This is a genomic window from Mangrovibacterium lignilyticum (genome assembly GCF_010882175.1).
GTDB classification, from domain to species: domain Bacteria; phylum Bacteroidota; class Bacteroidia; order Bacteroidales; family Prolixibacteraceae; genus Mangrovibacterium; species Mangrovibacterium lignilyticum.
The window spans coordinates 1,789,721-1,847,391 of record NZ_WKLH01000001.1; the positions used below are offsets into that span (position 1 = coordinate 1,789,721).

At 45.3% G+C, this 57,671-nt stretch carries 48 protein-coding genes and 1 riboswitch (2 of these 49 running past the window's edge); of the genes, 26 read left to right on the forward strand and 22 right to left on the reverse strand.

Annotation, left to right across the window (positions count from 1 at the left end):
* The 3 genes from GJV22_RS07150 to dcp all read left to right on the forward strand — a co-directional run.
* Positions 1–583, forward strand: partial view of a sigma-54-dependent transcriptional regulator gene (locus GJV22_RS07150; protein ID WP_163710751.1) — the end only. The gene continues 782 nt to the left of window position 1, outside the view; only the last 583 of its 1,365 coding nucleotides appear in the window; its start codon lies beyond the left edge, outside the window; the stop codon is at positions 581–583.
* Positions 583–1,935 carry a sensor histidine kinase gene (locus GJV22_RS07155; RefSeq protein ID WP_238480293.1) on the forward strand — a complete coding sequence of 451 codons (1,353 nt, stop codon included), beginning with the start codon at positions 583–585 and terminating at the stop codon, positions 1,933–1,935. Before GJV22_RS07150 ends, GJV22_RS07155 begins: the two co-directional genes overlap by 1 nt.
* A gap of 177 nt (positions 1,936–2,112) precedes the next feature.
* Positions 2,113–4,242, forward strand: a complete 2,130-nt coding sequence (dcp, locus tag GJV22_RS07160; protein ID WP_163710754.1) for a peptidyl-dipeptidase Dcp — start codon at positions 2,113–2,115, stop codon at positions 4,240–4,242.
* 335 nt (positions 4,243–4,577) lie between these two features.
* On the opposite strand, the gene GJV22_RS07165 is transcribed toward dcp, so the two are convergent.
* The 5 genes from GJV22_RS07165 to GJV22_RS07185 all read right to left on the reverse strand — a co-directional run bounded on the left by GJV22_RS07165 (position 4,578) and on the right by GJV22_RS07185 (position 7,876).
* A complete protein-coding gene (locus tag GJV22_RS07165) occupies positions 4,578–4,778 on the reverse strand; it encodes a PspC domain-containing protein (protein WP_163710757.1) in 201 nt (66 codons plus the stop codon).
* Positions 4,779–4,796: 18 nt separating this feature from the next.
* The gene (locus tag GJV22_RS07170) at positions 4,797–5,294 is read right to left on the reverse strand and encodes a DUF4252 domain-containing protein (RefSeq protein WP_163710760.1); all 498 of its coding nucleotides are present in this window, start codon (positions 5,292–5,294) and stop codon (positions 4,797–4,799) included.
* 89 nt (positions 5,295–5,383) lie between these two features.
* Positions 5,384–6,991: a PspC domain-containing protein gene (locus GJV22_RS07175; protein WP_163710763.1), complete on the reverse strand. Its 1,608-nt coding sequence runs from the start codon at positions 6,989–6,991 to the stop codon at positions 5,384–5,386.
* Between the two features lie 39 nt (positions 6,992–7,030).
* A complete protein-coding gene (locus GJV22_RS07180; protein ID WP_163710764.1) occupies positions 7,031–7,366 on the reverse strand; it encodes a PadR family transcriptional regulator in 336 nt (111 codons plus the stop codon).
* A 60-nt stretch (positions 7,367–7,426) separates the two neighbouring features.
* A complete protein-coding gene (locus GJV22_RS07185) occupies positions 7,427–7,876 on the reverse strand; it encodes a hypothetical protein (RefSeq protein ID WP_163710767.1) in 450 nt (149 codons plus the stop codon).
* 760 nt (positions 7,877–8,636) lie between these two features.
* On the opposite strand from GJV22_RS07185, the gene GJV22_RS07190 reads away from it, so the two are divergent.
* From GJV22_RS07190 to GJV22_RS07205, 4 genes are all read left to right on the forward strand, one after another.
* Positions 8,637–11,876: a TonB-dependent receptor gene (locus GJV22_RS07190; protein ID WP_163710770.1), complete on the forward strand. Its 3,240-nt coding sequence runs from the start codon at positions 8,637–8,639 to the stop codon at positions 11,874–11,876.
* A 163-nt stretch (positions 11,877–12,039) separates the two neighbouring features.
* Positions 12,040–15,252, forward strand: coding sequence for a glycoside hydrolase family 2 TIM barrel-domain containing protein (locus GJV22_RS07195; RefSeq protein WP_163710773.1), 3,213 nt, complete (start codon positions 12,040–12,042; stop codon positions 15,250–15,252).
* Between the two features lie 182 nt (positions 15,253–15,434).
* On the forward strand, positions 15,435–16,427 hold the full coding sequence (nadA, locus tag GJV22_RS07200; protein WP_163710776.1) for a quinolinate synthase NadA: 993 nt from the start codon (positions 15,435–15,437) through the stop codon (positions 16,425–16,427).
* A gap of 213 nt (positions 16,428–16,640) precedes the next feature.
* Complete coding sequence (locus GJV22_RS07205) at positions 16,641–17,330, forward strand: hypothetical protein (RefSeq protein WP_163710778.1); 690 nt, start codon at positions 16,641–16,643, stop codon at positions 17,328–17,330.
* Positions 17,331–17,436: 106 nt separating this feature from the next.
* Here the strand turns inward: GJV22_RS07205 and GJV22_RS07210 are convergent, their stop codons facing one another.
* Positions 17,437–18,402 carry a CPBP family intramembrane glutamic endopeptidase gene (locus GJV22_RS07210; RefSeq protein WP_163710781.1) on the reverse strand — a complete coding sequence of 322 codons (966 nt, stop codon included), beginning with the start codon at positions 18,400–18,402 and terminating at the stop codon, positions 17,437–17,439.
* A 504-nt stretch (positions 18,403–18,906) separates the two neighbouring features.
* Here GJV22_RS07210 and dusB point away from each other — a divergent pair.
* The 7 genes from dusB (at position 18,907) to GJV22_RS07245 (ending at position 25,585) form a co-directional block, all read left to right on the forward strand.
* Complete coding sequence (dusB, locus tag GJV22_RS07215; protein ID WP_238480294.1) at positions 18,907–19,947, forward strand: tRNA dihydrouridine synthase DusB; 1,041 nt, start codon at positions 18,907–18,909, stop codon at positions 19,945–19,947.
* A complete protein-coding gene (locus tag GJV22_RS07220) occupies positions 19,944–20,327 on the forward strand; it encodes a YkvA family protein (RefSeq protein ID WP_163710784.1) in 384 nt (127 codons plus the stop codon). The genes dusB and GJV22_RS07220 overlap by 4 nt, the downstream gene beginning before the upstream one ends.
* 162 nt (positions 20,328–20,489) lie before the next feature.
* Entirely contained in the window at positions 20,490–20,819 is a 330-nt protein-coding gene (locus tag GJV22_RS07225) for a YXWGXW repeat-containing protein (protein WP_163710787.1), read from the forward strand.
* 137 nt (positions 20,820–20,956) lie between these two features.
* Positions 20,957–21,772: a sulfite exporter TauE/SafE family protein gene (locus tag GJV22_RS07230; protein WP_205461762.1), complete on the forward strand. Its 816-nt coding sequence runs from the start codon at positions 20,957–20,959 to the stop codon at positions 21,770–21,772.
* 94 nt (positions 21,773–21,866) lie between these two features.
* Positions 21,867–23,852: a DNA primase gene (gene dnaG / locus GJV22_RS07235; protein ID WP_163710791.1), complete on the forward strand. Its 1,986-nt coding sequence runs from the start codon at positions 21,867–21,869 to the stop codon at positions 23,850–23,852.
* A 17-nt stretch (positions 23,853–23,869) separates the two neighbouring features.
* Positions 23,870–24,361 (forward strand): pyridoxamine 5'-phosphate oxidase family protein, encoded by a 492-nt coding sequence (locus GJV22_RS07240; protein ID WP_163710794.1) that lies wholly within the window; start codon positions 23,870–23,872, stop codon positions 24,359–24,361.
* Between the two features lie 168 nt (positions 24,362–24,529).
* Positions 24,530–25,585 (forward strand): NAD-dependent epimerase/dehydratase family protein, encoded by a 1,056-nt coding sequence (locus GJV22_RS07245; protein ID WP_163710797.1) that lies wholly within the window; start codon positions 24,530–24,532, stop codon positions 25,583–25,585.
* 64 nt (positions 25,586–25,649) lie between these two features.
* Here the strand turns inward: GJV22_RS07245 and GJV22_RS07250 are convergent, their stop codons facing one another.
* On the reverse strand, positions 25,650–26,630 hold the full coding sequence (locus tag GJV22_RS07250; RefSeq protein ID WP_163710800.1) for an ROK family protein: 981 nt from the start codon (positions 26,628–26,630) through the stop codon (positions 25,650–25,652).
* 177 nt (positions 26,631–26,807) lie between these two features.
* On the reverse strand, positions 26,808–27,692 hold the full coding sequence (locus GJV22_RS07255; RefSeq protein WP_163710803.1) for a pyruvate, water dikinase regulatory protein: 885 nt from the start codon (positions 27,690–27,692) through the stop codon (positions 26,808–26,810).
* Positions 27,693–27,801: 109 nt separating this feature from the next.
* On the opposite strand from GJV22_RS07255, the gene mgrA reads away from it, so the two are divergent.
* Positions 27,802–28,791, forward strand: a complete 990-nt coding sequence (gene mgrA / locus GJV22_RS07260; protein WP_163710806.1) for an L-glyceraldehyde 3-phosphate reductase — start codon at positions 27,802–27,804, stop codon at positions 28,789–28,791.
* Between the two features lie 70 nt (positions 28,792–28,861).
* On the opposite strand, the gene GJV22_RS07265 is transcribed toward mgrA, so the two are convergent.
* The 4 genes from GJV22_RS07265 to GJV22_RS07280 form a co-directional block, all read right to left on the reverse strand.
* A complete protein-coding gene (locus tag GJV22_RS07265) occupies positions 28,862–29,416 on the reverse strand; it encodes a ClpP family protease (protein WP_163710809.1) in 555 nt (184 codons plus the stop codon).
* A 226-nt stretch (positions 29,417–29,642) separates the two neighbouring features.
* Positions 29,643–30,050: a hypothetical protein gene (locus tag GJV22_RS07270; RefSeq protein ID WP_163710812.1), complete on the reverse strand. Its 408-nt coding sequence runs from the start codon at positions 30,048–30,050 to the stop codon at positions 29,643–29,645.
* 5 nt (positions 30,051–30,055) lie between these two features.
* Entirely contained in the window at positions 30,056–30,517 is a 462-nt protein-coding gene (locus GJV22_RS07275) for a hypothetical protein (RefSeq protein ID WP_163710815.1), read from the reverse strand.
* A gap of 225 nt (positions 30,518–30,742) precedes the next feature.
* On the reverse strand, positions 30,743–31,663 hold the full coding sequence (locus GJV22_RS07280) for a hypothetical protein (protein WP_163710818.1): 921 nt from the start codon (positions 31,661–31,663) through the stop codon (positions 30,743–30,745).
* A 399-nt stretch (positions 31,664–32,062) separates the two neighbouring features.
* Between GJV22_RS07280 and GJV22_RS07285 the strand changes: the two genes are divergently transcribed.
* Entirely contained in the window at positions 32,063–32,464 is a 402-nt protein-coding gene (locus GJV22_RS07285) for a DUF3859 domain-containing protein (RefSeq protein ID WP_163710821.1), read from the forward strand.
* A gap of 1 nt (position 32,465) precedes the next feature.
* Here the strand turns inward: GJV22_RS07285 and GJV22_RS07290 are convergent, their stop codons facing one another.
* The 5 genes from GJV22_RS07290 to GJV22_RS07310 all read right to left on the reverse strand — a co-directional run bounded on the left by GJV22_RS07290 (position 32,466) and on the right by GJV22_RS07310 (position 38,496).
* Positions 32,466–32,753, reverse strand: a complete 288-nt coding sequence (locus tag GJV22_RS07290; RefSeq protein ID WP_163710824.1) for a hypothetical protein — start codon at positions 32,751–32,753, stop codon at positions 32,466–32,468.
* Positions 32,754–32,755: 2 nt separating this feature from the next.
* Positions 32,756–33,625, reverse strand: a complete 870-nt coding sequence (locus tag GJV22_RS07295) for a DUF3108 domain-containing protein (protein WP_163710827.1) — start codon at positions 33,623–33,625, stop codon at positions 32,756–32,758.
* Entirely contained in the window at positions 33,546–35,435 is a 1,890-nt protein-coding gene (locus GJV22_RS07300; RefSeq protein ID WP_163710830.1) for an Ig-like domain-containing domain, read from the reverse strand. The genes GJV22_RS07295 and GJV22_RS07300 overlap by 80 nt, the downstream gene beginning before the upstream one ends.
* Positions 35,436–35,496: 61 nt before the next feature.
* The gene (glmS, locus tag GJV22_RS07305; RefSeq protein ID WP_163710833.1) at positions 35,497–37,335 is read right to left on the reverse strand and encodes a glutamine--fructose-6-phosphate transaminase (isomerizing); all 1,839 of its coding nucleotides are present in this window, start codon (positions 37,333–37,335) and stop codon (positions 35,497–35,499) included.
* A 357-nt stretch (positions 37,336–37,692) separates the two neighbouring features.
* Positions 37,693–38,496 carry a glycogen/starch synthase gene (locus tag GJV22_RS07310; RefSeq protein ID WP_163710836.1) on the reverse strand — a complete coding sequence of 268 codons (804 nt, stop codon included), beginning with the start codon at positions 38,494–38,496 and terminating at the stop codon, positions 37,693–37,695.
* An 85-nt stretch (positions 38,497–38,581) separates the two neighbouring features.
* Between GJV22_RS07310 and panC the strand changes: the two genes are divergently transcribed.
* Entirely contained in the window at positions 38,582–39,493 is a 912-nt protein-coding gene (gene panC, locus GJV22_RS07315; protein WP_238480295.1) for a pantoate--beta-alanine ligase, read from the forward strand.
* A gap of 73 nt (positions 39,494–39,566) precedes the next feature.
* Positions 39,567–39,917, forward strand: a complete 351-nt coding sequence (panD, locus tag GJV22_RS07320; protein ID WP_163710839.1) for an aspartate 1-decarboxylase — start codon at positions 39,567–39,569, stop codon at positions 39,915–39,917.
* Positions 39,918–40,140: 223 nt separating this feature from the next.
* On the opposite strand, the gene GJV22_RS07325 is transcribed toward panD, so the two are convergent.
* Positions 40,141–40,683 (reverse strand): CHRD domain-containing protein, encoded by a 543-nt coding sequence (locus GJV22_RS07325; RefSeq protein WP_205461763.1) that lies wholly within the window; start codon positions 40,681–40,683, stop codon positions 40,141–40,143.
* A 148-nt stretch (positions 40,684–40,831) separates the two neighbouring features.
* Here GJV22_RS07325 and GJV22_RS07330 point away from each other — a divergent pair, with 148 nt between their 5' ends.
* The 7 genes from GJV22_RS07330 to GJV22_RS07360 all read left to right on the forward strand — a co-directional run bounded on the left by GJV22_RS07330 (position 40,832) and on the right by GJV22_RS07360 (position 50,343).
* Entirely contained in the window at positions 40,832–42,031 is a 1,200-nt protein-coding gene (locus GJV22_RS07330; RefSeq protein ID WP_163710842.1) for a DUF438 domain-containing protein, read from the forward strand.
* Positions 42,032–42,220: 189 nt separating this feature from the next.
* A complete protein-coding gene (locus GJV22_RS07335) occupies positions 42,221–42,718 on the forward strand; it encodes a hypothetical protein (protein WP_163710845.1) in 498 nt (165 codons plus the stop codon).
* A 173-nt stretch (positions 42,719–42,891) separates the two neighbouring features.
* Positions 42,892–43,302, forward strand: a complete 411-nt coding sequence (locus tag GJV22_RS07340) for a very short patch repair endonuclease (RefSeq protein WP_163710847.1) — start codon at positions 42,892–42,894, stop codon at positions 43,300–43,302.
* Between the two features lie 200 nt (positions 43,303–43,502).
* Positions 43,503–45,056 carry a DNA cytosine methyltransferase gene (locus GJV22_RS07345; protein WP_163710849.1) on the forward strand — a complete coding sequence of 518 codons (1,554 nt, stop codon included), beginning with the start codon at positions 43,503–43,505 and terminating at the stop codon, positions 45,054–45,056.
* Positions 45,053–46,657, forward strand: coding sequence for an ATP-binding protein (locus tag GJV22_RS07350; protein ID WP_163710852.1), 1,605 nt, complete (start codon positions 45,053–45,055; stop codon positions 46,655–46,657). The genes GJV22_RS07345 and GJV22_RS07350 overlap by 4 nt, the downstream gene beginning before the upstream one ends.
* A complete protein-coding gene (locus tag GJV22_RS07355) occupies positions 46,658–49,330 on the forward strand; it encodes a Z1 domain-containing protein (protein ID WP_163710855.1) in 2,673 nt (890 codons plus the stop codon).
* Positions 49,330–50,343 (forward strand): PD-(D/E)XK motif protein, encoded by a 1,014-nt coding sequence (locus GJV22_RS07360; protein WP_163710858.1) that lies wholly within the window; start codon positions 49,330–49,332, stop codon positions 50,341–50,343. Before GJV22_RS07355 ends, GJV22_RS07360 begins: the two co-directional genes overlap by 1 nt.
* A 250-nt stretch (positions 50,344–50,593) precedes the next feature.
* On the opposite strand, the gene GJV22_RS07365 is transcribed toward GJV22_RS07360, so the two are convergent.
* From GJV22_RS07365 to GJV22_RS07375, 4 genes are all read right to left on the reverse strand, one after another.
* Entirely contained in the window at positions 50,594–51,394 is an 801-nt protein-coding gene (locus GJV22_RS07365; protein WP_163710860.1) for an SOS response-associated peptidase, read from the reverse strand.
* A gap of 549 nt (positions 51,395–51,943) precedes the next feature.
* On the reverse strand, positions 51,944–52,078 hold the full coding sequence (locus GJV22_RS22305) for a hypothetical protein (protein ID WP_262888209.1): 135 nt from the start codon (positions 52,076–52,078) through the stop codon (positions 51,944–51,946).
* A 137-nt stretch (positions 52,079–52,215) separates the two neighbouring features.
* Complete coding sequence (locus GJV22_RS07370) at positions 52,216–52,959, reverse strand: hypothetical protein (protein ID WP_163710862.1); 744 nt, start codon at positions 52,957–52,959, stop codon at positions 52,216–52,218.
* 550 nt (positions 52,960–53,509) lie between these two features.
* Positions 53,510–54,235, reverse strand: a complete 726-nt coding sequence (locus GJV22_RS07375) for a hypothetical protein (RefSeq protein ID WP_163710865.1) — start codon at positions 54,233–54,235, stop codon at positions 53,510–53,512.
* Between the two features lie 916 nt (positions 54,236–55,151).
* Here GJV22_RS07375 and radA point away from each other — a divergent pair.
* Positions 55,152–56,516, forward strand: coding sequence for a DNA repair protein RadA (gene radA / locus GJV22_RS07380; RefSeq protein WP_163710868.1), 1,365 nt, complete (start codon positions 55,152–55,154; stop codon positions 56,514–56,516).
* A gap of 1,000 nt (positions 56,517–57,516) precedes the next feature.
* Positions 57,517–57,671, reverse strand: a riboswitch (cobalamin riboswitch); it runs 55 nt beyond the window's last position.

Here is a 57,671-nt window from a genome sequence, read left to right on the forward strand (position 1 = left end):
CCTGCAGGCGAAATTGCTGGCCGCCCTGCAAAACCGCGAGATCACCCGTATTGGTTCCAACCAGGCCATTCCGATTGACATCCGCTTAATTTGTGCGACCAATAAAAACCTTCCGGAACTGGTGGAGAAAGGACTCTTCCGGGAAGATCTTCTCTATAGGATTAACACCATTCAGATTGAGATCCCGCCACTGCGCGATCGGGGCAACGACATTCTGGTGCTCGCAGACTTCTTCCTGAAAAAATATGCCTGGAAATACGACAAACAATCACTAAAAATCAACAATCAGGCCCAGGAAAAACTGCTGAAGTACAACTGGCCGGGCAATATCCGCGAACTGGAACACAGCATCGAAAAAGCGGTCATCTTAAGTGAGAACAATGTGTTGAAAGCAGACGATTTTTTCCTGCGTCCGGTCACCGGAACAAAAAACGACACCGAAAGCCTGAAGCTCGAGGAGATGGAAAAACGCCTCATTCTGGCAGCCCTTGAAAAAAGCCCCGGCAACATCAGTGCGGCGGCCGACATGCTGGGGATCACCCGGCAAACCCTGTACAACAAACTCAAAAAATTCGGACTCTGATGTTTCGATCCTATCGCTCCCAAGTTGGTTTAAAAGTCGTCCTTGTCGCTGGCTGGGCCTTTGTCCTTTCCTGGTCTGTTTTCACCGGTCAACATGTACTTTGGCCCATCCTGATTGGTTTGGCGCTGCTGTTCCAAATCGTCCATCTTGTCCACTATCAAAACCAGCTGACCGAGCGGATCAACTACTTCTTCGAGTCGATCAGGAACGAAGACTTCAGCCAAAACTTCGAGCCGCGCGACAAGAGTTCGGTGATTCGCAGCCTGCACCAAAATATGCAGTTAATCAACGAATACATCCAGCGCGTTAAGATTGAATCGCACCAGCAGGAACACTATTTCCGCGCCCTGATTGAGCATGTCGGCACCGGAATTCTCACCTACAACGAGAAAGGTTTTGTGCTACACGCCAACCAAAGTCTGAAAAAGCTGCTCGGACTGGAACAACTCACCCACCTGAAACAATTGGAGAAGGTTGATCACAAACTGGCAAACGTGCTGCAACAATTGCAACCGAACGAACAAAAACTGGTGCAATTCAACGGGAAACAAGGGACGACAACTTTGCTTATTAAATCGGGAGCTTTTAAAAATCAGAAAGACCAGCTCAGCTTGCTGTCCATCCAGGATATCAACCGCGAACTGGATGAAAAAGAGCTGGACTCGTGGCTGAAACTGATCCGTGTGCTGACCCACGAAATTATGAATTCCATTGCCCCGGTCACCTCACTTTCGGAAAGCCTCAGCAATTATTACCAAAAAGAAGGTGTGCCAATTCCTGCCTCAACAGTGGATGACAAACTCATTCGAAACACCATCCGTGGTTTGGACATCATCAAAGAGCAAGGCAGAGGACTGATCAACTTTGTGGAATCGTACCGCAAGTTTACCCGCCTACCAAAGCCGGAGAAGAAACTGGTTGCCGTCGGTGATTTGCTGGAAAAAACAGCCCTCCTGCGACGCGCTGCCCTCCCCGACGATCACACGCGCATTACGGTGAAAAAGCCGGATGAGAAGTTGCTGGTTTTAGCCGACGAAAAACTGATTTCCCAGGTACTGATTAACCTGGTGAAAAATGCCGTGGAAGCGCTGGACAAGCAGGAAAGCGGCGAGATTCAATTGATTGGCCGGGAAAACTCGTCGGGGCAGGTTGAAATACTGGTTCGCGATAACGGCCCCGGCATTCCGACAGACATCATGGAAGAAATCTTTGTCCCCTTTTTCACGACCCGCGAAAACGGATCGGGAATCGGGCTCAGCCTGTCGCGCCAAATTATGCGGCTGCACGGTGGCAGCCTGAAAGCCAGCTCTGTTCCGGGAAAGGAAACGGCCTTCACCCTGCTGTTCAACTGAAACCGGAAACTGATTTTACCCCAGAATTTGCCACAGCGGAATCATTAACTTCACGGTTCAAAGTCAACCATTCTGAACCAATCGACGCATTTTCCAGGGCAATTTGTAATGATTACCCGAAAAAGAAGACCTATCATGTTATAGAAACAGATTCATTTTACATACAACTTTACAACTATGAAACGAGTTCTTTATCTTCCGGCGGTATTCATCGTGTTGCTGGCGACAGCATGCGGCCCCAATCAACAAACACAAAACAACGAAGCAATGGGAGACAATCCGTTACTGAGCCCGAGTAGTTTACCCTACGGGGCGCCAGACTTTACAGTCATTAAAAATGAACATTTCCAGCCTGCTATTGAAGCGGGAATGGCGGAACACCTGGCTGAAATTGAAAAAATAGCCAACAATACAGAGGCACCGACCTTCGAGAACACCCTGGTCGAAATGGAAAAAAGCGGCGAGTTACTCAGCCGGGCACAGGGCGTTTTTGGCTTGCTTGCAGGAGCCAACACCAACCCCGAAATTCAACGCATTGAAGAAGAAGAAGCACCCAAACTGGCGGCTCACAGAGATGCGATTTACATGAATGACAAGTTATTTCAACGTGTAAAAACGATTTACGAAAACCGTGAAAGCCTCGGTTTGGATACCGAAGCGTTGAAACTGGTTGAAGAATACTACCAACGCTTTGAGCTGGCAGGTGCTAATTTGTCGAATGAAGACAAAGAGCAAATGAAAGTGCTGAATGGCGAAGAGGCAACGCTGAACACCAAGTTCACCAACATGATGCTGGCAGCCGCCAAAGCAAGTGCGTTGGTTGTCGATACCAAAGAAGAGCTGGACGGGCTTTCGGACGGCGAGATTGCTGCAGCAGCCCAAAAAGCGGAAGATGCAGGCCTCCCGGGTAAATACCTGATTCCGATTCTGAATACCACCCAGCAACCGGCTCTGCAGTCGCTGACAAACCGTGCAACGCGTCAAAAGTTGTTCGAAGCATCGTGGAACCGTGCCGAAAAAGGCGACGAAAACGACACCCGTCAAATGATTCTTCGCCTGGCGGAACTTCGTGCTCAAAAGGCCAGTTTAATGGGCTTCAGCAGTTATGCCGAGTGGAAACTGCAAAACCAAATGGCTAAAACTCCCGAAGCTGCCGAAGGATTATTGAACAAGCTGGCTCCGCAAGCCATTGCCAAAGCCAAGGTCGAAGCTGCCGACATTCAGCAGTTGATTGACAAACAAGGCGGCAACTTCAAACTGGAAGCCTGGGATTGGGACTTCTATGCCGAACAGGTTCGCAAAGAGAAATACGATTTGGACGAAAGCCAGATCAAGCCTTATTTCGAAATGTACAATGTAATGGAAAACGGCGTGTTCTACGCGGCTACCCAATTGTACGGCATCACCTTTAAAGAGCGGAAAGACATTCCGGTTTATAACAACGATGTGCGGGTGTTCGAGATCTTCAACGAAGACGGCTCAGCGGTTGGCTTGTTCTATGTCGACTATTACAAACGCGACAATAAGTCGGGTGGCGCCTGGATGGGCAACATCGTTGAGCAATCGAAACTGCTGGGCGAGAAACCGGTTATTTACAATGTGTGCAACTTTGCCAAACCGGCACCGGGCGAACCGGCACTGATCAGCTACGACGATGTAACAACCATGTTCCACGAGTTTGGTCACGCGCTGCACGGCTTGTTTGCCAACCAGGAATATCCAAGTCTTTCGGGCACCAACGTATCGCGCGACTTTGTGGAGCTTCCTTCACAATTTAACGAACACTGGGCGCTTAACCCAACGGTTTTTGCCAACTACGCCAAGCATTACAAAACCGGCGAACCGATGCCCAAAGAGCTGGTCGAAAAAATTAAGAAATCGGCGACCTTCAACCAGGGTTATGCATTCAGCGAGTTCCTCGAAGCAGCGATTCTGGATATGCAATGGCACACACTGAGCACTGCCGATCAAGTAGCCGATGCCGGTGTTTTTGAAGTGGAAGCCCTGAAAAAGAACGGCGCATACATGGAGCAGGTTCCTTCGCGTTACCGTTCAACCTACTTCAAACACGTTTGGGGTGGCGGTTACGCAGCCGGTTACTATGCTTATTGCTGGGCCGAGGTGCTCGACAACGATGCCTTTGCCTGGTTTGAAGAAAACGGTGGACTGAACCGCGAAAACGGTCAGCGCTTCCGCGACATGATCCTGTCGCGTGGCAACAGCGAAGATTTAGGTCAGCTGTTCCGCGACTTCCGTGGTCAGGATCCGGACATCAAGCCGTTGTTGAAAAACCGTGGATTGATTTAATCGAAGTTTCCCTGTCACAACCACTATAACGAGCCCGGTTACCCTGTAGCCGGGCTCGCTGCATAATAGCCAAACCGGTTACACCTGCAGACGCTTCCGCTGAGCCCCAGGCCCGGTAGTTACACCTGCAGCCGACCTCCCTGCGACGTAGGGAACGAAAAAACACCTGTTGCCGGTTTCGCTGCGGTTTTTTGACGTGATTTTTATCCGGGATGACAAGCAAAGGCAAAAGAGAGCATTTCCCCGGGATCGCAACAAAAAAAATCCGGCCTCTTGGGGGAGAACCGGATTTCTTGCTTGCTGTTTAACGGATAAATTATCGCTGTTTGTTGTGCCTATTTCGACTGGATGGGTTCGGCTGTGGGCATCACCAACGCCAGGATAAAATAGACGAGAATTAAAACCGGGTTGAAAAAACTGAATATTCCCCACAATAAGCGAATGATCAGCGGATCGAGATCCGGGTTGATGTACTCGGCTATTCCGCCGCAAACGCCGGCTAAAACACGGTCGTAAGATTTTATTAATCGTTTCATAGTGACTGGGTTTTAAGGTTAATTGTCTGAAGCCATTTCGTGGCTAATCGATTTGATTCCATCCAGGTCTTTCAGCTTAAAATCACCATAGAACGAAATCCAAAAGCTCATATCGGTTGCATCATCACCGCTAATCAGAACATGAAATTCCCGGGCTTTTTTACTATTGCCAAGCATCCAGATTTTAGCATCATCGCTATCGTCCGATTCAACTAACTTGTAGGCACCGGGTAATAAATTGCTCGATTTGCGACAGAATTCCTTCACGCCAAGCTCGCCTTTACCGGGGTTGTACGACATGAAACGGATTTCCTGCAGATCGCCTTCAACCGACTTTCCTTCATCATCCAGATCAATGTTGAAGGCATCGTTCATATTTTTGCTGAATGCGAAATACATCACCCCCGGTTTGTTCCGGAAGGTATCGAACAACTTATCGGATTTGCTTTGTGCCGCGAGGCTCCCGCTAAGGAACATTAAGGCAACCAGCAGAAGAATGTTATTTGTTGTTTTCATCGTCGTTATTGTTATGAATTGTGCCCTGCCGGAGGTCAGCCGAAGCCTCCCTCCGGGTATAAAACATCAGGACACAAATCGGGTATGATTTATTCGTTTAATTCTTTCATGGTCAACCCATCCGGCGTCATTTCCCAGTATTTACCAACCATATCGCCATCCCAGGTATTCGAGACGTTTTCAATATCGTAGATAATTTTCACCATATCCTTATCCAGGAAAATTGCTTTGCCTTCCGGCACTTTCAAGGTCAAATCCACTTCCTGACCCAACCAACGGTTGCCTTCTTGCAGCGTGTAATACGGATCGAAGTTGAGGGTGGAATCTGACTGGCTGAAATTGTAGACAATTTCCTGCACCTTCTGCCCCGCTTCCTCTTCACTTCCTCCGCGCGATTTTTTGCGGATAACCAGGACGAAATCATCGTTGTTGCTCTTTTCAACATCGAACCGCGGACGACCGAGCAAGATGGCTTCACCGTCCTGTTCAACCATTTTCATGCGGTCTAAATCGAGCGAACGGTTGAAGTTGTGTTTATAATGATCATCGTTCATTTCGAGATAGAGGGTATGAAAGTCTTGCTGCTCGAGCACAACATTCTGACTAACCGTGGTGCGCTCGCTATAATCATCCAGCTGCCCAACTGATACGATAACGATGGTGATTAAAGCCACCAGCCATACGCCTAAACTGGACAGGAATATGATTTTGTTGTTCGACTTGTAGCGGAAGACAATTTTGGTTCCGATGTACAACACTGCCAACAAAGGAATAGCGACCAAAAAGGCTAAAGCGATCATCAATACAGTCATCGATGCAGGCGCTATAAAGAAATGAGCCATTTCGGGCACGGCAACATGGCCACTCCAATGTCCGATCCATGGCGCTGAGCTGAGCACTGAGTGCCCAACCATCATGGAAATCAGGAATCCGAGCAAGCCTAAAAATCCAACCAAAATCATTAGTGCTCCAAGGACAACGCCGACTATTTTCAAAAATACTTTCACAACACTGTAGAACATCTCGCCAAAGCGCGATACGTTTTCACGCCCTTTGTTATATGAATCGGAACTTCGGAAGCGATTATAACTTTCTTTCACTTCCTTTACTTCCTCCTTTATTGACTTTTCTATGTTGGATACGGTGGCCTCCCTTCCACGCATTTCCAGGCGCTGGGCCGTTGTTTTAGCTTTAGGGACAGCGATCCACAGGATAATGTAGATAATCAGCGCTGTTCCGAACGACGCAAATAATAAGATGACAAAGATGATTCGCAAAACAACCGGATCAATGCTGAAGTAAGCACCCATCCCGGCGCAAACTCCTCCCAACACCCGATGATCGGGATCGCGGTACATGCGACGTTTTACGCGTCCCTGAGTTGAATCTGCCTCAGCTCCCAGACCTTTATCTTCAACTTCTTCGCCTTCGGCTTCCAGGAAATCTTCGGGTTTACCCATCCGGACAATCACCTCGTCAACCCAACTTTCATTAACAACATCTTTCTCTTCTTCAGCCATTTTTTTACTGAATAATTCAGCAATGCGGGCTTCGATATCCTGCAATATTTCGCGGCCATCGGCATCGGTACCAAAATGGCTGGTCAGCATGTGCAGGTAATCTTGTAATTTTCCATATGCATCCTCATCGATGTGAAAAACACTGCCGCTTATATTTATTGTGAATGTCTTTTTCATTGTTTCGTATTTTGTGTATTCAGTTTTGTTCCTGTTTCTTTATACTGCTTTACGCGACTTGATCGTTTCAACAGCATCAACTAATTCATTCCACGATCCACCTAAGCCTTCCAGAAATTGCTTTCCTTCATCGGTCAATTCATAATATTTTCGCGGCGGTCCTTGTGTTGATTCTTCCCAGTTGTAGGCAAGCAAGCCATCGTTTTTTAAGCGGGTCAACAAAGGATAAAGTGTTCCTTCCACAACAATCATCTTCGAGTTTTTCAATTCGTCGATGATGTCACTAGCGTAGAGGGGCTTGCCATCCAGCACCAGCAAGATGCAGTACTCCAAAACCCCTTTACGCATTTGTGCTTTTGTATTCTCAATTTTCATAGTTATTCCCCTTTCTTCGTCAGTATATATTTCTCTTTCATTCCCTCGTGCAATGCTCGTTTAAAAGTAACTTGAATCGCACATCCAAGCTTCCAATTCCAACTCTTTCTCTTGTTCTTCAGCATAACGGCTTGTAAAGAATTCGGCGTCTGTCATCCAGCTTTCAATTTCCAGTGGTGATTCTTCTTCAACCTGGGTGAAAACATTGGCTGAACCGAAATAAGTGTCATTGGTCATCCAACTTTCAACATTCAACGGTGCATCGGTTTCTTCTTCGATTGCGAAGTTAGCAGCGGTTGCTGCTTCCGAAGCCTCTTCTGTCTCGGAATTATCGACCATGATTAATGCCATTTTACCAAAACTGTTGTAACTCAGTAATTCTTTAATAAGATCTTGTGCGCTTACGGTGAAGCTTAATAGAACCACGCTGACCAAAACTGCAGCTGTACGTAACAATACTCCTGATAATTGATTGTTCCTGTTTTCTGTTTTTTCGTTTTTAGTTTTCATGATCTTGCCTCCTGTTTGTTTCGTTTGTTTTCCTGATGTTTAATTGTTCTTTCTTGTTTTGCTTTGAGACTTTGCTTGTTTTCTGTTTCTGTCTTTAAGACGACTGTTTTTTCGTTTCGTTACACTTGATATAGAACTTTTTTTAAACTATTTCTATTCTTTACCTTGAATTCGGTTATACAAATATACAAACATTAAATACTACTTTGCAATACATAGTAGTATATTTTTTAAAATTATTTTTAGGCGCAGCATATACCACATTGTCTTACTGTGTTTTAAGCTTTATAGTAAAATCAAAAAAAATTGGTGGTAAAAGTAAAAATGAGTGAACAAGCCTGTTTTACGACGTGTATTCGCTCTGAAAAAGATTGAAATTCAACCTTCGGAATCCACAATTTGAACATGTAATGTTGAAATTAACAGGCAGACTTTAGCAAAATCGCAACAAATGTTTAATCAATCTGATTCCAGTTTGCTATAAACTGTTATTTAAAATGATTCTAGACTTAACCAACAGTTAACATTTCTTTCATTATAAGTAAGTTATTTTGTTTGACCTATTAACCCGGAACCATTCTTAACCTACCGTTAACTGTTTATGCACTGTTGATAAAAACCTATGTTCTAAACGAGTTTTTGATTTTCAATTTTTTTAACTTGAAAGTACATTTCATTACACGAAAACTTACACTTACACTATCATAAAAATAGAAAACTCTCTATGTTTTATTTTAAGCTTACAACAAACACTATCAACATGAAAAATTTATTTCGGATTGTGATGTGCCTAAGTTTTTTCATGGCACTGTTTAGCTACAAGGGCTATTCACAGCTTACGACCTCTGCAATCAGGGGGCAAGTAACAACAACGACCAACGAGACTTTACCTGGAGCCTCGGTCGTTATGGTTCACGAACCTACCGGTTCTCAATATGGAACCACTACGAATGAATCGGGCACTTACAACCTGGCGAACCTGAACCCGGGAGGCCCTTACACCTTAACCGTTTCTTTTGTTGGGTACAACAAATACGAGAAAAAAGAGATCTTTCTGACGCTTGGACAAACCTTGCAAATTAATGCTACAATTAGCGAGAATACTTCAGAGTTAGAAGAGGTTTTAGTCATTGCAAATACCAGCGGAGTGTTCGACGGTAACACAACCGGTTCAAAAACAACTGTTTCTGCGGAACGAATTGAAGCGATGCCTACAGTTACCAGAGGAATTAGTGACATTGCCCGCTTGACTCCTCAAGCAAAAATCAACGCCGATGGAGGAATCGAAATTGCAGGACAAAACAGCCGCTACAACTCATTCACGATCGATGGTGCTGTTCAAAACGACGTCTTCGGCTTGGCAAGCAATGGTACAAACGGCGGACAAATAGGTGTTAACCCAATGAGCATGGACATTATTGACCAGTTAACTATTTCCTTGTCGCCCTATGATGTCACTCAAAGTGGATTTGCCGGTGCCGGTATTAATGCCGTAACCAAAAGCGGTACCAATCAATTCAAAGGATCTGTCTTCGACTATTTCCGCAATGAAAAGCTTGCAGGTAAAACGCCTACAGACAACCCTTATATTGAACGTGAAAGATTGGATAAATTCACTTCAAACACGACTGGGTTCACCTTGGGTGGTCCAATCATCAAGAACAAAGTCTTCTTCTTTGTAAGTGGGGAACTCCAGCGTGATAAAACGCCTAAACCATACGATTTTGCGGACTATGGAGGAACAGCAACCCGTGCAGAGGTTGATGCTTTAAAAACAAAGTTGATCAACGATTATGGTTACGATCCAGGCACTTACGAAAAAACCGAAGAAAGTCTTGACGCGGAAAAAGTGTTTGCAAAAATTGACTGGAACATCAGCCGAAATCACAAATTATCTGTTCGCCATCAATACTCTAATGGTAAAAGCTTAAGCCCGAGCACCTCTAGCTCTAGCCGTATTTACTTTTCGAATTCTGGTATTGACTTCACCTCAAAAACAAACGCGACTACAGCGGAATTGAAAAGTCTTTTTAGTAATAAGTTTGCCAATAAGCTGATGATCGGTTATACTAATGTGGACGATAACCGTGATCCTATGGGGGACCCGTTTCCATACCTGTATCTGCGTAGTGAAGCAATTTACCTGGGAAGCGAACAATATTCTACTGCAAACCGGTTGAAACAAAAAGTATGGACGTTCACCGACGACTTCAATATTTATTCGGGTAACCATAACTTCACCTTGGGTATGCATCACGAATATTACGACATGTTCAATGTTTTTATTCGGCAGAATTACGGTTCTTATTCATACGACGACTTAGCAACCTTTATGAACAACGGAAATGCTTATCAGTATGACCGCAGTTTCTCGAATGTTGATAATATTGCAGGCGATAACACTGCCGCTGCCGCTGCATTTAAGTTCTTACAGTTGGGATTCTATGCACAAGACAGCTACCAGGTTACCGATAAACTGAACCTGACATACGGTATCCGAGTTGACATCCCAATTTTTACGGAAGACCCAATGGAAAACACGGACTTCAACAACAACGTGATCCCATACCTGGAAAACACTTACAGGGCAGATTTCGCTGGTGCAAAAACGGGGCAAATGCCTGATGCAAAGCCGTTATTTTCGCCCCGGGTTGGATTCAACTATGATATTAATGGAGACAAGACCCTCCAACTTCGAGGTGGTGTCGGTCTGTTCACCAGTCGTATTCCATTTGTATGGCCAGGAGGATCGTACAACAACAACGGTATGATGATTGGCGGTATGAGACTAAGAAGCAGCAGCGGAGATGTTATTCCTTTTAACGGTGACTGGCAAGATCAACCATCGGTAACCGGAGCTCCTTCGGGACAAATCGACTTGTTCGCGAAAGATTTCAAAATGCCACAGGTGCTGAGAACAAACCTTGCACTGGACAAGAAATTCGAAAACGGAATAATCGCAACAGTTGACGTCACTTACACCAAAAACGTAAACAACGTCATCTACGACAACCTACTGGTACAAGAAACAGGCAATAGCCTTACAGGTACAGGCGACAATCGTGCTATCTGGGAAGACGTTTCAGGCGATGTAAACAGTAACAGCGGCGCAACAGGTAGCTATACCGGTATCTATCTGGGCGATAATACCAGCAAAGGACACAGTTTCAACATCATGGCACAAGCCGAAAAAGATTTTGCAAACGGCCTTTACACATCTATCGCATATAACTACGGAGTAGCAAAATCGCTGAACGACGGCCAATCATCACAAAACAGCTCACAATGGCGCGTACCAAACACCTATGGACGTAACGACCTTACTTTAGGCTATTCTGCATACGACTTAGGCCACCGTATTATGGCGAACGTTTCATACAAATGGGAATACAGTCAATTTGCCAATACAACCTTTACTATCTTCTACAACGGACAATCAGGGAGCCGTTTTTCATACGGATATGACAATGGTTCAACTGACGGCCCAATCGGTGATAATGTTGACGGCCGCGACATGACCTTGGTCTATGTGCCGGAAAACCAAAATGACATTATTTTAGTTGACGATGAAGATTATGGCACAGCTGCTGAGCAATGGGCAAGTCTAAACAGCTTCATTGAAGGCAATGACTACCTGAGTGATCGCCGTGGTAAATTCGTCGAAAAAAATGGCGACCGCATGCCATTCGAACATACAATCGACCTGAAAATCATGCAGGAGTTCAAATTTAAGGTATCTCCTACGCGCGAAAACAAAATCCAGGTTGGACTGGATATCTTCAACTTCACAAATATGCTGAACAAAAAATGGGGTAGAACTTACTATTCAATTGGAGACTATGGCAACTATCCATTACTGGAATTTGCCGGCTACCAAAACGGTACAACCCCTACTTACATTTATACAAATACCAGAGGAGAGGATACCTGGGGGATCGACGACGCAGGCCTTCAGAGCTCTCGTTGGCAAGCCCAGTTAACGCTGCGCTATATTTTCTAAAAAGATTCCAAATCGATATAAAAACCCTCTTCGGCGAAGCTGAAGAGGGTTTTTTAATTAAGTGCTATAATAATACGAATTTGTGACAACTGCTCTACTCCATTCTTGCTATTTTGCAGCTGGTCTTCTGAACCAAATCGTTTAGTAATACAAAAAAGCTTTCATGAAAAATTTTCCAGTTCCTGTCATTTTACTTTTACTTCTTGCTTTGCAATCATGTGTCAGCAAATATGAGCATGTTCCTTTCGAGGAAATGAATCCACAGCCCTGGGTCGATCCGAATATTGTACAAATCAATAAAGAAGCTCCCCGTGCATCTTTCATCCCTTTTGCCAATGCAGCGGAAGCCAGACAGGACAGTTTGTGGTCGTCGCCATTTGTACAGAGTTTAAACGGAAGTTGGAAATTTCATTTGGCTCACAATCTGAAGGAACGTCCCTACTGGTTTTTTAAAGATGACTACGACGTTCGGGATTGGGATGAAATCCAGGTTCCCTCCAACTGGGAGATGCTGGGATACGATTACCCGATTTATGTCAGCGCCGGATATGGTTTCAAGGTCGATCCTCCCTATATTCAGGAAGATTACAATCCGGTTGGTTCCTACAAACGAACTTTCAACATTTCGTCTGACTGGGACGCCAAAGAAGTTTTCCTGCACATCGGTGCAGCAAGCTCCAATGTCATGATTTGGGTGAACGAACAATTTGTCGGCTACAGCGAGGACAGTAAAACACCCGCTGAATTCAATCTTTCTTCTTACCTCAAAAAAGGCAAAAACACTTTGGCTATTGAAATTCACCGGTGGAGCGATGCGAGCTACCTCGAAGATCAGGATTTCTGGCGCATGAGTGGCATCACCCGCGACATCTATCTTTTAGCCCGTGAAAAACAACATATCCGCGATTACCGGGTGACATCAACCCTGGATGAAAACTATAAAAACGGCTTGTTATCTGTTCAGACCGAAGTTGTCAACTCAGGAGAAGGCACAACACCGCTGTACCTGACAGCTGAACTTTTCGATGGCAAAACACTGTTAAAGTCAATGGATGCACCAGTCACTTTCGCCGATCACAAAGCGACTATTAACTTCAGCGAGTCGGTTGAGAACATTCGACATTGGAGTGCCGAATTGCCCAATCTTTATACTTTAATATTGAGTCTTGAAAAAGAAAATGGCTCTCCGGTGGAAGTCATTTCGCAGCAAGTCGGCTTCCGCACCGTCGAAATTAAAAACGCGCAGTTGATGGTCAACGGCAAACCCATCTACGTCAAAGGCGTCAATCTGCACGAACACAACGATGTAACCGGCCACGTCATTGACGAGGCGACTATGCGGAAAGACATTGAGCTGATGAAGACACACAACATCAACACAGTGCGTACCTCTCACTACCCACAACCAGAACTGTGGTACAAACTCTGCAACCAATACGGTTTGTACCTGATCGATGAAGCGAATATTGAATCGCATGGAATGGGCTACGGAGATGAGTCGCTGGCGAAAGACAGTCTCTGGGCTAAAGGCCATTTATACCGCACCAAAAACATGTTCGAACGGGATAAAAACCAGCCGTCCATTATCATTTGGTCGTTAGGAAACGAAGCCGGAAACGGCATTAATTTCATGCAAACCTACAAATACCTGAAGGCAATCGACTCAACACGTCCGGTGCAATACGAACAAGCGCACGGCGGCGAAAACACAGACATTTACTGTCCGATGTACGCCACGATGGAGCGGATGGAAAAATACACCAAAGAAGACGGTAGCAAACCTTTGATTCAGTGTGAATACGCACATGCCATGGGCAACAGCCTCGGAAATTTTCAGGATTACTGGGATTTGATGGAAAGCTACGACATTATGCAAGGTGGCTGTATTTGGGACTGGGTGGACCAAGGCATCCGACAGGTAAACGAAGAAGGGCAAACCTACTGGGCATACGGTGGCGACTTTGGCCCCGACACGGTTCCCTCTTCAGGCAATTTCTGCCTCAACGGGATCGTTAACCCGGACCGTAGTATCAAACCTCAGTTGCTGGAGGTGAAAAAAGTGTACCAAAACATTGGCTTCAAAGCCGTGAATCTCACTAGTGGAATCGTTGACATTCAAAACAAATATGTCTTCACAAACCTGAATCAATTTGCAATTAGCTGGTCGCTCCTGGCTGATGGAAAGATCGTAAAAACCGGCAAACTGGAGGACGTTAATGTTAGCCCCGGAGAAATCAAGCGAATAAAATTAGATGTGTCGGTTGATCCGGAGCCCGGCGTGGAGTACTTTGTAAACTTTTCAGCAAAAACAAAAACCAAACAGGGACTGGTTCCTGCTGAAACAGTACTGGCTACCGAACAATTCAAGCTACCCGTATCAAAAGCAGCTATGACTATTCCCAAAAGCGAAATACCACCGGTTGTCGCCAGCGAAACCAACCAGGCAATTGTTATCAGCGGACAGGACTTTGCAGTAACATTCAACAAAGAAACCGGACGACTGCAAAGCTTGAGAACCGGCGAAACAGAATTGCTGCAAGAAGGACCCGTCGCGAATTTCTGGCGTGCTCCAAATGACAATGACTTTGGGAATAACATGCCAAAACGCAGCCATATTTGGAGAAAAGCAGGACAGGAAGGCAAACTCGTCTCCGTAAAGCTGGACAATTCAGCTAAAACGCAGGTAAAAGTGACGGCGAACTACGACCTGATGAACGAAGATCAGACCGCTAAAATAGCTGACTACACTTCGACCTACACCATTTACGGCACGAGCGACATTGACATTCACAACAACTTTAAAATGACCAACGACACCCTGCCTGAAATTCCTTTGATCGGGATGAACCTTATCATGCCAAGATCATTCAGCCAAATGAGCTGGTTTGGCCGCGGACCGCAAGAAAATTACCAGGATCGGAAAACTTCTGCCTCCGTCGGCTTGTATTCCGGTACAGTAGCCGACCAGTATTGGGCCTACATCCGCCCACAGGAGAACGGCAATAAAACCGATGTTCGTTGGGCAAGTCTAACCAATGCCGACGGGACGGGACTCCTGTTTATCGGAGAGCCGCTGTTCGAGATCAGCGCCCATCACAGTCTGATGGAAGATTTTGAATCGCTCACCCGCACCGATGGCGAGCAACCGGCCGATGAAAATCCAACAAACCGCCACACGACCGACGTTAAAGACAGAGACTTAACCTCGGTCAACATCAACTACAAACAAATGGGCGTTGGCGGCGATAACAGCTGGGGAGCCTGGACTCACCCGCAATATCGTTTGACGAAGAAAGCGTATGAATATGCCTTCCGGATTCGACCAATACAAGCCGCTGATGTTCCGGCAAGCTTCGCCAAAAGCAAGATTAAATAGAAAATTAACTTTCGAAGAAAAGGTCCCAAATCTAAAAGAATTCGGGGCCTTTCTTTTTACCAACACGCAGGTTCGTCACAATTTGAAGACCTTGAAAAAGAAAACATTTAGGACGGTTATGTGTTTTTTTAATTGGAATTCGTAATTTTGCGCCCACATTTTTCAGCAAAGGAAACAAGCACATGGAAAGAGAACAGGTACAAATCATGTTAGAACAAAACGGCCACATTGTTGAACCAATTGATCCAACCGTCAAATTGGTTGAAGAAATCAACCGTTTGAAGAAGGAGAAAAACGCTGTCATCCTAAGCCATTACTATGTTGATGCCGACTTGCAGGACATCGCTGATTATGTTGGCGATAGTTTGCAGTTAGCTCAGGAAGCCGAGAAGACGGAGGCCGACATGATTGTGTTTGTTGGGGTTCATTTCATGGCCGAAACAGCCAAAATTATCAATCCATCCAAAAAAGTGATCCTTCCTGACCTAAAAGCGGGTTGCTCGCTTGCCGACTCAGCCCCGATTGATAAGTTCAAGGAATTTAAAGCCAAATATCCCGACCACAAGGTCATCTCATACATTAACTGTACGGCCGACTTAAAAACAGAGACCGATGTGGTTTGTACCTCATCGAATGCTGTAAAAATCGTCAACAGTTTTCCTGAAGATGCTAAGTTGATCTTCGCTCCCGACAAAAACCTGGGAAACTACCTCAATAGCATTACCGGACGCGATATGGTACTTTGGGACGGTGCCTGCATGGTACACGAGCAATATTCAGTCGAAAAAATCATCGACTTGATGGAACAACACAAAGACGCCGATTTCATTGCTCACCCCGAATGCGAAAAACCGGTACTTTTGCTGGCCAAACACATTGGTTCAACATCATCGTTATTGCAATATGTGCAGGATAGCCCGGCTAATAAGTTCATTGTAGCGACTGAGAGCGGTATTTTGCACCAAATGAAGAAAGCTTGCCCCAATAAAATCTTTATTCCGGCGCCTTCAAACGATTCAACTTGTGCCTGTAACGATTGTTCATACATGAAGCTGAACAACTTACAGAAACTGTACATCTGCATGAAACACGAACAACCTGAAATACAGCTCCCTGCAGATATTATCGAAGAAGCGCAGAAACCAATTAAACGTATGTTGGAAATCTCGAAATAAGAGATAAATTCCTCTCCTTTTTGTGTTCACTTGCCCATTCTGACTCTAAACGAGCTTGTAAAGCGATGGGTTACAAAGGGTTTTGAACAGCAATTTGTTAATTAGTTTTTTTGCGAACGGTCCAAGACCCTTTCCCGATTTCGTAACTTCGTAATAACAGAAAATTTTGCGATTATGCCGTACAGAAGGTTACCGAACACAGATCAGGCCAGGATGCGAGCAATAGAAGCTGCGTTGGAAAAAGGGAAACGTGTGCCTATGAAAGACCTGGCTTTTAGCTACCTGAGCTTAGAAAAACTTCAGGCCATTTACCCGCGTCTTTCCGGGTCGATCCGCCAGTTGAATTCCGCCAAACAAAACCAGTTTGATAAATCCCGCGAATACGGGGAAATCTTTAAGAAAGCCAAATTATATTTAAGCCACTTTGTTCAGGTAATGACCTTCGCAATCATCCGCGAAGAGATGAAGCCTGACATCCGTGCTTTTTACGGGCTCGAAGTTAATTCGCAACGCCTGCCTGCCCTCAACCTCGAAAAAGATGTGTTGGAATGGGGGGAACGGATTATTAAAGGGGAACAGCAGCGCTGCATGAAAGGTGGCAGTCCGATTTACAGTCCGTCGATCGCGCTGGTCAAAGTACACTTCGAATCATTTATCGAAGCTTACCGCCATCAAAAAATGCTTCAGAATATCACCAACCGGGCATCGGAACAAATGAACCAGGTGCGCGATGAAGCCGACAAGCTCATTCAGGAAGTCTGGAATGAAGTCGAAGAACGATTCAACGTATTTTCAGAAGATGTGAAACGTGAAAAGGCCACCGATTACGGCGTCACCTACGTGTATCGTCCCGCAGAATTAAAGAAAATGGAGGCTGATAAACTGCAAACCAATTTGTTTTAACCACGTTCAGCCGACACAAAAAAGAAGCCGTTGAAGAGATTTGGAAACATTTATTTTCAGCGGCATATCATTTCCAGCCGTTTGCAGGTTGAACGGTAAACCGCCGTTAAGCCACTAGCTCATCCGGTTCGTCTAAGCCGGCAACAGTTGCCACCCGGTGCTTTTTCATCAAAAGAACCAAGCTGACGGTCACAATCAAACTAACAATTGCAAGCGGCCAATAGTAAGCAATTCCGGCAGTAAAGTCGGGATCAATCACCTTCTCCAGTTCACTGTCGCCGTTCGATCCCGAGTACAGGGCAAACACGCCAAGTGCATTATTCAGAAAGTGAGCGGTTACCGGAATCCAGATCGATCCGCTGTAAACCAGAAAATAACCGAACAAAGCCCCCAGAAGCATTCGCGGAACGAAACCAAAGAACTGCATATGCAGCGCACTAAACAGGAAAGCCGAGATCCAGATGCCCCAGTGGTAATTGCGGGTCATCTTGGTAAATATCTGTTGAATCACGCCGCGAAACAGGAACTCCTCGCCTAAAGACGGTATAACCGCAATCATGAACAGGTTGAACAACAAACCACCGGAACCCTGCACTTCAATAAACTTCTGAATGGTTACCTCCGCCTGATTTTCCATGGCCCGCATCCAGCTTTCAACCCCGCCCAACCAATCAGGCAAACTCATCTCCTGGTTCAGAAAACCAACGACCGAAACAAAAGGCGTAACAACCACCAAAGCCAGCAGCGCCAGCAATAATAGGTAGCCTTTGACGGGGCCTTTCATCGAAAGGTAGACTTTATAATCGGCAGCGTACAACCACCCAATAACAAACGGGGGCAACACGAACATCCCAACCGATTGCGTGGTTTGCAGGTATTTCAACACAAGAATATGCTCCGGGTTATTGAGATCGGCGGCCGAAAGCGTGCCGATTAAACTATCGAAACCAAAAATGGGAATACCAATCAAAATCGATACAACCAGGGTCGCAAGTACACAAACCAAAACAACAAACAGAGCCATAAAAAACTGGGACACAGAGCCCATTCCGCGGAAAGCTGTAAAAGACATGCTGAGGAATTTTATTTTGATCTCAAAGATAAAGAAAGCGGGATTAAAATGGCTTTTTCAGGTCGAAAAGGCAACATCGTGGCAACAAGCAGCGGGAATGGAAGACTTTCCTACAACCTCAAAACAAAAAAACGATGCTTCATGATTCGTATGAAGCACCGTTTCAAGCGTGTATTTTCGGCAAGCAATTAGTTCCGCGACTTACTTGCTTTCTTTTCCTTCTTTTCAAGTCGCTTCTCTTTCAACGACTTTGTTGCTTCCTTTTTCTCGCTTTTCTTGGCATCATGTGCTTTTGTCATCGCTTCTATTTTTAAGTTCTACACTAAAAATTAAACCCAAATAATCTGATGAAAATTACGGCATTTTTTAATGCGTTGTTACTTGTCGGCCATTCTTTCAACGAAAAATTTTTCAGCACTGCTCTGATCCGGTCCTTTTAAAAAGACCGAGTCCTTGTTCTCCCTTATTTTATCTGCTTTCTATCAATGCCATAAACTGCTATCTTTGTACCGAAACAAAAGCAAAGAAAACGTGAAGATTGGATCGATTGAATTGGAAGGGACGCCGTTATTTCTGGCTCCGATGGAAGATGTGACTTACAAGTCGTTTCGCCACATTTGCAAACAAAATGGGGTCGATGTGATGTACACTGAATTTGTATCCTCCGAAGCATTAATCCGCGATGTAGAGAAGACCAAAATGAAGATGGAAATCACCGACGAAGACCGGCCCATTGCCATTCAGATATATGGTTACGATGTTGAATCGATGGCCAGTGCAGCCCGTGCTGCCGAAGCCATGGGCCCCGATTTTATCGATATCAACTTTGGCTGTCCGATGAAAAAAATCGTGAAGAAAGGTGCCTGTTCTGCCCTGCTGCAAGATCTGCCCAAGATGCAGCAAATGGCTGCTGAAGTGGTAAAAAACGTTTCGTTGCCGGTTACCGCGAAAACCCGCCTGGGATGGGACGAGAACTCGAAAGTCATTCTCGAAGCGACCGAACGCTTGCAGGATGTTGGCATTTCAGCTCTGGCCATTCACGGACGAACACGCAGCCAGTTATACACCGGCGAAGCAGACTGGACCATGATCGGCGAAGTAAAGAACAGTTCACATATCCACATCCCGATTATTGGCAACGGCGATATTAACGGCCCAGAAAAGGCCGCCGAGCTTCTCAAAATAAGCGGGGTCGACGGGCTAATGATCGGACGGGGAGCCATTGGCCGCCCATGGATTTTTAACGAGATCAAACATTACCTGAAAACCGGCGAGCTTCTTCCCCCGCCGAGTGTCACGGAAATCATTCAGCAAATAAAAAATCAATTACAGGTAACCAGCGAATGGAGAGGCAACGAAGTCAGCGCGATCCTGATGATGCGCCGCCACTTTGCTCGCTATTTTCCGGGTGTACCGAACTTCCGCTATCACCGTATAAAGATGTTACAAGCAGCAAATCGAAATGATTTGGATGAAATTATGCAGGAAATCGTTGAACTCTACGGCGATTTACGGGTTGATTATACAAACATGAGTCTTAAATGACCAATTTGGGATACAAGAAATATTTTTCTGAAAGCTCTTTTAAAGAGAAAGTTCAGACAATGGCCAAACAGGCAGGTGCAAAAGTGATCTATGCCGCATTTTTGCTCTACTACCTGATGAAGGACCCGCTTGTACCCACCAAAGTCAAAATTACCATCGCAGCCGCTTTAGGCTATTTTATTCTTCCAACCGATGCGATTCCGGATATTGCACCGCTGGTAGGCTTCAGCGACGATTTGGGCGTGCTCGTTTTTGTTTTGAACCAAATCAGCGACTACATCACACCCGAAACCAAGATCAAAGCCATTCAGCAACTGCAGCGTCTGTTCAAAAGTCTGAAGAAAGAAGACATTCACGATCTGGAACACAAAGTTTTTTGATTCAGAAGATTTGCCGAAGAAGTAATTTATTGGCAACTTAAAGCCTGTTTTCGGTTCGACCGTTTAACAACAAACATTTACACTTATTAAACATTCTGTCTTTTCGCCGGAAACAATGTGGCATTGTTTTTGGGTCTGTATAGCAGATCATTGATGGAGCCCATGAAAAAAGTTGCCGTGATCGTGTTCTTTACCATAACAGGATGGCTGATTAGCAGCCAGAGTAGCAGCGCGCAGGTGGTCGTGGAGAAAAAGCCCAGCCCCCCGGAACAATATATGATTCCGCCACCCAAGCCGGCAATGGGTTACGTGCTCATTCCCGGACATTGGATATGGTCGCGCCAGCATAAAATGTATGTTTGGGTTGTTCCCGGATGGGTACCACCAAAAGAAGACCACGAATGGAGCCCCGGCTATTGGAAAGAAGTGCCGAGAGGATGGAAATGGGTACCCGGACACTGGGACAGAATTGATAAAAAAAGATGGTTCTAGAAGTAAGTTGTTCAAACTTACCAGAAACCGAATAACGATAGTTGATTGATTGAAGAGAGGAATATTGAAAGAGAGACCTTTCAGTTACCATATTTCCAAAAATTAATCAATGCTTGTTTGTTTCAAATGTTTAATTGATGGAGAAGGCCGGACTTAGTTCGGCCTTCTTTTTTACCTTTACCCCACCGAAACAAACAACAATGGATTTCCTGCTCTCAGACCTTAGTTGGTATCAAATAACTCTGTTAGCCCTATGTGCCATGCTTAGCGGCATGTCAAAGGTTGGGGTTCCCGGTGTCTCCATGATCGTGGTTCCCATCCTGGCAATCATCTTCGGAGGCAAGCAATCAACCGGTGTCTTGCTCCCTATCCTGATGATGGCTGATTTGTTTGGCGTGCTCTATTACCGCCGCCATGCGCAATGGTCGTATGTGTTGAAGATTGTTCCTTGGGCCTTTATTGGCATCGGGCTTGCCCTTTGGGTCGGCGAAGTGGTCAACGACGAGCAATTCAAAAACATTATTGCCATTCTGGTTTTCCTGTGCATTGGCTTGATGCTTTGGCAGGACCGAAAAAGAGGAAAACAATTTTTTCCCGACCGTTGGTGGTTTGCAGCAAGCATGGGTATATTGGGAGGCTTTGCCACCATGATTGGCAATGTAGCCGGACCCATTTTTGCCATTTACCTGTTGGCGATGCACTTGCCAAAAAACAGTTTCATCGGCACGTCCGCCTGGTTCTTTCTCATAGTCAACTACTGTAAATTCCCTTTGCATATTTTCATTTGGAAAACCATCAGCTGGCAGTCACTCGCCCTTGACTTCTGCACCCTCCCGGCAATTGCATTAGGTGCTTTTTTAGGTATTAAGCTCGTCAAAGTCCTGCCCGAAAAAATCTACCGGACTGCGGTGATTGTCCTTACAGCGTTGTCTGCCTTTTTGTTGTTGGTGTAAGAATCAGTGGCGAACTTGCGGCTCACATTAAAAATCGGTTCAGAGACCTGCACAGTCGCTAATCAAGAGCCATTTTTTGCTACTTTTGTGGTTCATGATTGACCAAGCCACGATAGATCGAATTATTGATGCTGCCGAGATTTCAGAGGTAGTCGGCGAATTTGTTACCCTCAAACGCCGTGGGGTAAACATGCTCGGAAACTGCCCTTTCCACAACGAGAAAACCCCATCATTTACGGTGTCGCCGGCCAAGGGTATTTTCAAGTGTTTTGGTTGCGGCAAAGGAGGCAACGCGGTCAATTTCATCATGGAGCACGAAACACTTTCGTATCCTGAGGCATTGAAATGGCTGGCCAAAAAATACCACATCGACGTTAAGGAGGAAGAAGAAAGCCCGGAACAAATTAAACAGAAGGACGATCGCGAGAGCATGATGATCGTTTCGGCCTGGGCTCAAAAATATTTCACCCGCTACCTGCATCACGAAGATGAAGGCCGTACTATTGGTCTGAGTTATTTGCGTGAACGTAGCATCCGCGACGAGATTATCCAAAAATTCGAGCTAGGCTTTTGCCCCGACGGGAAAGACAGCTTCACCCAAAGTGCCCAAAAGCAGGGTTACAAAATGGAATACCTGGAGCGAACCGGCTTAACCATTAAACGGGACGATTGGGTTCGCGACCGTTTTGCAGGTCGGGTCATGTTTCCCATCCACAACATAGCCGGTCGGGTCATTGCTTTTGGCGGGCGAACGCTGAAAAGTGATAAAAACACGGCTAAATACCTCAACTCTCCCGAGTCGGATATTTACCACAAAAGCCGTGTGCTTTACGGTATCTACCAGGCAAAGCGCGAAATAACCCGGCACGACAAGTGTTATTTAGTGGAAGGTTACACCGATGTACTTTCGTTGCACCAGGCCGGCATTGAGAATGTTGTAGCTTCATCGGGAACTGCCCTCACGCACGACCAGATCAGGCTGATCAAGCGCTTCACCCCGAATATCACCATTCTTTACGATGGCGATGCCGCCGGTATCAAAGCGTCATTGCGGGGAATCGATCTTGTGCTGGAAGAAGGCGTCAACGTCAAAGTGCTTCTGCTTCCCGAAGGTGAAGATCCGGATTCCTTCGCACGTTCCATGAGCTCAAGCCAGCTAACAGCTTATATTGAAGAGAACGAAACCGACTTCATTCGTTTTAAAACCAAGCTGCTCATGAAAAGCGCAGCCAATGATCCAATTGAAAAATCCCGGCTGGTCAACGATATCGTCCGCTCAATAGCGATCGTTCCGGATGCCATTACCCGGTCCATCTACATTCAGGATTGCAGCCGTCTCATGGATGTTCGCGAGGAAGTTTTGTACACACAAGTGCGCAAAATCATCCAAAAACAAACGGAAGATCTTCGCAACAAGGGCTATCGTGATAACAATTACCGGCCGCAATTTGAACCGCAGTCAGAACCTAATTTCGCATTGGATGCGACGCCGGGCAGACCTGCCGAAGCTCCCAAACCCAAGTACACCTGCGAGATTGAGGAGCGGGAGATTATCCGTATTTTGCTGAAATACTTCAACGAAGAGGTTTTTGAGGAAGAAGATGAAAATGGTGAAAAATTTACGTTCAGCGTTGGGCAATTTGTCCTGGAAGAAATTGAAAACGACGGCCTAAGCTCTGACAATGAACTAATAAACAGGGTACTTGCCTTGTTTGCCGATAACCTTGAAAATCCCGATTTTAAACCAACATCCTATTTTATTCACCACAGCGACCCTCATATCAGCCACCTGGCAACCGACTTACTGGCCGACAAATACATTGAAAGCAAACGCTGGAAAAAAGGTGGTGCTTTTGTAGAAGAGGAGCATGAGATTCTGGACTTGATTGTTCCCAAGATCGTTCAGGAATACAAATTGAGTAAAGTACGTCATATGTTACGCGCACTCGAAACTCAGATCCAAACTGCCGGTAAAAATGCAAATTGGGAAGCCCTCATGGAATTACAAAATCAATATATCAACCTGAAGAAAGTTGCCAAATACCTGAGCGAACAACTAGGTAACCGAACAGTATTTTAAACCATCAACCCCAAACGATGAGAACACATTTTATAGAAGACCGAAAAGAAATTGACGAAGTTATCCGCGCATGCAAAACATGCTACGTCGCGATGAGCGATGACGGAATGCCTTATATCCTGCCGATGAACTTTGGTTACGATGGCACCACAGTTATCCTTCACTCAGCGCAACATGGACGCATGTGGGAAACCATTCAAAAGAACCCTAAAATATGTATTAACTGGACGCTTGGCGAAGAACTGGCCTGGCAGGACGTGCAGGTAGGATGCAGTTACCGCGTGAAATCCAAATCAGTTTTGGTTGAAGGTACCGTTGAATTCGTTGAAGATTTTGATGAGAAAGTTACCTGCCTGAAAGAAACCATGTGCCAATACAGCGATCGTGAATTCAAATTCAGCAAACCATCAGTCGTCAATGTCGGAATCATGAAAGTTCATATTGACAAGATTGTTGGGAAAGAATTCGGCGCCAAAGCGGTCACTCCCTGGAAGACCAACAAGGATTAAGCAGTTCACAGGACTTGAAACGCTCATCCATTGTGCTGAAATTTGAACAAGATCATTATTTTTGTCTGAGAACCATCAATAAAGCGCATTCATGAATCTCCGTGGAAACAGCATATTTTTCCAACAAAATCAATTTTGTCCGCTTACTAAACGAGAAGGAGGTAAACGATGATTTTCATAACAGGAGGAACAGGTCTGGTCGGATCACATGTGCTTTTCAACCTGCTGCAGTCAGGGCAACAAGTGAAAGCGCTTAAACGTCACAGTAGCAACCTGAAACTGGTATTAAAAGTATTCTCGTACTATTCCGATCAGGCGGAAGAACTCTTTCAGCAAATAGAATGGGTCGAAGGAGATATTCTGAACTACCACAGCATGGAAGAGTCGTTAGCCGGCGTAACCGATGTATATCATTGCGCCGCCATGGTGTCGTTTCACCCGAACGATAGCGACAGCATACTCAACAGTAATGTGAAGGGAACAGCGAACCTGATCGATGCAGCCATTTACAACAAGGTAAAACGCTTTTGCCATGTCAGTTCAATTGCTGCTTTAGGAAAAACGCAGGATGGGACCGAAATTGATGAAGAAACTTACTGGACGCCTTCGAAACAAAAATCGACCTACAGCCTAAGTAAGTTTTTCTCGGAAATGGAAGTTTGGCGAGGCATTGAAGAAGGACTGGATGCCGTTATTGTAAACCCTTCAATCATTCTGGGACCGGGAAACTGGGACATTGGAAGCCCGAAACTATTTCAATCAATCTGGAAAGGACTGAAATACTACACCAAAGGAGAAACCGGATTTGTAGACGTTCGGGACGTTACAACAGCCATGACCCGACTAATGGATCCGGACGTTTTTAACGACCACAAAAATCAGCGGTTTATTTTGAATGCCGGCAATCTGGGCTACCAGGAATTTTTCAATCGAATTGCAGATGCCCTGCAACGTCCGCGGCCGAAAACCTACGCGTCGGATCTCATTTTACAACTTGCCTGGAGATCGGCGCGCTTAGCCAGCTTTTTCTCCGGGAAACGCCCTGTTATTACGAAAGATGCGGTATCCGGGACCAACCGGATTTCCCACTACAACGGTAGTAAAATTAGCAACAGCATTGGCTTCCAATACCGCAGCCTCGATTCAACCATTCAGGATATTGCCCAACTTTTCCTAAAAGATGTTGAATCGCTGACTCCCACTGCCAAAACCAAAAAAGTCTGACTCAACAGCACAAAAAAGGGAGCTTCAAAATGAAACTCCCTCTAACTATCTTAACTAAATTCGATTACTTATCCAATTCTTTCCACGCTAACGCGCTGGCACCAACAATCGCGGCATCACCAGGCTTCAGCTCTGAAGGAAGAATTTTGATTTTATTCTTAAAGATCGGCAACAAGTGAGCTTCCATACTCGCTAAAGTTGGCTTGAAGATGTAATCTCCCGCAGCAGTTGGCCCGCCAAACAGGAAGATTGCTTCCGGACTCAGATGGTGAACGGTATCAGCCAACCCTTGGCCCAACCATTTTCCGGTTTGCTCAAACACTTCCAGAGCTACCTTATCACCTTTTTCTGCCGCATCATAAATCATTTTAGAGTTGAGATCTTTAAATGATTTGTCTGCCAACAAACTGTCTCCGGCATTCTCACGAGCCATAATCTCAAAGGCAGTCCGTTTCATACCAGGTGCCGAACAATAAGCTTCCAGGTGACCTCTTGCACCGCATCCGCAGGCACGTCCGCCCGGGATCAAGGTGGTATGACCACACTCACCGGCAAAACCATCGTGACCATATACCAGGTCACCATTCACTACAACACCGCTTCCAACACCTGTTCCCAACGTGTACATCACGAAGTTTTTAATGTTTTTGGCACCTCCATAGATCATCTCACCAATAGCGGCAGCATTGGCATCGTTAGTTAAAGCAACAGCTTGAAGATCAGGAAATTTCTCGCGCAATAAGGAAACGAAGTGAATCACACCTTTAAACGACAGGTTTGGCGCGTACTCAATGGTTCCGTTGTAATAGTTTCCATTAGGAGCACCAACCCCGATCCCCAAAATTTCAATTTCAGGATTGACTACTTTAACTGATTTAATAAGTGCTTTGATGGCATTAGCAAGATCTGTAATATACTGATCGATATCTCCGTGGGAAGGAGTTTCAATATTATCTTTTACCAATACATTTCCGATAGCATCCACAATTCCGATGGCAGTGTTTGTTCCACCAACATCAACTCCGACAGTGGCTTTCCTATTCATTTTTATACAAGATTTAGTGGTTTAAGTAAAAAAAAAATAACGATTCTAAAATCGGCTTGTAAAGATAACAAAATGGGGCAAGCAGAAAAGAAGACGACCGATCATGTTTAGTAAATCGGTCCAATTTTTATGATTTTTAACGAATACAGCAAGCAGAGTTTAAATTCATTCTTTAAACTACTCTTTATCACTGCCATTACCCATAAAAGGAGAATGAATCTTCCTCCCTCCAAAATCGTACCGCGAACTCATATAGCTGATAATTTCATTGGCCGACGACTCCACCGGTTTGTTCGTGACCGGAATCACTGTAAACCTTCCTTTGAGAAAAACCAGGTTGGCGAAGCGGATTTCCTCGTTTATCTTTTGCTCATCCACGTAGCTGGTATTTTCCGTATTCTTAAAGTTGCGCAACCGCTTTACCCGGTGTGACAACAGCTGCCCTTTACTGATCTGCAAGCCGAAAACCCGACCGGGATCAATTTGGAATAACTCTTCGGGTGGCTGTATGCCTGGTACTAACGGAACGTTGGCTACTTTCCATCCATACAAGGCCAGGTAAACGCTCAACGGCGTTTTTCCCGAACGCGACAGTCCGCACAAAACAATTTCAGCCTCACTCAATCGCTGAGGACTCAACCCATCATCATGATCCAGGGTAAACTCAATGGCATCTATGCGTTCGAAATACTGCTGTTTGATCTCCCTAAAAAGCCCCGGCATCTGCAAGGAAGGTATTTCCAGCTTCTCGTCCAGATACTCCGCCAAAGGCCCCATAAAATCAATCTGTGGCACACCATGCTCAGCGGCGAGCTCAATCAGGCGACGCCGCATACTATGCTGAACCATCGTATGGGTGATCAAGCCGCCATCTTCCTTCGCTTTCAGAACCGTATCTAAGATCTGACTTTCGTCGACAACATGTGGCACCAAGATGACTGCTACATTGTTATTGGGGTACTGAATCAGCATGGATTGCACCATATTATTTCCGGCAAGTCCTTTCCCTCCCGAAACAACATAGATGGGGGAAGGTCGATTGGAGTTATCTTTAGTAGTCATAAATTGGTTTTTCCTTTTATGCTAAAATACATACTTCTATCCACTTTACCTTTTTGTTATTGAACATGAACTTCTATCTTTGATTACCGACAAATTAATCCGTTGAACCATGATTTACACTGCAAAATCCGATCGTTACGATAGCATGCCCTACAAACGCTGCGGACGATCCGGCATTAAACTTTCTGCCTTTTCTCTGGGCCTCTGGCATAACTTCGGTGGTGTTGACGTTTTTGAGAACGGACGCGCCATGATTCACCGTGCCTTCGATTTGGGGATTACACACTTCGACTTAGCCAATAATTACGGACCGCCTCCCGGATCGGCTGAAGAAACGTTCGGTAAAATATTGAAACAGGATCTTTCGGCCTATCGCGATGAACTGATCATATCGACCAAAGCAGGTTATTTGATGTGGCCCGGCCCCTATGGCGAATGGGGAAGCCGCAAATACATGTTATCGAGTCTCGACCAAAGTTTAAAACGCATGGGACTGGAATATGTCGATATTTTCTATCACCACCGTCCGGATCCTGATACCCCGTTGGAGGAAAGTATGATGGCGCTCGATCATGCTGTTCGGCAAGGGAAAGCTTTATACGCCGGTATTTCGAACTACCCGGCCGATAAAGCCCGTGAAGCAGCAAAAATATTGCGCGAACTGGGAACTCCCTGTTTAATTCATCAACCCAAATACAGCATGTTTGAGCGTTGGGTTGAAGGTGGACTGCTGGATGTTCTGGAGGAAGAAGGAATCGGGTGTATTCCGTTCTCCCCATTGGCACAAGGCTTGTTAACGAACAAATACCTGCACGGAATTCCGGAAGGTTCACGAGCGTCGAAATCATGGGGCTTCCTGAAACCACACATGGTTGAACCTGCTTTGGCAAAAGTTAAAAAATTGAATAAACTGGCGGGGCAACGTGAACAAACCCTGGCACAAATGGCCTTAGCCTGGTTACTGAAAGACCCTCGGGTAACTTCAGTTCTGATCGGTGCAAGCTCGGTGAAACAACTGGAAGACAATGTAGCTGCGATCAACAACCTTGAGTTTACGGGCGACGAGCTCCGGACGATTGAAGACATTCTAAAAGACTAATCACTCACACAACAGCATAAAAAAATCCGGCTCGAAGGCCGGATTTTTATATCTAGTGATTTCGATAGAATCAAAGTTCTGTTTTAATGCCGTCAACGATACCGTATTCCAACGATTCTTCAGCAGACATCCAGTAGTCGCGATTAAAATCTTTCATAATACGCTCGAACGGTTGACCACAGTTGTCGGCCAAAATTTGGGCACCTAACTTTTTGGTCTTGATGATCTCATTCATCTGAATTTCAATATCAGAAGCCGGACCACCGGCACCACCACTGGGCTGGTGAATCATCACCCGGCCATGAGGCATTACAAAGCGACGGCCTTTTTCTCCCGCTGAAAGCAGAATTGAACCCATCGATGCAGCCAAACCCGTACAAATTGTCGAAACGGGGCTGCTAATGCTTCTCATTGCATCATAAATTGTGAAACCTGAAGTTACGTATCCACCAGGACTGTTGATGATCAATTGGATCTCTTTACCGGGATCTTCCATGTCTAGGAATAACAAACGTTCAACCACATGTTTGGCTGAATGGTCATCAACCTGTCCCCATAAAAATACCTTGCGTTCGCCCAATAATTTGGCGTCTATTTGGTCTTGTAATTTTGATTTACCACTCATGTATCTTCGTTTTAAAAATATTCTTCAACAATATTACATTATTTTCTACCAAAACGGAAAACGACAACCCATTTGCCGGCAGAAAATTAACACTTGTGCATCCTGTTTTTCCAATTGGGGATTATTGAGTCGTTGTTTGTCCAGGTTTTTCTCCTTCCTTAGAACCTTCACCCAATCAACATCACCATGTTAAACCAAACCATCACGTATAACAAAAGTATTGATCTCAGGCAACGGAACTAACTTTCTCCTGCAAGAAAACGTTGAGCTCTTTTCGTCTATCCGGATCAGCTTCATCCAGATCAAGAACCAACTGCTCACCATCCTGCAAGTCTATTTGCAGCAATCCATTTTCAATTTTGATGTGCTCAATCTGGTTAAACCAAATTGATTTTCGGGAAAGTTTCCCGATACTGATAAACATTCGTTTCGACGTGTAGCCAATATAATTACGACGAAATAGTTTCAGGTAGAAAAACGCCAGCACCAATATTCCTATTCCAATCAGCCGTGTATTCCATTCGCCGTATTTCATGGGGATCAAGTCGAGACTCCCTGAAGTCAACATTGCAATTGCGAGAACAATAAGCAATACATTTTTCGCACTTCTCAAATTTTCAATACGTATTTCCATTTCTCTTATGGTTGAACTAAAATTGAATAAATACCGGTTGAAGAATCATACTCAAATTCAGCATCATCAATCCGTGTTTCTTTATAATCTGTGAAAGAGCAGCAATCCCCGTTCTTGCGCTCGGCATCAACATAAAACGTCAGCAGATGTTCTCCTCCTACGCTCACTTCAAGGTTAACAATTTCAGTTTTCCATCCAACCGAATAAATCGCCAACAAGTCAATACTATTTTCATCAATAAAGCTGAATTCATAGGATTCATTATTCAAGGTATTCACAACCTCGATTTCTGACGCATCAAAAGTACCATTGGTAAATAAATTTTCACCCGAACTTATGTCGATGATTTGAAAAGTGAATAATTCGGGTGGCGTAAAGCAGGCTATGTCTTCGCAATCATTCTTGTTACCACATCCAAAAGCAATTACCAGCGTAAGAAGAAGCAAAATCCTGTAGAGACGTTTCATATTTAGGGGTTAGATAATTTACAAATGCTAATAAAACAGGACCAGCCCTGTTTATCGGGAATGTTCATTTTCAGCTGGCAAGTTAAGAAATAGTATGTTAACAAGAAATACTCAAGAACCGTAAAATTAGATTTATACGGAATTTACTTAGTTGGCTTTCACCTTAAAAAAACAAAGCCGGACTGCAACTCCGGCTTTAACTATTGTTCACTATCTTTTTTTCGTTTACTTCTTAAACGAGAAGGTTGCGGTTCCAATGTTACTGCCGTCAGCAAAAATGTCAATCGTGTAATCGCCAGTCATAAAACCATCAAAGCCGGTGTTATCCCAATAAATATTCACGGGCAATTCATTCCCCTCGTAGGTTATTTCCCGCATAGCCGAATACGGTATTCTCAAATCTTCAAATTGAAAAAGGTCATTCTTCGACTGCACCAGCAAAATCTGGTCAGGCCGTAAAATCCGAACATAAAGATTCTTTGCGCCACGTTTCGCAGTGATATTTTTACTCAATGTGAAGCTAATCATCAGTTGTTCCGCTTTAGAGCTGTTGTTAACTTCCTTCCCCTTCCGGTTAATTCCGATAACCTGTAAATTTAATGCTTCGAGCATCGCAGCCCGTTCAACCCGTTGCGACAATTGTTTCTTCTCCTGCTCCAACGCCCTGTTCTTGCTTTCGACTTCCATATAATCCTGCTTCACCTGCTGATTTTCGGCCATCAGTTGCTGGTTACGCTGGTTCAACGAATCTACCTGCACAATATAATTCCGCATAATCTTGCGCAACGAACCAACTTCTTCCTGGTAACGCGATATTTGATCATAGCTGGCCTTTTTAATCTGACCAACTTCGAGCAACAAGTTTTTTACTTTAGCCTGCGCCACAAACAACTCATGATTTAGCGTGTCATTATCGGTTTTCAGCGAATCGTAGTTTTGCACCATCTGGTTCAGTTCGGTTTGAATGGTGTTTTTCTCCAGGTTCAACGATTCCATAATCATCTTGTGCTCACTGCGCTGCTGAAATAATAGCACGACAACAATCACTAAAAGGACTCCCAGGAAAACAACTATTAAATTATTCCGTCTTTCTTTTTCCGTTTTCCCGAATGAGAATTTTTTCTTCTTTTGTTCCAGTTCTGTCATAAATCAAGCATGTTTCAGGCCCTAAAAACCGTGTTTATTTGTGGTATATTTTGCCGCTCAGAAACCTTCTTATTCAGTTCGAAGCCGCAAAATTCGCCCGTAAAAATAGTATTATTTTATGGGCAGTCAAATTATTCGAAGGGTACAGTTCGCTACTAATCAGGACTAAAATCCGCACTGCCGCTTCATTCCCTGATTCATACGAAAATTCAGGCGGCCATTGCTGGTAGGGTTGTCGATTGCCCGAGAATTAAATTGCATTCCCACAAGAGTCGCTATACAGCAAAAGGGCTAAAAACTGAGCTACGACTTTGATCAGAACCGGACAAAAGGAAACCCCGGGATACTGATACTTTTTTATCTTTGCATCGTATTAAAGAGAGTAAAAAGAACTGAAAATTGAGCAAAAAGAAATTTGACATTACGCTGTATAGCTGGGGCGAATACTCCAGCTGGGACAAACAAAGCAAAGCTCTTCCCAAAATTCTGAATATTACCAATACCATTGAATCAGACATCGGAACAGAATTTGGCTATGTGTTGAAGATCAAAAAAGCGAAAGGCTACAAGCTGGATTTCAGGGTAATCCATCCTTCTTTTAACGATGAATTTGGCGAACCGATGGACGACTTCACCGGAGAAGTTTACATCAACAGCAACGATTATGAGTTCTTTTTAGGAGATTGCATCTGGGAACCACTGGATGACAAACTGGGTCCCTGGCGGTTAATCACCGAGTTGGAAGGGAAAGTAATTGCGGACAAAACCTTGTATCTTGTCCGCAAAGGCGCTGAATTTTAAATTAGCCGTTGACCAGTTTGCTCAACTTGTCGTGAGATTCATCACAAGCTTCTACCAATTCCTGACCAATCTTGTGGTAAAACTTCTTGGTCAGTGCAGGGTTATCTTTCCCATCAGGATGATTCACCCGGTTACGCAAATTGTTGCGGAACACCAATATCTCACCAACAATGGCATAAGCGCCTTCACTATCGGCATCCTTTGCTACATGGATGTATTCAAAGCAATCCAGAACGACCTGCCCTACCAGGAAGTCAATGTCTTTTTTCAGATTTCTTAATTTTGCCATAATCAGTCTATTTCAGAATTTAGCGGGAAAGTTAGCGATTTTGCATCTAAAAAAATGGCTTTCACCGAGCCAATCTGGATTTTAGTCTCCACCATGATCGGAATATGGTTTTGGTCGGCGGTGAACCACACAAACATATCTTCACCTTCCGGGAAAAACGCCCCTTCCATCAACCAAACTGAAACCTTGTAACAGTTGAACTTACGCCCATTCCGGGTTTTCACCTGTTCAATTCCTTTATAGCGAAAGTAAAACTCCGATGTCTTATCATCGGCCAGCATCCGGAACTTGACCACTTCATCTTTCTTCAGATGATCAAAATCGTAGTTCCGAAACTGATAAGCCTGACTCAAAATATCGTGAATCCCCTTTTTGTAAGGAAAGGTAGAATTAATCGGCTCACTATCCTTTGAGTCGTGAAAATAGCTGGTCTGACCTGCGGGCTGGTTAAATTGATAAGACTGTTGCGAGAGCGACCCGCCATGACTCACCGACCGGTAAAAGTAACGGGGTTGAAACTCCGGGTAACTCAGGTAAGTGTAAAAAGTATCCCGGACGGTATAAATCAGGTCGTAAGCCTTGTACGTATGTCCCGTCGCTTCAACAAACCACTCGGTGTCTCCCTGTTGCTGAACCGTATCAGCACGAAACACGATTTCACCGGCATTCACCCAAATGAAATGCCAGTTGTAATAAGCGCCGTAAGAGATTTCCTCGCCTGGAGAAAAGACACTGTCCGTATTTTGCCCATTCGAATGGCCCAGCCCGATCAGCAGAAAAACGACGACTAAACTAGCGCGAACCACCCGGCCGTTTATTTGACGAACCGGACTTGCCCCCTTTTTCTTTATCTTTTTCAAGCTGATCATCATCAATCAATTCCTTTTTAAACTGCAGGTCATCCGGCAGAGCCCAAGTTTCGCGCACCTCAAAGTTCGACCTGGTTTTGATAATTTTGGGATAGTAAACAACCCGTTCCGGCTGAATATTTTTCTCCAAATCACCGGTATCCCATTGCCCGTTTCCATTGCGGTCGACAACTAAGCGAATCTTGAATTTATCGGGATTTAAATAGGGAAATTCTATTTCTCCATCAGAAGTGATGGCAATTTGCTGAACGACTTCTTCCTTATCTGTATTCTTTAACAACTGGACAAAACTGGGTCCCGGCAGGTTCGATACTGCAAGAATAATCTTGGCATAATAGCCTTCTTCGCGAATAACGATCCGCTGCCCAAATTTATTCGATGGGTAACCACCAATACTGACAGCTGCAGCCGAATCAACCTGCAACCGGTATTCTTCTTCAAACTCCCAGGGATAACTGATTTGATAACGCCGCATGTTGACACTGTCGCGAATGACGGAATACTCCAGTTCCTCCTCCAGCGTATCGACTTTCTGATACAAGTGAATCATGGAGAAATCAATTTTTTCCAGCGGCTCAGGTACTTCTAACAGATACTTACGATAGATATCGAAACCGTCCTTACCGTTTCCTTTGAATGAAAAATGGGGAACCTCTTTAACCTCTTCCTCCTCCTTTTTCTTCTTTTTCTTCTCGCGAACCTCCGGCTTTTTGAAAAACAGATCCAAGGTGTCTGTTTTTATCACCAGATTCTTCATACTGTCCAACACTTCATAGTTCACCTGAAAAATCAGGGTATCCATTTTAGCGATTGTCGTATCACGAATCCAAAGGTTCAATGAATCCCGGTGGGCCGAATATTCAAACAAAGCCCAGTCGGGAGTTGGCTCCGGACTAATTAAATTCAGGCTGAAGGAATCGGTCAGGGCTTCATCAAAATAGAACTGGCACAAATTTGCCCGTTCCCGTTTCGAATCTTCCAGGTATTGCTCGTACGACTCCTCTTCAAACAACAGCAGATAATGTGGTTCCTGTTCATACTTCAACCCTTCGTGAGCATGTTCCCCTGCGGCAAGCTCAGTTTCTTCCAGGTGACTGGTTAATATTGAATCGGGCGCAAGCGGCGCGTCCGGAACAATCAACGAATCGGAAAAAGCGATGAGCTCGGCGCTCGAGTTATAGGTCAAACTGTTGTCGGCATCCTGCAGCGCGTACAAGCGATACTTGCCGGCAGCAATATTATTGATCATGTAAAAACCGTCTTCATCGGTTCGGGCAATATAATCGGGAATACTGTCGCGGAAATAGTGCAAACTGTCAATTCGGTGCAACAAGACCATTACGTCGGCCATCGGCTCCATATTTTGCGCCATCCGGACATAACCTCCTACCATCAGGCTATCGAACTCCGGCCCGTTACTGAACGAGAAGCGGTAATTCTCCAACGGATTCTTCTCATTGTTATCCGCTATCGAATTTTTAAAATCGAGCGAGTAAGTGGTATTGGGTTTCAATTGGTCATCAAAATCAACGATCAGTGTTTTCGATTTGGTGCGCACCAACGGCTTTTTAGCCAACGGTGGCGATACGACCAGCTGCGTGGCTACATCAGTAGAGATGATAAACTCATCGAAGGTAATGTTGACCGTTTTACCTTTATAATTGCGGGCATTTACCCCAGGCACAGTCTTTACCACAACCGGCGGAATGGAATCCTTGTCGCCACCGGTAGGCATGCCCGGATTAGCACAGGAAGTTGTGAAAATCAGGTAGGCCAGGTAGCCCAAAACCGTTGTGAATACAAATTTCTTCATCTGTTTTTGATCCTCGTAATTCTATATTATATGAGTTCCCGCCACCGGTTGCTCCCGGTTCCTATTCCACGGTAACTGATTTTGCCAGGTTGCGGGGTTGATCCACATCGCATCCACGCATCAGCGCGATGTAATAGGCGAACAACTGCAAAGGCACAACCGTCAACAGCGCGGCTACAGCCGGATGCGATTCAGGCACTTCAAATAGATCATCGGCCATATTTCGAAGACCGTTGTCTCCTTCGGTGACCACTGCGATGATATTTCCTTTTCGGGCTTTCACTTCCTGAATGTTGCTGACCACTTTTTCGTAATAGCTGTCTTTAGCCGATACCACCACCACCGGCAGGTTGTCATCAACCAAAGCAATCGGTCCGTGTTTCATCTCACCGGCGGCATAACCTTCAGCATGCATGTACGAAATTTCTTTCAGCTTAAGTGCTCCTTCCAATGCGACAGGAAACAAGTAGCCACGTCCCAGGTAAAGTGCATTCACCGAATCTTTGTATTTCGCCGCAACCTCTTTAATATGGGGATGCTTCAACAAGATACTTTCTACCTTTCCGGGAATTTCCAACATCTCATTGATAAACATTTTCAACGTCTCAGCATCAATCTGTCCGCGCTCCTTGGCCAATTTAAAAGCAAACAAGGTTAAGACAGTCACCTGGGCAGTAAACGCTTTGGTCGAAGCCACCCCGATTTCAGCACCGGCATGCGTATAAACACCGGCATCGGTTTCACGGGCAATGCTCGAGCCAACCACATTACAAATTCCCAGAATGATAGCCCCCTGCGCTTTGGCCATCTTCAGCGCCGCCAGGGTATCGGCTGTTTCGCCACTCTGGCTAACGGCAATAATCACATCGCCCGGGTTGATGATTGGTTTCCGGTAACGGAATTCCGACGCATATTCAACCTCAACCGGAACGCGTGCATATTCTTCAATCAGGTATTCAGCCACCAGCGCAGCGTGCCAGCTGGTTCCGCACCCGATAATAATAATCCGCTTAGCCGCGGCGATTTTCGGAAACACATCCATCAGGCCACCCAATACAATGTCTTCCTGTCCCTCGTGAATCCGTCCCCGGTAAGTATCGCGGATGGTATCGGGTTGTTCAAAAATCTCTTTGAGCATGTAATGTTCAAAATCACCTTTGTCAAGGTCTCCAATGTTTAAGTCAACCTTCGTGATTTTAAAATTCGCCGGATCGTTATCCACCGTCTTCAGGGTCAGGCTGTGTTTTTCTATCACGGCCACGTCACCATCATTCATATAGATCACGCTGTCGGTATATTCCACAATCGGACTGGCATCCGAAGCCAGGAAATATTCCCCCTGACCGATACCAATGACCAGCGGGCTACCCATGCGGGCAGCAATCATCCGGTCTTTTTCGTGTTGACACAACACCACGATCCCGTAGGCGCCGACCACTTTCGACAGGGCAAGGCGAACCGCGATCTCAGCGCTGTTCACTTCATCCAGGCGGTAGATATATTCAATCAGGTTAACCAACACTTCCGTGTCGGTGTCGCTTTGAAACGTATAGCCTTTGGCTGTTAAATCCTTTTTTAGTTCGTTGTAGTTCTCGATGATCCCGTTGTGTACCAATACAAAATCGTTGTTCATCGAACATTGCGGGTGGGCATTCCGGTCACTGGGCTCACCGTGGGTTGCCCAACGGGTATGGCCAATTCCCAGGTGGCCGTGTATATCTTTATCGGCAACAAAAGCTTCCAGTTCGCTTACTTTGCCTTTCTTTTTATAGGTTTTCAGGTTGTCGTTATAAATGGCAATACCGGCCGAATCGTAGCCTCGGTACTCCAATCGTTGCAACCCTTTAATCAGGATGGGATAAACATTTTTATCACCAATGTATCCAACTATTCCACACATGTTTATTCGTTTGAGGCAGCCGTTCGGGACCTGCCTGTTTGTAATTCAATCTATTAAAACGTCGTACCCCTTCTCCCCTGTACTGCAAAAAATCAACGGTTAATTACGGCAATTATTTCCGTTTCATTTTCAATTTTAACAAAAGCTAACTTTCCGATAAACGGCCATCAAGCTTTCCGGCTAAAAGTCAGGTCGACAAAATAAATGTCCCAAAGCTACAAACTTCGTCGAATAATTGGTTTGCTTTTGGTCCAAATAAGCACCCGGATGACCATTTATCGCCCCTGTATCAAACAAAAAAGTCACCCCGGAATTAATCCGGGATGACTTTTCAATTCTTACGAATTGTACTATTTTTTACAAAACTTTATCGTAAAACTCGTTGTACGCGTCAAGATACGTCTCTTCCGGCTGATAAGGCAAGCTCAATTTTTGAGATGCTGCAATGTATTCGGCCAGTTGCGGGTTAATTTCCTCGCTCCCTTGAATAACAGCATCGGCATACTCAATACCCAGCTTAGACATGCTTTCATACGATGGTTCTTTCAGCAATTCAACATCTGAAGCCTTGATCCCATCGATCATAACATTTTCAGCCGCTTTCGAATTTAACGGTTTTTTAAAGTTTTCATTATAAACTGAATAAACCACCTTCGACTTGGCAAACAACGGATCGTCGTTATAGGCCTTTTTGATGTACATCGGAACCAGCGAAGTCAGCCAGCCGTGACAGTGAATCACATCGGGAGCCCAACGCAACTTGATAACAGTTTCCAGTACGCCGCGAGCAAAGAATACCGCGCGTTCGTCGTTGTCATCAAACTCTTTTCCTTTACCATCTTTCAACACATGCTTGCGATGAAAATAGTCTTCATTATCAATAAAATACACCTGCATACGAGCAGCTTGTATTGATGCAACTTTGATTATCAGGGGGTGGTCTGCATCACTGATCACCAGGTTCATTCCCGACAAGCGGATCACCTCGTGTAATTGATTTCGACGTTCGTTCACATTCCCGTAACGAGGCATGAAGGTTCTGATTTCACGTCCGCGCTCCTGAATGCCTTGTGGCAAATACCTGGATTTTACGGACATCTCTGATTCGGGAAGGTAAGGTGTTATCTCTTGAGAAATGAATAAGATTCTTTTCTTTTCCATGGAAATATGCTGAAATTGATGTCGGCAAAATTAATAAAAATATAGCTAATATTCAATTAAAACTGCCTTCACACAAGGAATTTGAATGAAACCAACAAATCATTGGGACATCGTACCGATTAATTTATTTATTTTGCGTGCTAATTTTTTACCCATGTTGGTTATTCATGAAATAAGGGATTTAAAAGCGCTGATCGCAGCTCAAAAGGCTGACGGCAAATCAATTGGATTTGTTCCTACGATGGGCGCGCTGCACCGGGGACACTTGTCTTTGGTACAAGAAGCCGGCCGACAATCCGACTTTGTAGTGGTGAGTATCTTCGTGAACCCCACCCAGTTTAATGATCCAAAAGATCTGGAAAAATATCCGCGAACGCTCCAAGCTGACCTGGAATTACTGGAACACAGTCCGTGTTGCGTTGTTTTTGCCCCAACAGTGGAAACCATGTACCCCGAACCTGATACCCGCCGGTTTAACTTTGGCCAGCTGGAACAGGTGATGGAAGGTCAGTTCCGCCCCGGACACTTCAACGGTGTCGCACAAGTGGTCAGCAAATTCCTCGAAATCGTTGCGCCCGACAAGGCTTTTTTCGGCCAAAAAGACTTTCAACAACTGGTAATTGTGAAAGCAATGGTAAAACAACTAACTTTGCCGGTCGAAATAATTGCCTGTCCCATCATTCGCGAAGCCAGTGGTTTGGCCATGAGTTCACGAAACGAAAGGCTTAGCCCGGAACAACGCGAGAACGCGGCAGTCATTTATAAAACACTGCGCGAAGCCAGCAACAATGCCAAAAACTTCAGCGTAGAAGAACTTAAGACACAGGTGGTGGAAAAGCTGAACGCCAACCCTTACCTGCAAACTGAGTACTTTGAAATCGTGAATGATACAGATCTCGGATCTGTTGAACAATGGACCGAACCGGTAAACAAAGTGGCATGCGTAGCTGTTTTTTGTGGTGAGGTTCGACTGATTGACAACATTGTTATAGCGTAACAGAAAACACAACAAGCCGGTCAACTCCCGGCAATGAAAACAAGACTGGTCACCGACCTTAAAGGAGAACGAAATGTATATTGAAGTTTGTAAATCGAAAATTCACAAAGTAACCGTTACTGAGGCCAACTTGCAGTATGTGGGAAGCATTACCATTGATGAAGATTTGATGGATGCAGCCAACCTCATCGAGAATGAAAAAGTGCAAATCGTAAACATCAACAATGGGGAACGATTGGAAACTTACGTCATTAAAGGGGAACGCAACTCAGGGGTAATTTGTCTGAATGGCCCGGCTGCCCGTAAAGTAGCTGTGGGCGATGTGGTCATCATTATTTCGTATGCCACCATGGACTTTGAAGAAGCCAAAAGCTTCAAACCGCAATTGGTCTTCCCCGATACGGAAACGAACAAGATTGTGTAAGCACACCCAAAATCATAGACAAACCCGAGGCATTCGCTTCGGGTTTTTTTGTAGCCGGAAGGACCGATCAGCTCGAAGCATTTGCCAAGCGGTTCGAAGCCGTTCAGTAAATTCTACAAAAAAACCTCCCACTCCGGATAGCATAACCGAAATGAGAGGATATCTGATCTCTGTTTGATTTTGGGGTTGTAGGGAATCACAATGAAAAAAAGACGCAGCCCGCCTATTTGGCGTTACCGGGGCCGTACATAATCTGGCCGCGAATTTCGCCGCCCGGATACTGGTCGGTATGAACATTCACATAGGCGCCGCCCATTTGCAGCTCTTCAACCAGGCTCCACAGCGGTTGACCGGCTAACGCACCCGTCAGGTTATCAGCCGTGATAACACCCATAGCCAAAATCCCATTGCTGGTTCCGGGTATGGTAACAGCAGGTGGAGCCGACGGATACAACCAAACCACCACGCCTCCGTTTGCTCCGGCCGGAGCCAGATGAATATGCGACATCCGGATATTATCCAGCTTGGCCACAATTAATTTATACGACAGCTCCATCCCGTCCTTACTCAACTGGAAAACAGCCTCGCCCACTGCCATCGACTCATTGGCCGGCACTTCCTCGTCACCGCTTAAATGAGCTGTAAAGTTCATCACCATCGGAGCTCCTTTTAAGTTTGCGAGCTCCTGCTCATCGGGAACAATGCTGTTACAGGCACCCAGTACCAGCATCCCGAGAACAATCAAAATCAAATAAACATTTTTCATAATCCCCTCGTTTTGGTGTATAATAAAGATTTAACGAGCGCAATCTGAACGAAGTTTCAAATAAAAGACAAATCAATCCGTTAAACCATTCGTGCCGACCGTTCCCCGCTTTTCATTAACTTTAAGGGTCACAGCTAAACCGATACGAATGTCAGAATTTACCAACCACAAGGCGAAGCGCCTGCAAAAGCTAACGACCCTGTTCAGGGCTATCCTGGTGAGCGAAAATGTGAAATCCCTGTACCACGAATACCGCGGCATCATCAACTTGTGCATTCCCTCCGATGTGGTTTACCTGGTCGATGAGCTGGTAAAGGAGAATATTCCCATGCCCGAGTTGAAGAAGGGCATTAACAAACTGCTGAACCTGCTGCACAAGCCCATTGCCGATTACCCCTACACGCCGCCGCCGGCCAACAGTTATCTGGGGGTGCTGCAGGAAAACAACCGCCTGATGCTGGAAAAGCTCACTGCACTGAAACCGGGCATCAAAGCGCTGAACCAGGCTCCCGGCGACACCGCGATCAAGCAGCAGGTGATCGGCCAGCTGCACGGGCTCGAACCGTTTTCGAGCTACTACTTCATTAAGGAGAACCTGCTGTTCCCGGTCATCGAAAAGCACCTGCCCGAGTTCCGCTGCCTGTCGGTCATGTGGTCCTTCCACGACGATATTCGCCGCAACCTGAAACAGGCCATCGCCCTGCTCGAAAGTCCCGATACCGACCTGGCAACCTTTAACCGCTGTACCGGCGATTTCTTTTTCAACATGTCGGCCATCCGTTTTCGCGAAGAACGTATCCTCTACCCGCTGGTGGCCGACACGGTTCCCGAGCGCGAGCTGCAGGCCCTGCTATCTGAAAGCCTCGAAATCGGCTTCCCCTTCTACCAACCCGAGGCACCCACCCAAAGCAGCCAGCCGGCGGAACACACCGACGGAACCCTCGACCTGGGAAGCGGCCAGCTAAGCCTCGAACAAATTAAGTTGCTGTTTAACCACCTGCCGGTCGACATTACTTTTGTCGACGAGCACGACAAGGTGCAGTATTTCTCCACCCCGAAAAAGCGGATCTTCCCGCGCACCAAAGCCATTATTGGCCGCGATGTGCACAACTGCCACCCCAAAGAGAGTGTGCATGTGGTCGAAAAAATTGTACAGGCTTTCCGCGACGGACGCCGGGATGTGGCCAGCTTCTGGATTACCATGAAAGGCGAACGCCTGCTCATCCAGTACTTTGCCCTGCGCGACGAAGCCGGAACCTACAAAGGTGTGGTCGAGGTGTCGCAGGAAATTACCGGCATCCAACAACTCAGCGGCGAGCAACGCTTGCTGGATTGGGAGGACGAGTAGTCCCTGTTATCACTCGCAGCAGACAGTTGCCTTGATCCCCCGAATGGATCGGAGGCCCTTGTCCAAAAAGCACACGAGCAGGCGCCATCCCAATTGCGCACGCTCTACCCGAAGACTAATAACCCGTCCTTCCGCTTGCTGTAACACACGATCGCCCTTCACCGTACCAAAACTTAAATTCACCAGCGTATGAAAAAGCCCAGCTCCTTTCGGCTCATCGCCCCCCTGTTTTTAGCCGGTCTGTTATTCCTCCTTTTCACAGGCAATGTGCAGGCCCAATGGTATAAAAAATACGGTGTAACTGAGATGAACGAGTTAACGGAAGTACAGTTAAGCCATGCTTTACACAAAGCAAAACGTAACACCTGGATAGGCGCAGCAATAACCGGAATAGGGACAGCACTAATTATTGAAGGTATTATCGACGTTAGTAAATCAAACAAGGATAATAATTTGTTTGAGGAATTTGCCAACGCGATTGGGGGTACCACCGAGATTGTTCTGGGGGTAGTCCCTTTCCTTGCCGTTGGAGTACCATTAATGGTAGCCAATGCCAACCGAAAGAAAAATATCGAACTGGCGCTTGTTCGACTCGGAACAACCGCCTGTTTCGGAAATAATCCTTCGGTAAAGTGGGGATCCAATCAATCGTCAACACTTGGGCTAAGCCTAAAGATCAACTTCTAGGGCGACCACCGATAGGCCTTTCCGCCATAGTCATCCCGGAGCAGGACGGCAACCACCGCGGTATGGTGGAGGTGTCGCAGGAAATTACCAACAGCCTGAATTGAGACGAGGAATCTTAATGTTCAGTCACCGTCCTCCGTGAATGCTTGCCAGCTTTTCCCTAACTTTACGATATGGCCGATGTACACAACAAGCAAACGCGCAGCTATAATATGAGCCGAATCCGGGCGAAGGATACCAAACCCGAACTGCTGGTGCGGAAGTATCTGTTTGCGCATGGCTTTCGTTACCGGCTCAATGTAAAATCCCTCCCGGGAAAACCCGATATCGTACTTCCCAAATACAAAACCGTAATCTTTATTAACGGTTGCTTTTGGCACGGCCATAAAGGCTGTAAATATTTTGTACTTCCCAAAACCCGAACAGAATGGTGGCTCGATAAAATTAAAGGCACCCAACGCCGCGACCGCGAAGCCGAAATTTTGCTAAACGTGCAGGGGTGGAAAGTCATTACTGTTTGGCAGTGTGAATTGAAGGGAAAACTACTTAAAAAAACTCTCAATAGTTTAATAGATTCAATTTAAACAAGAATACTAACTCACTCATCATTAGCCATTACAGCACCCCTTCTCTATAAACATCTGATTTAGCATTGTCTGTCCCTTTTGTTTAAGATAAAATTAAGTTAATTTAGACTTAACTTTACGTGGGGACAAATTCCTTCATCCAAAAGGAATAAGCGCAAGAATAAAATTTATTTTAACATCTGATTTCTATATACTCGATGCCAATACCAGTAATTGACATATTTGCCGGACCGGGAGGTTTAGGAGAAGGTTTTTCTAATGTTTTTGATGAAAACAATGAGAGAGTATTTGATATAAAGCTTTCGATTGAAAAAGATAAACACGCCCATAAAACGCTTGAATTAAGAAGTTTCTTTAGGCAATTTCCTTTAGGGGAAGCACCTGACGAGTACTACGAATTTGTAAAAAACTACAATCCTGCCAAAGACAAAGAACAAAGGGAAGCGCTATTTGCGAAGTTTCCAACGGAGGCTCAAATAATAAAAAATGAGGCATGGCAATGTACGCTTGGAGACGACAACTTTCCTCCCGAAAAGGTTGATGAAAGGATCTCCACCGCGTTGAACGGAGAAAGAAACTGGGTTCTTATTGGAGGACCTCCCTGCCAGGCCTATTCATTGGTTGGCCGATCAAGAAACAGAGGAATTTCGGAAGAAGATCACCGGGTATTCCTGTACCGCGAATACTTAAGAATAATAGCCGTACACCATCCTGCAATATTTGTCATGGAGAATGTAAAGGGCTTGTTATCAGCCAAACTGGATGGAAATCGGATTTTTGACTGGATAAAAAGTGACCTGAAAAACCCATCACGTGTTTTCCCCGGGAAAAACTCTCCAAAATATCGTATATATTCCTTCGTCAAGGAACCTTATAAATCGAAGGGCGGAGACCCAATTTACACAAAAGACGAGGACTACCTGATTAAAACGGAAAGGTTTGGCGTTCCCCAAAACAGGCATCGCGTTATTTTATTAGGAGTACGTGATGACATTGTTCTTGATAACTTCCAACCTTTAAAGGAAACCCCGAAACGTAAATTGAAAGATGTAATTGGTGAATTACCCAAACTTAGAAGCGGTATCGGCCGGGAAATTTGCGGTGAAAACGCAAAAGGGAAAAACAAATACAAAGCAATACCCGACAGCTGGAAAAACTGGGAAAAAGCAGTAACCGGTTATTCGAAGAAAGTTTCAAAAGAACTAGACGTTGCATATTCGGTGAAAAATGTACAACTTCAAACAGGATCGAATTTCACAAAAACTGACCTTATTGAGGTGGAAAACCCACTGAAAGACTGGTATCATGACTCGCGTCTTGGAGGAGTCTTAAACCATGAAACTCGAACACACCTGAAAGAAGATTTGGCTCGATACCTTTTTTCATCGCTTTACCTGAAGAAAAATAGTGATTTTCCAAAGCTAAGAGACTATCCGGACTGGCTTCTCCCGAATCACAAAAATGCCAAAGGGGGAAAATTTGCAGATCGTTTCCGGACACAACGCCCTGAACAACCGGCAACAACAGTAACAAGTCATATCTCGAAAGACGGGCACTACTTTATTCATTATGACCCCGAACAGTGTCGAAGCCTCACCGTTAGAGAAGCGGCACGCATACAGACTTTCCCTGACAATTATCTGTTCTGTGGCACACGAACCCAGCAATACCATCAAGTAGGGAATGCTGTCCCTCCATATTTGGCGAAACAACTAGCTGAAATTGTAAAAGATATTTTCCAGTATTTATGAAAGAAAAAAGAAGTATACCCGGAGCGGCGAAAACATTTAAAGCCTTGAGAAGTTTAGGATACGACATCAACTCCTCAATTGCCGATATCTTAGATAACTCAGTAACAGACAGCGTAGGTTCAAATAGAATAGAGATCACGTTTGACCGCAATTTTGAATTTGAACTCGTTGTAAGAATCAAGGACGATGGAGTTGGAATGACAGCTGTCGAGCTTGAGGAAGCTATGAGAATTGGAGCTGATTCCTATTATGAAACAGGTTCTCTTGGAAAATTTGGCTTCGGAATGAAAACTGCTTCTTTAGCCCATTGTAATATTTTAACAGTTTTATCGAAAACCAAAAACTCGGAAATAGTTGGTTATAGATGGAACATGGCTCATGTAAAAGAAAAGAGAGATTGGATTTTACTGGAATTGGAAGAAAATGATATTAACCAAATACTTTTTAAAGAAGGGTTGAGCCTTGGCAAACAAGGAACCATCGTACTTTGGGACGACGTTTTTGGAATAAATAGTGAATACAACTCCCATATAAGCCCCAAACTCGCTAGAAACTATCTCTTTCGCAAGACAGAAAGTTTAAAACTGCACCTCCGAATGGTGTTTCATCGGTTTCTAGACAGGAACTTTGAAGATGCACGAAACGTTGCAATAATCGTCAACAAAGACAGACCACTCACGCCATGGGATCCCTTTTGTGTCATAGAAAACGCCACAAAACTGGTGCCCTTAAACCATACGCTTTCTCATCTATACATAAAAAACTACAACAATCCGATTCTGATGAAAGCATATGTGCTACCTAGCAAGGATAATTTTTCGTCGGACAAGGCATGGAGAGAAGCAAAAGGGCTGTTGTCATGGAATGATGCACAAGGATACTACATATACAGAGCCAATCGATTAATCCGCTTTGGTGGATGGCATGGAACTAAATCAAAGGACGAACACGATAAGCTTGCTCGATTGAGTATAGACGTAGATCCAGAATTGGATGATGAATTTAAAATAACTGTAAATAAGAATAAAGTTGAGTTTCCTGAGCTGTTATTCCAACATTTAAAGACCAAAGTAAATCCATTAGTAGTTAAGCAAGCTCAATCTAAATATAGAAAAGAGCCAGAAAAAAATAAAGTTGAAAATAAGCTTAGAAATAACAACAAGTTTGAACAAGTCTCTAGAAATATTCTGACAGAAAATAAAATACATACTAAGCCTGGTAAAGATAACAGCGGCTTTGTGGAGGTCCATAATTCCAATGGCTCCTGGCTTTCCAATAAATTGAATGAATTCCTTAAATACGGAAGTAGCAAAGACTATGAGATCGTTTCTGATCATATTGAAAATGGACAATTGTGGAAACTAGTGTGTGATCCTTATAACAAATTTAAAGTCATAATTAATTCCTCACACCCCTTCTACACTCAGATGTATAAAAAAGGGGTTGACAAACAAGTCACAGAAGCAGTGGATGCCTTGATATTCTCTCTCGCCTTTGGAGAACTCTATAATAGGAACCAACAAAATGTGAATTTATTTGAAACATACAAGACTGTATTCTCATCGACCTTAGAAAAATTAGTAAAAGAAAAAATTGTCTAAATGGAAGATCGGCACATTCAACAACTAATTCAAAACCTGATAGATCGTTTCGAACACTTTGGTGAAAGTAACTTCGATTTGGATAAGGAATTTAGAGATCTCTCACACCCTATTACGAGAGAACCCATTCAAGATGACAATAAGTTAGCCATAGAAAAAGAATTTTTAACTCATGTCCGATATAAACGTTCTCACGATGGTGCAGTTTTGGTGCCAGTATCAATAGTATCTGACCCAAGAGACCATGAGGAATGGTATGATGAGTGGCTCGAAAATAACGATGATGCATTAGGAAGTTATTACTGGAAAAGACTCGAAAATTTCCTTTCAAAAGAGTTAACAAGAAAGTATGGAGCTGAAAGTGCAGGAGAAGTAGTTCAATCAATTGACGGAGCAACACACTCCATAATGAAAATGTTATCGAATCCAAGACGGAAGGAATTTAACTTCAAAGGACTCGTTGTTGGTTTTGTTCAAAGCGGAAAAACTGCAAATTTCACGGCATTAATTGCAAAAGCTGCTGACTCCGGATACAAGTTTATCGTTGTTCTATCTGGGATTCACAGTATCCTTAGACGGCAAACGCAAATTAGGCTCGACAAGGAATTAACTGGGATGAATGATATGAATCTTGATGATTCCTTCATTGACGAACCTTCTGATATCAAACGGTGGAATCGAATCACCACTGGGCGACTGAGGAAAAGAACATCAAGGAACGGCCAAATTATTATTAATGACTTGGGTGAGTTCGACACCATTAATGTAGATCCATTTGATTCCCTTTGTAATAGATCAACGCCAACAATTGCTATCATTAAAAAGAATGTGAAAGTACTTGAAAGATTGATCGCCTACATTAGTCAATCAAATAACGAAAACAGGTCCAGAATGCCGCTGTTAATAATTGACGACGAGGCAGATCAAGCTTCTGTTAATGGAAACGCAAACGACCCCGACTCTGATCCTACTACTACAAATCAGAGAATCCGAGACTTATTAGGACTGTTTTCTCGTAAAACTTATGTAGGCTACACAGCAACACCCTTTGCCAACGTCTTGATAAATATGACAGACACAGATGATCTGTATCCAAACAACTTCATTGTTTCTCTACCAAGACCTTCTGGGTATTTTGGAGCGTCCAGCATTTTCAAAGGCGACTTATCTAACAGATTTGTTCAACAAATTCCGGATGAAGGAAATGAATTAATAAGGTATGGAACAATTACTGCCAACTTGGCGAATGCAGTCGATCAATTCCTATTTGGATGTGCAGTGAGAAATTTGAGAAATGACAGAATGAAGCCTATGAGCATGTTGGTGCATATTTCTCAACGAATTAATACGCATGGAGTCCTCGCCGAGATTATAACTGGATATATAAGTGACCTAACAGGTAGATACGGTAATAAATCATCCAACACGCAATTGAAAACAGAGTTACAGGAAGAGTGGGAACTGTTTACTAATGATTGTGATACAATAAACTCAGAATTGGATTGCAATAACCCAATTCCCGAGTTTAACTTCATTTGGGAAGAATTGGGAAATGTACTGTCTGCAATTCAAGTGATTGAGCTCAATAGTTCATCAGATGATATTTTGGACTATACCACTAATGAAGAAATTAAAGTAATCGCGATTGGGGGAAATCAATTGTCTCGTGGACTTACTCTAGAAGGATTAATGGTTAGTTACTACCTAAGAGCAAGTAGACAATACGACACTCTACTACAAATGGCGAGGTGGTTCGGTTACAGACACGGTTACCAAGATCTGACAAGAGTACACACTACGGAGGTAATTTGGGAGTTCTTTGAACACCTTGCATTAGTAGAGGAGGAACTTCGAAGTGAGATCTATCGATATGAAGAGGACAAATTAACTCCTATGAAAATGGCAGTTGCAATAAGAGATCACAGAACTCTAAGTGTAACTTCTCCAAATAAGATAGGTGCAGGACGAAGAAGACAAACTTCATTTAGCAAATCTTTGAATCAGACGATTTGGTTCCCGCTTGATAAACCTGAAGCCTTACGCGCAAATTTAATGTTAGGAAAAGTATTCATACAAGATATCAATAATGACTGCGGATTCAATAACGTTGACGATACAGGCGTATATCTTGCAAAAGGGAAAATTGATGGAGAAAGAGTCCTTGAAAGTTTCTTAAATCGATACACCTTTGCAAGTAAAGAAAGTACAGGAGGCCCCGGCTTAGACGCAGAAGGATTGCTCTCCTACATCTTTCGACGCCTCAATGACTCAGAGTTAACTGAATGGAGTGTCGCCGTCGTTGGAAATGCGACACCCCAACCAAATAATACACCGACTAATTTTGGAGGACTACGCATAAACACAATACAACGTAGCAGGAAGCACACAAGTAAAGGTTATAATATTGGTGTTTTAACTGATCCTGAACATTTGCGCATCGATTTAGAAGAAAATGCTACTTCTCCATATGACGGAAGAAGTCCTCAAAATCCACTCCTACTTCTTTATCCAATTTGGAAAAATAGTGAAGCAAGAATGTTTAAAGAGAATCCTAATTTTGATGAAAGGATTGATCTTTTCCGATTTATTGAAACGGAAAAAGTCGATGTTTTGGCCATCGGCATTGTTCTACCATCAAGCAACTACGAACCAGACAACTACATTGGACAATAATGGACTTTAAAAAATTATCCTCATCTACATGGGATATCCTAGATCAAAATGGGGATCCAGCTAAAGGGTACAAAACTATTTGGCTTGCAATGACAGAAGAAAAAGATTCTGGTCTTCATATCTTCAAAGACAAACTCGGTTATTATCATTTTGCGATTGCAACGTCAAATCTACAATTGCCATACGTTGAAAATCCGAATGTAAATGGACTACAAATTCAGGTCACCAACTATCAGTTCGCGAATGGACCCCAAAGCCAATTCATAGACTTATGTTGCAGCATATCTGGATATCTTGAAGAATTTACCCAAATAGTTACTGAAATATCAGAAGAAGTTCTTGTTAAAAACGCCTCCCCAAAAGATGCCGTCACCATGGTTATAACCAATTGGTTGTCCTTTTGGTCCAAACAAAAGAGTAACGCTCTTTCTGAGACAGAACAACTAGGTTTAATAAGTGAGTTATTAGTTTTGGATCGCCTTTGCCTAATAAATTCAACAAATGCATTAAAGTGTTGGCGAGGTCCCCTCAACGAAAGGCATGATTTCAATTTCTCAGCTTGGTCGATTGAAGTAAAAGGTACAACAAAGGAGAATCGCATTCATTTAATAAACGGGGTTGACCAACTAAAATCTTACCCTAAAAAAAGACTGGGTCTGGTATCTTGTTCCTTCAACAAGACCGAATTTCCAACAGAATACAATCTAAATTATCTGATCAAAAAGATTAAACAGGACTATTTTCCGAAGAAACCAGACCTCGCAGTCGCTTTCAATAACCTTCTTGCAGAAGCAGGTTATTCTCCTCTTCACAACGATATTTATGACCGATATAATTTAGAACTAATTGATTCAATGTTTTTCGAGGTAAACGAGACATTCCCAAAATTGACTTCAGAAATACTCAATCAACGTTTAGATGAGAGAGTAAGTGGTGTCAACTATAAAATCTCCTTGAACGGTATGACAGGCATTAAAATTGATGACTTGAGGTGGGGTGAGTATTTCTTTTAATCTTAAGTTTCAAGTCTGTTAGACCATGTACAATTTCGTTAACTTAGGCATCTTTATAATCTTCGAATCTATTCTTTGATTGCTTATTGCCTCTGAATGGCAAATGCATTCGAGCGATCCAAGTTTCAAACCAGCCCACCAAACTCTTCCCCGCTCTACCGCTAGAGAGGGCCGGCACAAGCACTGCGATTGACGGGCTGAGTCAAGATCAACCATGCAGTTGGCCACAAATACTTACCAGTTAGCGCCATTAGAACAGCGTCGGCGAGTTGTCCTCATTTTCCTTTTTGGCCAGTTCGGGGTAGGTCAATTTTTGGTCGGCTTTGGGGTTGTTGCTCACAGCTTCCTTTCCACGGATACGCTGAACGGTATGGGCTTGCAGGTCGCGCTTCCGGTTGGGACGGATCAGCTCCAGGATGCGCTTCCGCTCGGCTTCGGTTTTCACTTCCAGCGACAACCATTCGTCTTGAGCTTGTTCGGGCAGTATTAACGGCATCCGCGGCCCTTCCAACTTCGGGTTGTTGTGGATGCGGGCCAGCAAGTCGTTTCCCTCGGTGGTGACAATCGAGAAGGTGGTCATCAGCTCGCCGGATTCCCGGTTTTCCCAGTCCGACCACAGACCGCCCAGGGTGAGGGGCTGCCCGTCGTCCGCGTAGATGTAATACGGAAAGGTTTTGCCCTTGAAATGATAATGCTCGAAAAAACCGTCAATACAAATCAGGCAGCGCTTGTTGCGAGCAGCGTTTTTGTACGACCAGGTTTCGAACATGTCCTCGCCACGGGCATTCAGCGTTTTGTTCCAGACATAAAGCTGCTTCTCAGTGTCTTTGGTGCTTTCGGGCACAAATCCCCAGCGGGCCACCACCGGGTTGTCCGGATGCTCTTGCGTATAAATCAGCATAGCGGGGTGCTCAAAGCCCGAGCGGTGAAATAAATCGTCGGCTCCCATTTCCTTCAGCTTCCCGGCTATTTCCTCTATCTTCTTTTTATTGTTGACGGCAATCGCCCGGTTTAACTGGGTCAACAACCTCGCGCGAACATCGTAACACATAGGCCTGAAAATTTAGTCAGATGATTGTTTCACTTTCCTCCGGAATAACCGGTTACTTAAAGGAACAATCCGTCAGAAGCAAAGGTTTAACCGACTGACGACCGGGAAGATATCGCGTGAATGAGTTTGAGGGGTAGTCGTTTTTGTTTCGGCAAACCAACTCACCCCTGACTTGTACCAATCCTGCGGATTGATCCAACCAGTCCCCGCTCTACCGGTAGAGCGAGGCGCAGCGAGCTTGGGGGTGAGTTAAAAACCACAAACAAGCAAGGCGCTAAGCGGTTTCGAAACCGCTTAGCGCCGACCTCCAACACCAATTACCAAACGCAAATCAAAACGGTCAGAAACGGCACACAACGAATAAACCTGCCCCCGATTTGAATACAATCCTGCAGACCAATACAACCGGTCCTGACTCTACCCCAAAGCCCAAAGGGCTTCAAGCAACAGCCTGCGGCATCGCCGTAGGAACCGGAATAGGGTGAAACCATTTGCCCTGAAGGGGCAACAGCCCGTACACAAACATCCCCGGGAAAATAACCGACAGGCTTACGCCCTTTCAGGGCTTGGCTGAACAGCCAACAATCCGTTAACAGGGCGTTGCCCTGCCCTGTTGCTCATGCACCGTTGGTGCAAGCTGTACGAGTTATAATGCACACCCACTAACTCACCCCTGATTTTCATAAAATCATGATTTTATGAAAACCGGTCCCCTCTCTACCGGTAGGGAGGGGCGAAGCAAGCGCAGCGAGCTTGGGGTGAGTCAAAAACCACAAACAAGCAAACCGATAAGCGACCGCCTCCAACGCACCTTTCCCGGCTCAAAGCACGCAACACACCAACAGCGGCGCGATACACAGCAACAGGTAAAGCAAGGCAACACCAAGAGCAACCGGTATGGGTAGGGAGCGCGGACTGCGGTGGAGCCAGCGGTTAAAGCCAAATTTCAGCTGTTTTCGCCAGTTCCGCCGGCTGCGTCGAATGCGGCGGTACATCATGCGGGCAAAGCGTTGCCGCAGCATCAGCTGGTCGCCGTCGGTCGCATAAAAACACAAATCATCGCGGTACCGTTCTTCCGAAAACAGTTCCGACAACAGCTCAAAGCTCCGGAAAGTTGCCAGCATGATTTCGCTCGACTGCTCGACCAGCACCTTATTCTCGCCTCGTTCCATCAGCCTGGCATTCACCCATCGCCCTTCAACAAAAAAAGGCACCCGCGAGGCCATGGCACTCAGCCACGAAAGAGCCACAAAACGCGGCAACATGCCCTGCCTGATGTAAGTAATCTCTTCGCACACCAGTCCCATGTGGTCGCGAAAAAGCACCAGGTGATTGGCATGGTAATGCGGCCCCGGAGGTGCAGCACCCTGCTGCAGATCGAGCTGCTGTTGTTGCTGAACAATATTGAGGTAGCGTTTCTGACAAGCTTGAATGGCATCAAAATAATGCCGCTTGCGGTTCGTTCGGTAGGCAATAAAAGCCAGCAAAATCGAAAACGGCGTGAGCAAATCGATCGCCAGTTTAATCTTATCGTAAGATTCGACTCCGTTTAAAAACAAACACATAAATGGAGGGTTAATGGTTCTAATTTTGGTTCTCTAACTCCTGAAATGCCCGGCAACCGGAACTTACAACCTGCCGGGCCACGACAGCTAAAAGGCGCAGCATCGTTACTGTTTAGCCCGGGACGATCACTGTCTGCCCCAGCTTAACAACTGTCTGCCCCAGCGGGGTTACTGTTTACCCCAGCTTAGCAACTGTTTACCCCAGGCGGGTTACTGTTTGCCCCGGCATCATCACTGTTTACCCCGGCACGGCAACTGTCGGGTACAACTGAGCTACGGTTTACCCCGGCTTAGTTACGGTCTGTCGCAGCAAACTTACTGCCTGATCCGGCACAGTAACTGTTTGGTACAGCACGATGACTGTCTCCTGCAAACTGCTTATCAAGCCGGGGAAACCGCGAACTTTCTCCGCCGGGCAAGCTGCTCTTTGAGCGGGGACACGAACCGGCCGGCAGCGGGAAGCCACAAAAAACGCCGGCAAACAAAAGTTCCGGCGTTTTCGAGTTGCTGCAAGGCGCAGATCGGTGACCGTTTTACACCAACGGGCGATCTAGCCAACGGATTCTTCTTCGGGATACTCCTCTCCGGCTGACGTGCTCTGGTTCTCCAGGATTTTCTTGAAGACGAACTTCTCCTGCTTCAATTCATCACCTTTAAACAAGCGATGACCAATCTTGCAAATATCCACCGCTTGATCGTAGATCTCATTCAGCTGTGCATTCACCTGGCCGGTATCCTCTTTCGAGCTGGACTTTAAGGCTTCCTGATCAATATTGGCCTTGTTCAGCGCCGATGCATTGGCCAGAATATGATCGATCCGGACAGGGCTTACCCCCTTGGCCTCCATCGCCGCACGGGCTTCCGGCCCCAGGTTGTTCCGGAACTTCAGCAACAGCGCCAGAACACCTTCCTGGTTGTTTTTACTGGCCGATTCCCAGGCCGATGTGAAGCCCAGGGCATCGAGCAAGGAGTCGCGCGTATCGGGATCATTACGGAAACCGCGGGCAATCTGATCACGCACCATACCCAGATCTTCTTTCGAGTTGAGAGCAATATGGTTCACCTGCCTGGTGGCTGTCTTCTGACCACCCTTAACATCGATTCCGAACACGGTGGTCAAAATCAAATCAATAGCTGTTTTATAATTAACGATATACGGATCGCTGTAATACGGGCTTTCTGCGACAAACGCAGCTTTTTCCTGTTCAAAATTCTCGGCCAGCGTCGATGCTGCAATCAACATCGCCAAGCCACTGCATGGAAATTTTCTTGACATAAAATACTGTTTAGTAAGCTTATTCAGAGTGAAAGAAATACTGTCTGCAGCCTGCAGCTGTAGCAGCATAGAAGAGTTTCATGATCAATATGATCAGGACCGGTTTCAACCGAGAACCGTCGGTAACGGGAAGATATAACTTATAAATGGCTTAAAACAAATACACTAATTCCAGCTTATCAGTATACAAGATATGGCACATTTTGTTTAGAATCAACATAAATAAGGTTTCCGGTATGAGCATCGGGTGGAATCAGGCGAATTCTGCGAAAGACAGCAGCATGACCATGCGGCGGATGCAACCAAGCACACCGTGCTACATCTCCGGTGCACTTTAAATCATATGCATTCTTTCAAGCCGGGGCTACCAAAATTCCACCCCGCCGGGGTAATCGGAAAAACCCGATCGAAGCGCCAATCCGCTTAATGAAAAAGAGCGTCAAAAAAACGGATGGAGGGAGCGTTAAAAAATTGGGCCTGTTTGACGAACCGGCGAACGCCGGTGAGGAGTTTGAACAATTTTAGCGCCCGAAATCTGTTTTTAGCTCTTTTTCATCCAGCGGCGGTCTTCTTTGTTTACTTTCTGCGGCTGCAGGAAGAAAGTAAAAAGCAGCCCGACTATACAGGCGGGGCCTAAGGACAGAAAGAAAATCAGTGCTACAATGAACACCACCTCGATGCGGCGCAGGCAAACAAACACACCAAGCTACATCTCCGGTGCACTTTAAATCATATGCATTCTTTCAAGCCGGGGCTACAAACATTCCACCCCCCCCGGAGTGAAAGTGAAAACCTCATCGAAGCAGTTGCTAAGCGGTTCGAAACCGCTAAGCAACTTCAAACAGCAAGCCCGATCGCATACTTTTTGTTCCAAAACCATTACTTTTATTCCCGGAAAACAAACAGATCCTCCGGAATGGCTAAATTAAAAACGGTTTATACCTGTCAGAACTGCGGTAACAGCTCGCCCAAATGGGTAGGACGCTGCACCAGCTGTGGTGAGTGGAACACGTTCGTGGAAGAAGTGGAAGTGAAGGAAGTGAAGTCACCCCTTCCCTCGCGCTCGGCCAGTGGTGCACAACCGCAAAAGCTCTCGGAGGTTGGTGCCGACCAGGTGGAACGGATTGACACCCGCAACAGCGAACTGAACCGTACCCTCGGTGGCGGACTGGTTCCCGGATCGCTGGTATTGGTGGGTGGTGAGCCGGGTATCGGTAAATCGACCCTGGTGCTGCAGGTCGCTCTCGACCTGATTGGCCGGAAGATTCTCTACGTTTCAGGTGAAGAAAGCATTCAGCAGATTAAGATCCGTGCGAACCGTTTGAAGCGCGAAAATGAAAACTGCTACTTCCTGAGTGAAACCTCCCTGGAAAACATCCTGACGCATTGCGACCATATGGAACCTGAGCTCCTGGTGGTCGACTCCATCCAAACGGTGGCGACGTCCTATCTTGAATCGTCACCGGGAAGTGTGGCGCAAATCCGGGAGTGTACCAACGGCATCCTGAAGTTTGCCAAAGAGCGGCGAATCCCCGTCATCCTGATTGGGCACATCACCAAAGAAGGGAACCTGGCCGGTCCCAAAGTACTGGAGCACATGGTCGACACGGTGCTGCAGTTCGAAGGTGAAAACCAATACATGTACCGCATTCTGCGCTCGATTAAAAACCGATTTGGCTCCACCTCGGAGCTGGGTATTTTCGAGATGAACAACACCGGCATGCGCGAGGTGAGCAATCCCTCGGAGCTGCTCATCAACCGCGATGATGAAGGACTGAGCGGCACCGCCATTGCCTGCGCCATTGAAGGCAACCGCCCGCTGCTGATCGAGATCCAGTCGCTGGTGAGCACGGCCGCTTACGGAACCCCGCAACGCTCTTCCACCGGTTTCGACCTGCGCCGCCTGAACATGTTGCTGGCAGTACTCGAAAAACGCGCCGGTTTTAAGCTGGCTGCCAAAGACGTATTCCTCAATATTGCCGGAGGGATCCGGGTGGATGATCCCGCCATTGACCTGGCAGTAATCACCGCCATCCTTTCCTCTAACTTCGATTTAGCGGTCGATAAAACCTTGTGCTTTGCCGGAGAAGTCGGTCTTTCCGGAGAAATCCGCGCCGTTAACCGGTTGGAACAACGCATTGCCGAGGCTGAAAAGCTGGGCATGAAAAAGATTTTCGTTCCAGCCAGCGGCAAAGCCCTCAACTTCAAAAAATACAAAATTGAAATCGAGCCGGTTTCGCGGGTCGATCAGTTTTTCCGAAGTGTATTCCGCAAGAAATAGCTTATTGGGATTCGGATTGACTATATCCGATCGTCGTCGTGCATTGTATCTGTTAACCCCAAACCACATAGGGGCTTAAGCAGGAAATGAGATGAGCATTAATAATCAGCGCTGCCAGTGCAACTAAAATCAGATGCATTCAAACTACCACTGTTAACAACCGGGGCTACCAAAATTCCACCCCGCCGGGGTAATCGGAAAAACCCGATCGAAGCGCCAATCCGCTTAATGAAAAAGAGCGTTAAAAAATTGGGCCTGTTTGACGAACCGGCGAACGCCGGTGAGGAGTTTGAACAATTTTAGCGCCCGAAATCTGTTTTTAGCTCTTTTTCATCCAGCGGCGGTCTTCTTTGTTTACTTTCTGCGACTGCAGGAAGAAAGTAAAAAGCCCGTATGGCCGCGCAGCCGGACAGGCCTGCCCGACTATACAGGCGGGGCCTGAGGACAGGAAAGAAGATCAGTGCTCCAATGAACACCACCTCGATGCGGCGCATACAACCAAGCACACCGAGCAACATCACCGGTGCGCCTTAAATCAAACGGATATAATCTATCCCGCCTTTTAAGCCGGGGCTACAAACATCCCACCCCGCCGGGGTGACAGGAAAAACCAGCTCGAAGCGGCGACTGCACGAAACAATAGAGAACGAAAACACGGAAGTGCGACGCGTTAGCGTCAGGCATGGAGTGTTGAAAGTGAGCGGTGCGCAGCAATTGTCTCGGGCAGTCAGGTCTTTTTCGTCTATTTTGTGACCCGACAAAATGGACGGCCCGTCCGGCCTAAGGACAAAAAAGAAGATCAGTACTCCAAATCACAACAACCCACGTCACCGGGGCAACAGCAAAAAACCATTCAACAAAAGGAAAGAAATATGGGAGAGATAAAAAAAAGCTGTGGCCCCTGACCAGCAGCTTTTAACAGTTACATTGCTCCCTCAATTGGCAGAAATCGGGAGCCAATGAAGCCAGGGATGCGCCATAAGTGGCTGCGTCTTTACCCCGAAAACTTCGATTATCGGCAGGTCTTCTGGCTCACCCAACTTCGGATACCTTCCCGCTCTTCCCAATGGCAGATGGGCTGGAACAGTGGCGTTCATTTCCGAAATCGTTTACGGGCTTACAGCTGCGGGGACAGCTCCGGTTTTAAACCGGATT

Excerpts from the sequence above, each read along its gene's own strand:
- GJV22_RS07155 (WP_238480293.1), top strand. The coding sequence starts at position 583 with ATGTTTCGATCCTATCGCTCCCAAGTTGGTTTAAAAGTCGTCCTTGTC.
- dcp (WP_163710754.1), top strand. The coding sequence starts at position 2,113 with ATGAAACGAGTTCTTTATCTTCCGGCGGTATTCATCGTGTTGCTGGCG.
- GJV22_RS07165 (WP_163710757.1), bottom strand. The coding sequence starts at position 4,778 with ATGAAACGATTAATAAAATCTTACGACCGTGTTTTAGCCGGCGTTTGC.
- GJV22_RS07170 (WP_163710760.1), bottom strand. The coding sequence starts at position 5,294 with ATGAAAACAACAAATAACATTCTTCTGCTGGTTGCCTTAATGTTCCTT.
- GJV22_RS07175 (WP_163710763.1), bottom strand. The coding sequence starts at position 6,991 with ATGAAAAAGACATTCACAATAAATATAAGCGGCAGTGTTTTTCACATC.
- GJV22_RS07180 (WP_163710764.1), bottom strand. The coding sequence starts at position 7,366 with ATGAAAATTGAGAATACAAAAGCACAAATGCGTAAAGGGGTTTTGGAG.
- GJV22_RS07185 (WP_163710767.1), bottom strand. The coding sequence starts at position 7,876 with ATGAAAACTAAAAACGAAAAAACAGAAAACAGGAACAATCAATTATCA.
- GJV22_RS07190 (WP_163710770.1), top strand. The coding sequence starts at position 8,637 with ATGAAAAATTTATTTCGGATTGTGATGTGCCTAAGTTTTTTCATGGCA.
- GJV22_RS07195 (WP_163710773.1), top strand. The coding sequence starts at position 12,040 with ATGAAAAATTTTCCAGTTCCTGTCATTTTACTTTTACTTCTTGCTTTG.
- nadA (WP_163710776.1), top strand. The coding sequence starts at position 15,435 with ATGGAAAGAGAACAGGTACAAATCATGTTAGAACAAAACGGCCACATT.
- GJV22_RS07205 (WP_163710778.1), top strand. The coding sequence starts at position 16,641 with ATGCGAGCAATAGAAGCTGCGTTGGAAAAAGGGAAACGTGTGCCTATG.
- GJV22_RS07210 (WP_163710781.1), bottom strand. The coding sequence starts at position 18,402 with ATGTCTTTTACAGCTTTCCGCGGAATGGGCTCTGTGTCCCAGTTTTTT.
- GJV22_RS07220 (WP_163710784.1), top strand. The coding sequence starts at position 19,944 with ATGACCAATTTGGGATACAAGAAATATTTTTCTGAAAGCTCTTTTAAA.
- GJV22_RS07225 (WP_163710787.1), top strand. The coding sequence starts at position 20,490 with ATGAAAAAAGTTGCCGTGATCGTGTTCTTTACCATAACAGGATGGCTG.
- GJV22_RS07230 (WP_205461762.1), top strand. The coding sequence starts at position 20,957 with ATGGAGAAGGCCGGACTTAGTTCGGCCTTCTTTTTTACCTTTACCCCA.
- dnaG (WP_163710791.1), top strand. The coding sequence starts at position 21,867 with ATGATTGACCAAGCCACGATAGATCGAATTATTGATGCTGCCGAGATT.
- GJV22_RS07240 (WP_163710794.1), top strand. The coding sequence starts at position 23,870 with ATGAGAACACATTTTATAGAAGACCGAAAAGAAATTGACGAAGTTATC.
- GJV22_RS07245 (WP_163710797.1), top strand. The coding sequence starts at position 24,530 with ATGATTTTCATAACAGGAGGAACAGGTCTGGTCGGATCACATGTGCTT.
- GJV22_RS07250 (WP_163710800.1), bottom strand. The coding sequence starts at position 26,630 with ATGAATAGGAAAGCCACTGTCGGAGTTGATGTTGGTGGAACAAACACT.
- GJV22_RS07255 (WP_163710803.1), bottom strand. The coding sequence starts at position 27,692 with ATGACTACTAAAGATAACTCCAATCGACCTTCCCCCATCTATGTTGTT.
- mgrA (WP_163710806.1), top strand. The coding sequence starts at position 27,802 with ATGATTTACACTGCAAAATCCGATCGTTACGATAGCATGCCCTACAAA.
- GJV22_RS07265 (WP_163710809.1), bottom strand. The coding sequence starts at position 29,416 with ATGAGTGGTAAATCAAAATTACAAGACCAAATAGACGCCAAATTATTG.
- GJV22_RS07270 (WP_163710812.1), bottom strand. The coding sequence starts at position 30,050 with ATGGAAATACGTATTGAAAATTTGAGAAGTGCGAAAAATGTATTGCTT.
- GJV22_RS07275 (WP_163710815.1), bottom strand. The coding sequence starts at position 30,517 with ATGAAACGTCTCTACAGGATTTTGCTTCTTCTTACGCTGGTAATTGCT.
- GJV22_RS07280 (WP_163710818.1), bottom strand. The coding sequence starts at position 31,663 with ATGACAGAACTGGAACAAAAGAAGAAAAAATTCTCATTCGGGAAAACG.
- GJV22_RS07290 (WP_163710824.1), bottom strand. The coding sequence starts at position 32,753 with ATGGCAAAATTAAGAAATCTGAAAAAAGACATTGACTTCCTGGTAGGG.
- GJV22_RS07295 (WP_163710827.1), bottom strand. The coding sequence starts at position 33,625 with ATGATGATCAGCTTGAAAAAGATAAAGAAAAAGGGGGCAAGTCCGGTT.
- GJV22_RS07300 (WP_163710830.1), bottom strand. The coding sequence starts at position 35,435 with ATGAAGAAATTTGTATTCACAACGGTTTTGGGCTACCTGGCCTACCTG.
- glmS (WP_163710833.1), bottom strand. The coding sequence starts at position 37,335 with ATGTGTGGAATAGTTGGATACATTGGTGATAAAAATGTTTATCCCATC.
- GJV22_RS07310 (WP_163710836.1), bottom strand. The coding sequence starts at position 38,496 with ATGGAAAAGAAAAGAATCTTATTCATTTCTCAAGAGATAACACCTTAC.
- panC (WP_238480295.1), top strand. The coding sequence starts at position 38,582 with ATGAAACCAACAAATCATTGGGACATCGTACCGATTAATTTATTTATT.
- panD (WP_163710839.1), top strand. The coding sequence starts at position 39,567 with ATGTATATTGAAGTTTGTAAATCGAAAATTCACAAAGTAACCGTTACT.
- GJV22_RS07325 (WP_205461763.1), bottom strand. The coding sequence starts at position 40,683 with ATGAAAAATGTTTATTTGATTTTGATTGTTCTCGGGATGCTGGTACTG.
- GJV22_RS07330 (WP_163710842.1), top strand. The coding sequence starts at position 40,832 with ATGTCAGAATTTACCAACCACAAGGCGAAGCGCCTGCAAAAGCTAACG.
- GJV22_RS07335 (WP_163710845.1), top strand. The coding sequence starts at position 42,221 with ATGAAAAAGCCCAGCTCCTTTCGGCTCATCGCCCCCCTGTTTTTAGCC.
- GJV22_RS07340 (WP_163710847.1), top strand. The coding sequence starts at position 42,892 with ATGGCCGATGTACACAACAAGCAAACGCGCAGCTATAATATGAGCCGA.
- GJV22_RS07345 (WP_163710849.1), top strand. The coding sequence starts at position 43,503 with ATGCCAATACCAGTAATTGACATATTTGCCGGACCGGGAGGTTTAGGA.
- GJV22_RS07350 (WP_163710852.1), top strand. The coding sequence starts at position 45,053 with ATGAAAGAAAAAAGAAGTATACCCGGAGCGGCGAAAACATTTAAAGCC.
- GJV22_RS07355 (WP_163710855.1), top strand. The coding sequence starts at position 46,658 with ATGGAAGATCGGCACATTCAACAACTAATTCAAAACCTGATAGATCGT.
- GJV22_RS07360 (WP_163710858.1), top strand. The coding sequence starts at position 49,330 with ATGGACTTTAAAAAATTATCCTCATCTACATGGGATATCCTAGATCAA.
- GJV22_RS07365 (WP_163710860.1), bottom strand. The coding sequence starts at position 51,394 with ATGTGTTACGATGTTCGCGCGAGGTTGTTGACCCAGTTAAACCGGGCG.
- GJV22_RS22305 (WP_262888209.1), bottom strand. The coding sequence starts at position 52,078 with ATGAAAATCAGGGGTGAGTTAGTGGGTGTGCATTATAACTCGTACAGC.
- GJV22_RS07370 (WP_163710862.1), bottom strand. The coding sequence starts at position 52,959 with ATGTGTTTGTTTTTAAACGGAGTCGAATCTTACGATAAGATTAAACTG.
- GJV22_RS07375 (WP_163710865.1), bottom strand. The coding sequence starts at position 54,235 with ATGTCAAGAAAATTTCCATGCAGTGGCTTGGCGATGTTGATTGCAGCA.
- radA (WP_163710868.1), top strand. The coding sequence starts at position 55,152 with ATGGCTAAATTAAAAACGGTTTATACCTGTCAGAACTGCGGTAACAGC.